Annotated in this window: 47 protein-coding genes and 1 pseudogene (1 of these 48 running past the window's edge); 18 read left to right on the top strand and 30 right to left on the bottom strand. The window is 73.3% G+C overall.

What is annotated here, in order from left to right; all coding sequences use genetic code 11:
- The 3 genes from ABT403_RS24470 to ABT403_RS24460 all read right to left on the bottom strand — a co-directional run.
- Positions 1–648, bottom strand: partial view of a cytochrome P450 family protein gene (locus tag ABT403_RS24470; protein ID WP_344166346.1) — the 5' portion only. 543 nt of this gene lie to the left of the window's left edge; the window shows 648 of its 1,191 coding nt (coding positions 1–648); its start codon is at positions 646–648; its stop codon lies beyond the left edge, outside the window.
- A gap of 62 nt (positions 649–710) precedes the next feature.
- Entirely contained in the window at positions 711–1,628 is a 918-nt protein-coding gene (locus tag ABT403_RS24465; protein ID WP_344166345.1) for a DMT family transporter, read from the bottom strand.
- Between the two features lie 121 nt (positions 1,629–1,749).
- The gene (locus ABT403_RS24460; RefSeq protein WP_344166344.1) at positions 1,750–2,367 is read right to left on the bottom strand and encodes a dihydrofolate reductase family protein; all 618 of its coding nucleotides are present in this window, start codon (positions 2,365–2,367) and stop codon (positions 1,750–1,752) included.
- A 169-nt stretch (positions 2,368–2,536) separates the two neighbouring features.
- Here ABT403_RS24460 and ABT403_RS24455 point away from each other — a divergent pair, with 169 nt between their 5' ends.
- Positions 2,537–3,271 (top strand): SDR family NAD(P)-dependent oxidoreductase, encoded by a 735-nt coding sequence (locus ABT403_RS24455; RefSeq protein ID WP_344166343.1) that lies wholly within the window; start codon positions 2,537–2,539, stop codon positions 3,269–3,271.
- Between the two features lie 152 nt (positions 3,272–3,423).
- On the opposite strand, the gene alc is transcribed toward ABT403_RS24455, so the two are convergent.
- Together alc and allB are read right to left on the bottom strand one after the other, a co-directional pair.
- Complete coding sequence (gene alc, locus ABT403_RS24450; RefSeq protein WP_344166342.1) at positions 3,424–4,542, bottom strand: allantoicase; 1,119 nt, start codon at positions 4,540–4,542, stop codon at positions 3,424–3,426.
- 2 nt (positions 4,543–4,544) lie between these two features.
- A complete protein-coding gene (allB, locus tag ABT403_RS24445) occupies positions 4,545–5,879 on the bottom strand; it encodes an allantoinase AllB (protein WP_425580304.1) in 1,335 nt (444 codons plus the stop codon).
- A gap of 337 nt (positions 5,880–6,216) precedes the next feature.
- On the opposite strand from allB, the gene ABT403_RS24440 reads away from it, so the two are divergent.
- Positions 6,217–7,020 (top strand): IclR family transcriptional regulator, encoded by an 804-nt coding sequence (locus tag ABT403_RS24440; protein ID WP_344166340.1) that lies wholly within the window; start codon positions 6,217–6,219, stop codon positions 7,018–7,020.
- A 94-nt stretch (positions 7,021–7,114) separates the two neighbouring features.
- Here the strand turns inward: ABT403_RS24440 and ABT403_RS24435 are convergent, their stop codons facing one another.
- Both ABT403_RS24435 and ABT403_RS24430 read right to left on the bottom strand, forming a co-directional pair.
- Complete coding sequence (locus ABT403_RS24435) at positions 7,115–7,828, bottom strand: ABC transporter ATP-binding protein (protein WP_344166339.1); 714 nt, start codon at positions 7,826–7,828, stop codon at positions 7,115–7,117.
- Positions 7,825–8,913: an ABC transporter permease gene (locus ABT403_RS24430; protein ID WP_344166338.1), complete on the bottom strand. Its 1,089-nt coding sequence runs from the start codon at positions 8,911–8,913 to the stop codon at positions 7,825–7,827. Before ABT403_RS24430 ends, ABT403_RS24435 begins: the two co-directional genes overlap by 4 nt.
- Positions 8,914–9,047: 134 nt before the next feature.
- Between ABT403_RS24430 and ABT403_RS24425 the strand changes: the two genes are divergently transcribed.
- The 3 genes from ABT403_RS24425 to ABT403_RS24415 are packed head-to-tail and all read left to right on the top strand — an operon-like array spanning position 9,048 to position 11,281.
- Positions 9,048–10,241: a sensor histidine kinase gene (locus tag ABT403_RS24425; RefSeq protein WP_344166337.1), complete on the top strand. Its 1,194-nt coding sequence runs from the start codon at positions 9,048–9,050 to the stop codon at positions 10,239–10,241.
- 2 nt (positions 10,242–10,243) lie between these two features.
- On the top strand, positions 10,244–10,873 hold the full coding sequence (locus ABT403_RS24420) for a response regulator (protein ID WP_045947369.1): 630 nt from the start codon (positions 10,244–10,246) through the stop codon (positions 10,871–10,873).
- Between the two features lie 45 nt (positions 10,874–10,918).
- A complete protein-coding gene (locus ABT403_RS24415; RefSeq protein WP_344166336.1) occupies positions 10,919–11,281 on the top strand; it encodes a peptidoglycan-binding domain-containing protein in 363 nt (120 codons plus the stop codon).
- Positions 11,282–11,290: 9 nt separating this feature from the next.
- Here the strand turns inward: ABT403_RS24415 and yczR are convergent, their stop codons facing one another.
- On the bottom strand, positions 11,291–12,778 hold the full coding sequence (gene yczR / locus ABT403_RS24410; protein WP_344166335.1) for a MocR-like transcription factor YczR: 1,488 nt from the start codon (positions 12,776–12,778) through the stop codon (positions 11,291–11,293).
- A gap of 88 nt (positions 12,779–12,866) precedes the next feature.
- Between yczR and ABT403_RS24405 the strand changes: the two genes are divergently transcribed.
- The 5 genes and pseudogenes from ABT403_RS24405 to ABT403_RS39065 all read left to right on the top strand — a co-directional run bounded on the left by ABT403_RS24405 (position 12,867) and on the right by ABT403_RS39065 (position 17,878).
- On the top strand, positions 12,867–13,073 hold the full coding sequence (locus ABT403_RS24405; RefSeq protein ID WP_344166334.1) for a hypothetical protein: 207 nt from the start codon (positions 12,867–12,869) through the stop codon (positions 13,071–13,073).
- Positions 13,031–13,672 (top strand): nucleotidyltransferase family protein, encoded by a 642-nt coding sequence (locus ABT403_RS24400; RefSeq protein ID WP_351649822.1) that lies wholly within the window; start codon positions 13,031–13,033, stop codon positions 13,670–13,672. The genes ABT403_RS24405 and ABT403_RS24400 overlap by 43 nt, the downstream gene beginning before the upstream one ends.
- A 273-nt stretch (positions 13,673–13,945) precedes the next feature.
- Positions 13,946–15,565, top strand: a complete 1,620-nt coding sequence (gene aceB, locus ABT403_RS24395; RefSeq protein ID WP_344166332.1) for a malate synthase A — start codon at positions 13,946–13,948, stop codon at positions 15,563–15,565.
- Between the two features lie 376 nt (positions 15,566–15,941).
- Positions 15,942–17,135, top strand: coding sequence for a GDSL-type esterase/lipase family protein (locus tag ABT403_RS24390; RefSeq protein ID WP_425580293.1), 1,194 nt, complete (start codon positions 15,942–15,944; stop codon positions 17,133–17,135).
- A 91-nt stretch (positions 17,136–17,226) separates the two neighbouring features.
- A pseudogene (locus tag ABT403_RS39065) lies at positions 17,227–17,878 on the top strand (maltokinase N-terminal cap-like domain-containing protein).
- Positions 17,879–17,898: 20 nt separating this feature from the next.
- On the opposite strand, the gene ABT403_RS24375 reads toward ABT403_RS39065, so the two are convergent.
- On the bottom strand, positions 17,899–18,966 hold the full coding sequence (locus ABT403_RS24375; protein WP_344166329.1) for a Rossmann-fold NAD(P)-binding domain-containing protein: 1,068 nt from the start codon (positions 18,964–18,966) through the stop codon (positions 17,899–17,901).
- A 190-nt stretch (positions 18,967–19,156) separates the two neighbouring features.
- Entirely contained in the window at positions 19,157–21,103 is a 1,947-nt protein-coding gene (locus tag ABT403_RS24370; protein WP_344166328.1) for an ATP-binding protein, read from the bottom strand.
- 166 nt (positions 21,104–21,269) lie between these two features.
- Between ABT403_RS24370 and ABT403_RS24365 the strand changes: the two genes are divergently transcribed.
- Positions 21,270–22,343 carry an Lrp/AsnC family transcriptional regulator gene (locus ABT403_RS24365; protein WP_344166327.1) on the top strand — a complete coding sequence of 358 codons (1,074 nt, stop codon included), beginning with the start codon at positions 21,270–21,272 and terminating at the stop codon, positions 22,341–22,343.
- Positions 22,344–22,463: 120 nt separating this feature from the next.
- Here the strand turns inward: ABT403_RS24365 and ABT403_RS24360 are convergent, their stop codons facing one another.
- From ABT403_RS24360 to ABT403_RS24330, 7 genes are all read right to left on the bottom strand, one after another.
- On the bottom strand, positions 22,464–23,852 hold the full coding sequence (locus tag ABT403_RS24360; RefSeq protein WP_344166326.1) for a nucleobase:cation symporter-2 family protein: 1,389 nt from the start codon (positions 23,850–23,852) through the stop codon (positions 22,464–22,466).
- A 362-nt stretch (positions 23,853–24,214) separates the two neighbouring features.
- Positions 24,215–25,618, bottom strand: a complete 1,404-nt coding sequence (locus ABT403_RS24355) for an 8-oxoguanine deaminase (RefSeq protein WP_344166325.1) — start codon at positions 25,616–25,618, stop codon at positions 24,215–24,217.
- Between the two features lie 189 nt (positions 25,619–25,807).
- Positions 25,808–26,731, bottom strand: coding sequence for a factor-independent urate hydroxylase (gene pucL, locus ABT403_RS24350; protein WP_249768523.1), 924 nt, complete (start codon positions 26,729–26,731; stop codon positions 25,808–25,810).
- 1 nt (position 26,732) lies between these two features.
- Positions 26,733–27,122, bottom strand: coding sequence for a hydroxyisourate hydrolase (gene uraH / locus ABT403_RS24345; RefSeq protein ID WP_079430425.1), 390 nt, complete (start codon positions 27,120–27,122; stop codon positions 26,733–26,735).
- Positions 27,123–27,124: 2 nt separating this feature from the next.
- The gene (gene uraD / locus ABT403_RS24340) at positions 27,125–27,640 is read right to left on the bottom strand and encodes a 2-oxo-4-hydroxy-4-carboxy-5-ureidoimidazoline decarboxylase (protein ID WP_344166324.1); all 516 of its coding nucleotides are present in this window, start codon (positions 27,638–27,640) and stop codon (positions 27,125–27,127) included.
- A gap of 154 nt (positions 27,641–27,794) precedes the next feature.
- Positions 27,795–28,190: a helix-turn-helix domain-containing protein gene (locus ABT403_RS24335; RefSeq protein ID WP_344166323.1), complete on the bottom strand. Its 396-nt coding sequence runs from the start codon at positions 28,188–28,190 to the stop codon at positions 27,795–27,797.
- The gene (locus ABT403_RS24330) at positions 28,187–28,438 is read right to left on the bottom strand and encodes a hypothetical protein (RefSeq protein ID WP_344166322.1); all 252 of its coding nucleotides are present in this window, start codon (positions 28,436–28,438) and stop codon (positions 28,187–28,189) included. The genes ABT403_RS24335 and ABT403_RS24330 overlap by 4 nt, the downstream gene beginning before the upstream one ends.
- 125 nt (positions 28,439–28,563) lie before the next feature.
- Here ABT403_RS24330 and ABT403_RS24325 point away from each other — a divergent pair, with 125 nt between their 5' ends.
- From ABT403_RS24325 to ABT403_RS24315, 3 genes are all read left to right on the top strand, one after another.
- Positions 28,564–29,397 (top strand): TIM barrel protein, encoded by an 834-nt coding sequence (locus ABT403_RS24325; RefSeq protein WP_344166321.1) that lies wholly within the window; start codon positions 28,564–28,566, stop codon positions 29,395–29,397.
- A 75-nt stretch (positions 29,398–29,472) separates the two neighbouring features.
- Positions 29,473–30,372 carry a 2-hydroxy-3-oxopropionate reductase gene (locus ABT403_RS24320; protein WP_344166761.1) on the top strand — a complete coding sequence of 300 codons (900 nt, stop codon included), beginning with the start codon at positions 29,473–29,475 and terminating at the stop codon, positions 30,370–30,372.
- 230 nt (positions 30,373–30,602) lie between these two features.
- A complete protein-coding gene (locus ABT403_RS24315) occupies positions 30,603–32,060 on the top strand; it encodes a catalase (protein ID WP_344166759.1) in 1,458 nt (485 codons plus the stop codon).
- Between the two features lie 403 nt (positions 32,061–32,463).
- Here the strand turns inward: ABT403_RS24315 and ABT403_RS24310 are convergent, their stop codons facing one another.
- Both ABT403_RS24310 and gcl read right to left on the bottom strand, forming a co-directional pair.
- A complete protein-coding gene (locus ABT403_RS24310) occupies positions 32,464–33,147 on the bottom strand; it encodes an alpha/beta fold hydrolase (protein ID WP_344166320.1) in 684 nt (227 codons plus the stop codon).
- Between the two features lie 199 nt (positions 33,148–33,346).
- Positions 33,347–35,134, bottom strand: a complete 1,788-nt coding sequence (gene gcl / locus ABT403_RS24305; RefSeq protein WP_344166319.1) for a glyoxylate carboligase — start codon at positions 35,132–35,134, stop codon at positions 33,347–33,349.
- 268 nt (positions 35,135–35,402) lie between these two features.
- Here gcl and ABT403_RS24300 point away from each other — a divergent pair, with 268 nt between their 5' ends.
- Both ABT403_RS24300 and ABT403_RS24295 read left to right on the top strand, forming a co-directional pair.
- Complete coding sequence (locus tag ABT403_RS24300; protein WP_344166318.1) at positions 35,403–36,239, top strand: hypothetical protein; 837 nt, start codon at positions 35,403–35,405, stop codon at positions 36,237–36,239.
- A 106-nt stretch (positions 36,240–36,345) separates the two neighbouring features.
- Positions 36,346–36,834, top strand: coding sequence for a glutathione peroxidase (locus ABT403_RS24295; protein WP_344166317.1), 489 nt, complete (start codon positions 36,346–36,348; stop codon positions 36,832–36,834).
- A 96-nt stretch (positions 36,835–36,930) separates the two neighbouring features.
- Here the strand turns inward: ABT403_RS24295 and ABT403_RS24290 are convergent, their stop codons facing one another.
- Together ABT403_RS24290 and ABT403_RS24285 are read right to left on the bottom strand one after the other, a co-directional pair.
- The gene (locus ABT403_RS24290; RefSeq protein ID WP_344166316.1) at positions 36,931–38,613 is read right to left on the bottom strand and encodes an AMP-binding protein; all 1,683 of its coding nucleotides are present in this window, start codon (positions 38,611–38,613) and stop codon (positions 36,931–36,933) included.
- 45 nt (positions 38,614–38,658) lie between these two features.
- On the bottom strand, positions 38,659–39,759 hold the full coding sequence (locus ABT403_RS24285) for a winged helix DNA-binding domain-containing protein (protein ID WP_344166315.1): 1,101 nt from the start codon (positions 39,757–39,759) through the stop codon (positions 38,659–38,661).
- A 65-nt stretch (positions 39,760–39,824) separates the two neighbouring features.
- Here ABT403_RS24285 and ABT403_RS24280 point away from each other — a divergent pair, with 65 nt between their 5' ends.
- Positions 39,825–40,961 (top strand): magnesium and cobalt transport protein CorA, encoded by a 1,137-nt coding sequence (locus ABT403_RS24280; RefSeq protein ID WP_344166314.1) that lies wholly within the window; start codon positions 39,825–39,827, stop codon positions 40,959–40,961.
- Between the two features lie 91 nt (positions 40,962–41,052).
- Positions 41,053–41,724: a hypothetical protein gene (locus tag ABT403_RS24275; RefSeq protein WP_344166313.1), complete on the top strand. Its 672-nt coding sequence runs from the start codon at positions 41,053–41,055 to the stop codon at positions 41,722–41,724.
- Between the two features lie 8 nt (positions 41,725–41,732).
- Here ABT403_RS24275 and ABT403_RS24270 read toward each other — a convergent pair whose 3' ends face one another.
- The 9 genes from ABT403_RS24270 to ABT403_RS24230 all read right to left on the bottom strand — a co-directional run.
- Positions 41,733–42,068: an ArsR/SmtB family transcription factor gene (locus ABT403_RS24270; protein ID WP_344166312.1), complete on the bottom strand. Its 336-nt coding sequence runs from the start codon at positions 42,066–42,068 to the stop codon at positions 41,733–41,735.
- 135 nt (positions 42,069–42,203) lie between these two features.
- On the bottom strand, positions 42,204–45,212 hold the full coding sequence (locus ABT403_RS24265) for an aminotransferase (protein WP_344166311.1): 3,009 nt from the start codon (positions 45,210–45,212) through the stop codon (positions 42,204–42,206).
- Positions 45,213–46,363: 1,151 nt separating this feature from the next.
- A complete protein-coding gene (locus ABT403_RS24260) occupies positions 46,364–46,804 on the bottom strand; it encodes an Lrp/AsnC family transcriptional regulator (RefSeq protein ID WP_344166310.1) in 441 nt (146 codons plus the stop codon).
- Positions 46,805–47,005: 201 nt separating this feature from the next.
- Positions 47,006–47,266, bottom strand: coding sequence for a DUF6213 family protein (locus tag ABT403_RS24255; protein WP_344166309.1), 261 nt, complete (start codon positions 47,264–47,266; stop codon positions 47,006–47,008).
- Between the two features lie 26 nt (positions 47,267–47,292).
- On the bottom strand, positions 47,293–47,715 hold the full coding sequence (locus tag ABT403_RS24250) for a CBS domain-containing protein (protein ID WP_344166308.1): 423 nt from the start codon (positions 47,713–47,715) through the stop codon (positions 47,293–47,295).
- 140 nt (positions 47,716–47,855) lie between these two features.
- Positions 47,856–49,313: an MFS transporter gene (locus ABT403_RS24245; protein WP_344166307.1), complete on the bottom strand. Its 1,458-nt coding sequence runs from the start codon at positions 49,311–49,313 to the stop codon at positions 47,856–47,858.
- 115 nt (positions 49,314–49,428) lie between these two features.
- Positions 49,429–51,480 carry an elongation factor G gene (fusA, locus tag ABT403_RS24240; protein WP_344166306.1) on the bottom strand — a complete coding sequence of 684 codons (2,052 nt, stop codon included), beginning with the start codon at positions 51,478–51,480 and terminating at the stop codon, positions 49,429–49,431.
- 358 nt (positions 51,481–51,838) lie between these two features.
- Entirely contained in the window at positions 51,839–52,579 is a 741-nt protein-coding gene (locus ABT403_RS24235) for a tyrosine-protein phosphatase (RefSeq protein ID WP_344166305.1), read from the bottom strand.
- A gap of 46 nt (positions 52,580–52,625) precedes the next feature.
- The coding region (locus ABT403_RS24230) for an SAV_2336 N-terminal domain-related protein (RefSeq protein WP_351649806.1) at positions 52,626–56,540 on the bottom strand (3,915 nt) is incomplete at its 5' end.

Below are 56,540 nucleotides of genomic sequence, written 5' to 3'. Positions count from 1 at the left end.
GTCACCGTCCTCGTCGCGGGTCCGGACGAGGGCGCTGAGCAGGTCCTCGCCGGGGTCCTCCGCCTTGGCCGCGACGAGTTCCGCGAGGTAGTCGGCGAGCCTGAGGTGCGCGGTGCGCGCGGGCACCGAGGTGGGCGCGAGGACCTCCCTGGACCAGTGCCTGAAGCGCTCGCGGTCCGGGGCGGGCACGCCGAGGAGTTCGCCGATCACGGTGATCGGCAGCGGGAAGGCGAAGGCCTCGATCAGGTCGGCGGAGCGTTCGGGGCGGGCGGCCATCGCGTCGAGGAGCTCGTCGGTGATCTGCTGGACGCGGGGGCGCAGGGCCTGGACCCGGCGGGTGGTGAACTCCCGGGCGACCAGCCGGCGCAGCCGGGTGTGCTGCGGCGGGTCGGTCTCCAGCAGGTTGCTGTTGGCGGCGTTGGCCTCGACGCCCCGCAGGACGGCGCCGGTCTTCCAGTCCTTCGCCAGCCCGGGGTGGGCGAGGGCCTCGCGGGCCTCCTCGTAGCCGACGACCAGCAGCGCGGGCGCGAACTCGGGGGCCGAGACCCCGACCCGGTGGACGGGCCCCCGGGCCCGCAGGCGGGCGTAGTAGGCGTAGGGGTCCGCGGCGAAGTCCGGGTCGTTCGCGCTGATGTCCGGTTGTGGCATGCGGTCAGGTTAATGGGGCGTCAGGGCGCGGGACCCCGTGGGTTCCGGCCACAGGACACGGGTCATCCGGCCACGGTCCGCCGCCCCCACGCCGTGCCGGCCAGGACCAGTGCCGCGCCCGCCAGGCCCACCGGGCCCGGGTGTTCGCCGCCGACGGCGATGCCGGCGGCCGCCGCCCACAGCGGTTCGGTGCCGAGGAGGAGACTGACGCGGGAGGGCGAGGTGCGGCGTACGGCCCACATCTGCACGAAGAAGGCGAAGAGCGTGCAGAACACGGAGAGGAAGGCCAGGCCCGCCCACTGGGCGGGGCCGAAGTCCGCGGCCGCGGCCCAGGGGCTGTCGCCGGTGCCGGGCAGGGCGGCCAGCAGGACGAAGACGAGGACGGCGCCGCCCAGCTGGACGGTGGTCAGGGAGAGCGGGTCGGCGTCCTGGACGGTCTTGATCCGGGCCATCAGCAGCACGTGCAGGGTGCGCGCGAGGGCCGCGCCGAGGATCAGCAGGTCGCCGCCGCTCGGGGCGGTCAGGCCGGCGCCCTGGGTGAGCAGGACGACCCCGGTGACGGAGACGGCCGCCGCCGCGAGGAAGGCGCCCGAGGGGGCCGTGCGCCGTACGGCGGACTCGGCGAGCGGGGTGAAGATCATGGTCAGGCTGATGATCAGACCGGCGTTGGTGGCGGAGGTGTGCACCACGCCGTAGGTCTCCAGGAGGAAGATCCCGCCGAGGACGAGGCCCAGCAGCCCGGCGCCGCGCACCTGGGCGGCGCTCAGCGCGCGCAGCCGGCGCCGTCCGGCGAGGGCCAGCACGGGCAGGACGAGCGCGAAGCGCAGGACGAGCACCGCGATGACGGTGTGGGTGGCGGTGACGCCCTTGGCCGCGAGGTAGCTGCCGCCCCAGACGACGGCGACCAGGAGGACGGGCAGGTCCGCGAGCCGGGCCCGGCGGGGGGCGAGGGCGGGGGCGGGGGCGGTGAGGCTGGACACCGGGGCGGCTCCGACGGCGGGGAGGGCGTGGAGACGTCGGCGGCTCGCACGGATGCGGGCCCACGCTAGCCCGGGGCGATCTTGCCGTCGACCGGATATCGCCGCCGGGCCGCCGTCCTCCTCAGGCCCCGAAGTCCCGGAAGACCGCCCGGCCCACGGGGCGGTAGGTGTGGAGGGCGGCGCCGCTCGCGGTGGTGCGCGAGGCGGTCAGCTCGCAGGCCGTGGGCAGGCCGCCGGTGGGGAACAGGCGCCGTCCCGCGCCCAGGAAGACGGGGAAGACGAGCAGGTTCAGCTCCTCGACCAGGTCCCGCGCGAGCAGCCACTGCGCCAGCCGTCCGCTGCCGTGCACCTGGAGCTCCCCGTCGGTCGCGTCCTTGGCCCGGACGACCTCCGACTGGAGCTGCTCCCCGTCCAGGACGACGGCGGGGCCCCAGGCGGGCTCCTTGAGGGTGGTGGAGGCGACGTACTTGGTGAGCCGGTTCAGCCGGTGCGCGACCGGGTTCGCGGGGTCGTCGTGGTGGGGCCAGTACGCGGCGAAGATCTCGTAGGTCCGCCGGCCGAGCAGGAAGGCGCCGGCGCGGCCGAAGACCTCCTCCATGAACTCCCGCATGCCCGCGTCGGCGTGGGGGGTGAGCCAGCCCCCGTAGGCGAACCCGTCGCTGTCGTCCTCCTCCCGCGCGCCGGGGGCCTGCATCACCCCGTCGAGGGTGAGGAAGGTGGTGAGGGTCAGCTTGCCCATGGGTCGCGCTCCTCGTGTCGGTGTCCTGCCCTGTCCTCCTCCAGACTCCCGCCCGCCCCGGGACTCGGCGGTGCGGCGCGCGTGAACGCGAGGTCGGATTCCCGCCAGCGCCGCCACGCCCCGCCGGATTTGATTGAACTCGCAACCAAACGGCTCGGGAGGAACGGGAATGAACGGCAACACGGTGGCCCTGGTGACGGGCGGCGGCCGGGGCATCGGGGCGGCCACCGCGCTGCGGCTGGCCGAGGACGGATTCGACGTGGCGGTCACCTACGTGAGCGACGGGCGGGCCGCGGCCGAGGTGGTCCGCGGGATCGAGGCGCTCGGCCGCCGGGGCCTGGCCCTGCGGGCCGACGCGGGCGCCCCGGAGGGCCCGCGGGAGGCGGTGGAGGAGACGGTCCGCGCGCTCGGACGGCTCGACGTCCTGGTCAACAACGCGGGCGTGGGCGTGCTCGGCCCGATCGGCACGCTCGGCGCAGCCGATGTGGACCGGGTCCTCGGCGTCAACGTCCGGGGCGCCTTCCTGGCCGCGCGGGCGGCGGCCGGGCACATGGGCCCCGGCGGACGGATCGTCACCATCGGCAGCTGCATGGTGGCGCGGGTCCCCGGCCCGGGCGGCACCCTGTACGCGATGAGCAAGGCGGCCATGACGGGCCTGACGAAGTCCCTCGCCCGGGAGCTCGGCGACCGCGGCATCACCGCGAACCTGGTGCACCCCGGGCCCACGGACACCGACATGAACCCCGCCGACGGGCCGTACGCGGACCCGCAGCGGTCGATGACGGCACTCGGGCGTTACGGCACCCCGGGGGAGGTCGCCGCGATGGTGTCCTTCCTCGCCGGACCGGACGCCGCGTACGTCACCGGGGCGGAGTTCTCGGTGGACGGCGGCCACGCCGCGTAGCGCTGCCACCGGTCAGGCCGGATCCGCGGGAGAGGGCCCGAGCCCCGGCCGGAACGCGCCGATGGGGCGCACCACTTCAGTGGTGCGCCCCATCGGCGCCTCGCCCGCCCCGGGGGTGTCGGCCCCCGGGGCGGGCCCAAGCCCGGCCCGGATCAGCCGCCCAGCTCCTGGTGACGGGCGGCCAGGGCGGCCGCGCCGTTCTCCGTCAGCGAGCCGAACAGGCGCAGGCGGGAGAAGCCGCCGTCCGGGAAGATGTCGATCCGGACGTGCGTGCCGACCGCCGGGGCGTCCAGCACGAAGCGGTGGTTGGTGTCGGGCTGCAGGCGGGTGCGCGGCAGGAACTCGGTCCACTCGCCCTCCTCGCCCGTCTTGACGGACAGCGAGGCCCAGCCCGCCGAGTTGCCCTTCAGGTACGCGGTGTCGATCTCGACGGCGCGGATCTCGGACTCGGCGACGAGCTGGTAGCGGATCCAGTCGTTGCCGTTGTCACGGCGGCGCGCGGTCTCCCAGCCGTCGTCCATCTTGCGGGAGCGGCCCGGGTTGATGGTGTTGGTCGGCGGGGAGTAGAAGCGGTTCGACGCGTCCTGGACGGAGCCGCCGTTCTCCAGCGCCACCACGTCGAAGGAGCCCAGCGCCGCGAGCCACTTCGGGTCCGGCAGGACCTCGCCGTAGACGCGCAGGCGGGCGATGCCGCCGTCGGGGTGCTGGTTGACGCGCAGGTGCGTGAAGCGCTGCTCCACGGCGACCTCGAAGCCGTTGGCCGCGTGGCCGCCGACCGGGGTGCGCTCGACGAGGGTCGTCCACTTCACGTCGTCGCCCAGGAGCTCCTCGGGGGTCGGCGCCAGGGCGCCCTCCCAGTTGGTGCCCTCGATGGAGACGGCCTGCGGCATGTTGCCGCGGAAGTGGGCGGTGTCGACCACGATGCCGCGGATCACGCCGGGGGCGCCCAGGCGTACCAGCGCCCAGTCGTGGTCCTCGGCGGTCGGCCAGGGCTGCTCGGCGGAGACGCCGCGGCGGCGGCGGGTCTCCCAGCCGTCCATGACCTTGCCCTTGTGGCCGAAGTCCTCGGGGTCGAAGTGCGCGGCCTCGGAGATCAGCAGGTTCTCGCGCTGGGCGAAGAACTCGTCGTTGGCGGCGATCACACCGGCGCCCAGCTCACGCGCGGCGAGGTTGGCGTACTGGGTGAACGGGAAGTCCGCGGTGCGGTAGTCCGCGTACGGGTCGCCGCCCCCGTACGGGTTCGCGTTACCGGTGAAGGATTCAATCGCCACTGTCAGTTCTGCCTTTCGAGGAGGAGGCCCGTGGGCTCGGTCGGGGTGCCGTGGTCGGCGATCTGCGCACCGCGCAGCCAGGTGGACTTCACGACGCCGTGCAGGGTCTTGCCCGCGTACGCCGTGACCTGGTTGCGGTGGTGGAGCTCGGCCGGGTCCACAGTGAACGTTTCTTCAGGGGCCAGGACGGCGAAGTCGGCGTCGCGGCCGGCCTCGATCGCGCCCTTCTGCGCCAGTCCGGCGAGGGCGGCCGGGGCGGTGGACATCCAGCGGACGACGTCCTCCAGGGTGCGGCCGCGCCTGCGGGCCTCGGTCCAGATGGCCGGCAGGCCCAGCTGGAGGGAGGAGATGCCGCCCCAGGCGGTGGCGAAGTCACCCGTCTTCAGGTCCGCGGTGGACGGCGAGTGGTCGGAGACGACGCAGTCGATGGTGCCGTCGGCGAGCGCGTCCCACAGGACGTCCTGGTTGGCGGCCTCGCGGATGGGCGGGCAGCACTTGAACTCGGTGGCGCCGTCCGGGACTTCCTCGGCCGTGAGGGTGAGGAAGTGGGGGCAGGACTCGACGGTGATCCGCACCCCCTCGGCCTTGGCGGCGGCGATCAGCGGCAGCGCGGAGGCGGAGGACAGGTGCAGGACGTGCACGCGGGCGTCCAGCCGCTTCGCCTGGTCGATCAGGTTCTGGATCGCGGTGTTCTCGGCGTCCTGGGGACGGGAGGCGAGGAAGTCGGCGTACTTGGGGCCCGGGTTCTGCGGGGCGGACTCCAGGTGGTGCGGGTCCTCGGCGTGCACGATCAGCAGGCCGCCGAAGCCGGTGATCTCGGCGAGGGAGGTGGCCAGCTGCTCCTGGTCCAGCAGCGGGAACTCGTCCACGCCGGAGGGCGACAGGAAGCACTTGAAGCCGTAGACGCCGGCGTCGTGCAGCGGGCGCAGGTCCTTGACGTTGTCCGGCAGGGCGCCGCCCCAGAAGCCCACGTCCACGTGCGCCTTGGTCCGGGCGACCTCCTGCTTGACGCGGAGGTTGCCGACCGTGGTGGTGGGCGGCAGGGAGTTCAGGGGCATGTCGATGATGGTGGTGATGCCACCGGCGGCGGCCGCGCGGGTCGCCGTCCAGAAGCCCTCCCACTCGGTGCGGCCCGGGTCGTTGACGTGGACGTGGGTGTCCACGAGACCGGGGAGCAGGACGTCGTCGCCGAAGTCCTCGAGCCGGGCTCCGGCCGGTACCTCGGCCTCGTACGGCAGCACGGCCGCGATCTTCCCGCCGGCGACGGCGACCGAGGCGGCGCGCGTCCCCTCGGGGGTGATGACGCGTGTCGAGCGCAGTACCAGTTCCACAGCCACGTCGGCCACCGGAACCTCCCCATCTACTTCCACAGAGCGAAATTCAACGTTCTGTTGACGGAGTCTCCATCCCGATCCGGGGGCCAGTCAAGAGCGCCCGGAGGGACCACTGACACGTATGCACCGCAATTGGATGTTTCCACGAGATGGAATTAAGATTTCACTATCCAGAATGTAGCTACCACCACCGGCACCCGGGCGGGTAACTTCCCGAGGACGTCCGCCACCAGGACAAACCGCCTCTGACCGGCGGGGACGGCCGAGGCCCGGCTCTAGGGCCGACGCCGACCGACCGGTAGGCTGCTTCCTTGCCTGCCAGCACCGAAAGGACCGCGCCGTGCCGACGTCCAGCGCCAGCACCACCGACGCTTCCGCCAAGCCCACCGCCGCCGGCGGTGGCGTCCAGTCCCTCGAGCGCGCCTTCGATCTGCTCGAACGGATGGCCGACGCCGGGGGCGAAGTCGGTCTCAGCGAGCTCTCCGCCGCCAGCGGCCTGCCGCTGCCCACCATCCACCGCCTGATGCGCACCCTCGTCGCCTGCGGCTACGTCCGGCAGCAGCCCAACCGACGGTACTCCCTCGGGCCCCGCCTCATCCGCCTCGGCGAGTCCGCGTCGCGGCTGCTGGGCACCTGGGCGCGCCCCTACCTCGCCCGCCTGGTCGAGGAGACCGGCGAGACCGCCAACATGGCCCTGCTCGACGGGGACGAGATCGTCTACGTCGCCCAGGTCCCGTCCAAGCACTCCATGCGCATGTTCACCGAGGTCGGCCGCCGGGTGCTGCCGCACTCCACCGGCGTGGGCAAGGCGCTGCTCGCCCACACCCCGGCCGAGGAGGTGCGCGCCCTGCTGTCCCGCACCGGGATGCCGGCCGCGACCGAGAAGACCATCACCACGCCGGAGGGCTTCCTGGAGGCCCTGGAGCAGGTCCGCAGGGCGGGCTACGCCGTCGACGACAACGAGCAGGAGATAGGGGTCCGCTGCCTGGCCGTGTCGGTGCCGAACTCGCCGACCGCCGCCGCGATCTCCATCTCGGGTCCGGCCGGCCGGGTGACGCAGGAGGTGGCGGAGTCCTTCGTGCCGATCCTCCAGGGCGTGGCCGCCGAGCTGTCGGTGGCCCTGCAGAGCCAGACCCCCGCGTAGGCCCGCAGGCAGCGCGAGAGCCCCGGCGTCCCTCCCCCTGTGAGGGACGCCGGGGCTCTCGCGCGTACGGGCCCGGGTGGTCCCGTACGGGCCCTCAGGCCGCCGGTGCGGGTGCGGCCGACGGCTCGGCGGGCCGCGCGCCCGGGGTGAGCCGGCCGTCGGTCATGGTCGCCGTGCGGTCCATCCGGTCCAGGTGGGCGTGGTCGTGGGTGACCAGCACGGTGGCGGTGGAACGCTCGCGGGTGAGGGTGACGAGCAGGTCGAGGACCGCCGCGCCGCGCTCGTGGTCCAGGGCGCTGGTGGGCTCGTCGACCAGCAGCACGGAGGGCTCGTTCATCAGGGCACGGGCGATGTTCACCCGCTGGCGCTGCCCGCCCGAGAGCTGGTGGGGGCGCTTGTCGGCCTTGTCGGCCAGGCCGACCGCGTCCAGCAGCTCCAGGGCCCGGCGGCGCAGCTGCCGGGAGGGGCGGCCGGAGAGGTGGGCCATCACCTGGAGCTGCTCGGCGGCGGTCAGCGAGGCCAGCAGGTTCGGCTGCTGGAAGACGATGCCGATCTCCTCGCGGCGCAGGGCCGCCTTCTCGGCGGCGCCGAGCCGCGCGGTGTCCCGCCCCGCGACGAGGACCCGGCCGGAGTCGGGGGTCACCAGGGTGGCCGCGACGGCCAGCAGGCTGGACTTCCCGGAGCCGGAGGGCCCCACGATGGCGGTGAGGGTGCCGGCGGGCACCTCCAGCCCCACCGCGTCGAGGGCGGTCAGCCGGCCGTCCCCGTCGGGGTAGGTGAGCGTGACGTCGTGCACGAGGAGGGTCATCGGGCGCTCCCGAGGGCGGTCAGCGGGTCGACGGCGGTGATCCGGCGGATGGAGAGGGCCGCGCCCAGGGCCCCGAGCACGATCATGATCGCGGCGGGGGCCAGCACGGTGGCGGCGTCGAGGACGAAGGGCACGTCGCCCCCGCTGATCAGGACCCCGATGCCGGAGGCGAGCAGGGTCCCGGCCCCGGTGCCGATCGCCAGCATCACGACGGCCTGTCCGAGGGCGTCCTTGAGGAGGTACGGGGTGGAGGCGCCCAGTGCCTTCAGCACCGCGATGTCACCGCTGCGCTGGATGGTCCACACGGTGAAGAAGGCGCCTATGACCAGCGCGGAGATGGCGAAGAGGAAACCGCGCATCAGCTGGAGCGAACCGTTCTCGGCCTGGTAGGAGCCTATGGCCCCCAGGGCCTCGTCGACGGTCTGGCTGCGGGTGCCCGCCGCCGCGTCGCCGGCGGCCCAGTCCACGTCACCGGAACCGTCGAGGGCGAGGACGGTGGCGGTGGTCCCCTGTGCGCCGCCGGGGTTGCCGACGCGCTGCCAGTCGTCCAGGTCCATCCAGACGACGGGGGTGTGGCTGTAGGCGGCGGTGCCCGAGACGGCGGCGACGGTCAGCTCCAGCGGGCCGGCCTTGACCTTCGCCCCGGCGGTGAGTCCGCCGAGCTCCTTGGCGGCCTTCTCGGTCAGGACGACCCTGCCCCGGGCCAGGCCCGTCCCGGCGGGGGCGAGGCGGCCACCGGGCTCGACGCCGAAGACGGAGACGGCGGCGGTGCGCCCGTCGGCGAGGGCGTTGGTGGTGCGGATGCCGAGCGGCTCGGCGGCCTTGACGCCGGGGCGTCCGCGCCAGGTCCGCCAGGCGCTTTCGGGCAGCTGGGAGCCGGTGAAGGACACCTTCTGGTCCCCGGGCGGGACGGCGAAGGCCAGCCGTGAGGCGGGCAGGCCGGTGACGGCCGAGATGTTCTCCCGGGCCAGACCGGACGTGAGCCCCGACAGCAGGCCGACCAGCAGCGTGATCAGCAGGACGACCGAGCCCATGAGGGCGAAGCGGCCCCTGGCGAACCGTAGATCTCTCCATGCGACGAACATGTCCCCCACCCTGGTCTGCGGCGGGCTCCCCGGGCATCGCGCCACGGGACGGATCCTGGTATCGAAGGAGGCATTCCGATATCGAACTTTCGGTTGACCGGGCCCCTCCGCGCCGCGCTTACGCTGGTCGGACGATGTCTTCCGCACCCTCCCCCGCCCCGGCCCCCCGCGCCCCGACCCCCGTCACCCGCGTCCTGCGGCTGTGCCTGCACGCGCTGTTCGCCGGGCTGCTCGCGCTGGCCGCCGGCCGGGCCGTCGCCGGCTCCTCGCCCCGGGCCGGGTGGGTCGTCGCCGTCTGCGCCCTGCTGGCGGCCGTGTACGCGGCGGGGGTGCGGGCCCCGGCGGTCGGCCGGTCGGCGCGTGCGGCCGGGATGTGGCTGGCCGGCATGGGGGCGGTGTGGGCCGCGCTGCTCGTGCTGTCGCCCGACGGGCTGTGGCTGGCCTTCCCGCTGTACTTCCTGGAACTGCACCTGCTGCGGCCGCGCTGGGGCCTGGCGGCGGTCGCGGTCAGCGCCTGCGCGGCGATCGGCGGGTTCCTGGGCCACAGCGGTGCCGTCACCCCGGGGGCCTTCCTCGGGCCGCTGCTGGGCGGGGCCGTGGCCGTGGCCACCGTGCTGGGCTACCAGGCGCTGTACCGGGAGAGCGAGCGGCGCCGCGAGCTGATCGAGGAGCTGATCGCCACCCGGGCCGAGCTGGCGGTGGCCGAGCGGGGCGCGGGGATCCTCGCCGAGCGCGAGCGCCTGGCCCGGGAGATCCACGACACCCTGGCGCAGGGCCTGTCCTCGATCCAGCTGCTGCTGCGGGCGGCCGAGCGGACGCTGCCCGAGGACGCCCCGGCCGCCGAGCACATCGCCCGGGCCCGGGAGGCCGCGCAGGAGAACCTCGCCGAGGCGCGCCGGTTCGTCCGGGCGCTGACTCCCCCGGACCTGGAGCACGGGTCGCTGGCGGCGGCGCTGGAGCGGCTGTGCTCGGGGGCGCCGGGGCCGCGCGTGCGCTTCTCGGTCAGCGGCGCCCCGCGCGAGCTGCCCACCCCGTACGAGGTGGCCCTGCTGCGGATCGCGCAGTCGGCGCTGGCCAATGTGGTGCGGCACGCGCGGGCGGACCGGGCGGAGATCACCCTGAGCTTCATGGACACCTCGGTCGCGCTGGACGTCGTCGACGACGGCCGGGGCTTCGACCCGGCCCACGCGCCCTCCGGCGACGGCGGCTTCGGCCTGCCCGCGATGCGGGCGCGGGCGGAGTCGCTGGGCGGGCTGTTCACCGTGGAGTCCGGCCCGGGCCAGGGCACCGCCGTGGCCGTCACCCTGCCGTTGCCCCTGGAGGCCTGACGATGACCATCCGGCTGCTGCTCGCCGACGACCACCCCGTGGTCCGCGCCGGGCTGCGCGCGGTGCTCGACACCGAACCGGACTTCGCGGTGGTCGCGGAGGCGGCGACGGCGGAGCGGGCCGTGGAGCTGGCGGCGTCCGAGCCGGTGGACGTGGTGCTGATGGACCTCCAGTTCGGGGCCGGGATGCACGGTTCGGCGGCCACGGCGGCGATCACCGCCCGCCCGGGGGCGCCCCGGGTGCTGGTCCTGACCACGTACGACACGGACGCGGACATCCTGGCGGCGGTGGAGGCGGGCGCCTCGGGCTACCTGCTGAAGGACGCCCCGCCGGAGGAGCTGGCGGCCGCGGTCCGCACGGCGGCGGCGGGGCAGTCGGCGCTGGCCCCGGCGGTGGCGCTGCGGCTGATGGACCGGATGCGGACCCCGGCGGAGGCGCTGACGAAGCGGGAGCTGGAGGTGCTCCAGCTGGTCGCGGACGGACTGTCGAACCAGCAGATCTCCAAGCGGCTCTTCCTCAGCCAGGCCACGGTCAAGTCCCACCTGGTGCACGTGTACGCCAAGCTCGGCGTGGACTCCCGTACGGCGGCGGTGGCGGCGGCGGCCACCCGCCGGCTGATCCGCACGCCCTGAAATATCGGTTTCGCCGGGCCCGTGGTGATCACTAAGGTCCGGACCATGAACTCGTTACCGATACGCGCCGCCGCCTCGGCCGCGCTGACCGTTTGCCTCCTCCTCGGCTCCGCCGCCGCGGCCTCCGCGGCCGCCCCGCCCGCCGAGCCCGAACTCACCGGCCTGAGCTGCGGCTTCGACGGCCGCACCCCGCCGCCGACCGTCACCCTGGGGGACAGGGGCCGGACCGTGATGGAGGCCCGCTGCCTGCTGACGTTCTGGACGGGGCTGCAGTCGACGGAGGAGGAGCCCCGGGACGTCTTCGGCCCGGACGCCGAGGAGGCCACCCGCGTCTTCCAGGAGAGGCGGGGCCTGCCGGTGACCGGGGCGGTCGACGCCGCGACGTGGACCGAGCTGCGGCACAGCTGACCGGCCGGTTCAGGCCACCCAGTAGGGACGCTCCACCCCCGGGGTGAGCGGGACGCCGTCGTGGAAGGCGGCCGCGAGGAGGCGTACGCCCTCGTCGAGCCGGTCGGGCGGCAGGGTGTACGGGATCCGCAGGCGGTGTTCGAAGGTGCCCGGGTCGACGCCGAAGCGGGCGCCCCGGCCGATGTGCACCCCGGCGGCGGCCGCCCGTTCGGCCAGGGCGGAGCTGACCGGTTCGCCGAGGTCCACCCAGAGCGAGAGGCCGCCCGGCGGAAGCCGCCAGGACCACTCCGGGGTGTGCCGCTCCAGCGAGCCCACCAGGGCGGCGCGCCGGATCCGCAGCTCCGCGAGCCGCCGGGGCAGGGACCGGTCCAGGCCCTCCAGCAGCGGGAGGGACACCACCTGGTCGAGGACGGAGCCGGTCATGTCGGCGGAGACCCGTACGGCCGTCAGCTCGTTGACCAGCTTCGCGGTGGCCCGGATCCAGCCCACCCGCAGGCCGCCCCAGTGGGTCTTGCTCAGCGAGCCGATGGTGATCACGTGGTCGGCGCCCGAGCGCGGGGCGAGGGAGGCCAGCGGGGGCGGGGCGGGCACGTCCAGGGCGATGTCGGCGATGGTCTCGTCGACCACCAGCCAGGTCCCGGTGGCCCGGGTCGCCGCCAGCAGCCGCAGCCGGTGTTCCTCGGGCATCAGGGCACCGGTCGGGTTGTGGAAGTCGGGGACGGTGTACGCCAGCCGGGGGACGGTCTGGTGGAGCGTGGACTCGGCGGTCTCCATGTCCCAGCCCGCGTCGGAGACGGGGACGGAGGCGGTGCGCAGCCGGGCGTGGCGCAGGGCGTCGAGGGCGTTGGCGTAGGTCGGGCTCTCGGTGACGACCCGGTCGCCGGGCCGGCAGAGGAGGCTGACGACCAGCGCGAAGGCCTGCTGGGCGCCGGCGGTGACCAGGATCTGCTCGGGGCGGGTGGGCAGCCCGCGCCGGGTGAAGCGGTCGGCGACGGCCGCGCGCAGGTCGGGCAGGCCGAAGGGGTGGTAGCCGGGGCTGCGGGCGAGGGCGGGCAGCCGGGGCGCGGCCCAGGCGAGGGCTTCGGTGAGGGTGTCGGCGGGGGCGCCCATGGCGGCGATGGCCAGGTCGATGCCCGGTTCCCCGTCGGCCCGGCCGCCGACGCCGCCGACCGGCAGGTGGGCGCCGACCGGGCCGTGGCCCTCGGGGAGCTCGGTCCAGGTGCCGGAGCCGCGCCGGCTGCGGACGTAGCCGCTCTCGCGGAGCAGGTCGTAGGCGCCGGTGACGGTGGCGCGGCTGGCTCCGAGGGCCTCGGCGAGCTCGCGTTCGGCGGGCAGCCGGACGTGCAGGGCGATCCGGCCGTCGAGGACGAGGGTGCGCAGGGCGTCGGCGAGGGAGCGGTAGCCGGGGCGGGCCAGTACCTCCGCGGGGAGCATCGCGGCGAGCTGCCGGCTGCCGATCGTCCTGTCCGCCGTATGGACCACTCGCCCGTTCGCCATGCCAACCTCCCCTGATTGGCTCTGCCGGCCAGGCCAATCCGGCTCCAGACTCGCTGTATTGGCCCCCATTGGCAAGGAGAGTCCGGAAATGCCGTACGACGTGTTCACCGACCGTGACGAGCGGGCCCTGCTGGCGGCCGCCGAGAACCGGATCTCCGAGCCGCTGCGGCTCGGGGCCGCCCTGGCCTCCGTACGGAGGCTGCTCGCGCGGCACTCACCCGTACGGGTGCGGAGGGCGCGAGAATCGCTCCCATGTCAGCAGCCGAACACACATCCCGCTCCACTCCCCCGGTGAACGCCGCGGAGCCGCCGGTGATCGCGGGCCTCCTCCTGGCCGCCGGCGGCGGCCGCCGGCTCGGGGGGCGCCCCAAGGCCCTGCTCCCCTACCGGGGCCGCCCGCTCGTGGAGAACGCCGTCCGCGTCCTGCGGGAGGCGGGCTGCGGCCCGGTCCACGTGGTGCTGGGCGCCTCGGCGGCGGAGGTCCGCGAGCGCGCCGACCTGACGGGCTGTGTGGTCGTGGACAACCCGGACTGGGCCGAGGGCATGGGTTCCTCCCTGCGGGTGGGCCTGGCCTCGCTGGCCGGTACGGGGGCCCGCGCGGCCCTGGTGTCCCTGGTGGACCAGCCGGGCATCGGGCCGGAGGCCGTGGCCCGGGTCCGGGCGGCGTACCGGTCCCCGGCCAGCCTGGCGGCGGCCGCGTACGACGGGGAGCGCGGGCACCCGGTGCTGTTCGGGGCGGACCGGTGGGCGGACATCGCGGCGACCGCGACCGGGGACCGGGGTGCGCGGGTGCACCTGAAGAACCACGCGGACGAGGTCATGCTGGTGGAGTGCGGGGACGTCGCGGCCGCCTTCGACATCGACACCCCGCCCGACCTGGCGCATCTGGTCTGAGCCGGGTCCGGCCGGGACCCGAGCGGGCTGTGACCGCCATGGCACTGAGGGCCACAGGGAAGCGGAATCTGTCGACTCAGAGAATCTCGACATCAACAAACCATTGAACTTCCACCATGAGGAAATTACTATCCACTGGTCAGAAGCGCCCTGAACCCCCAGACGGCGCCCGCGACCGTTACCCGGAACTCTCCACACCCGACGGCACTGCGTGCCGTCTCGCGCGAGCATTCCCCGCGGCCGCCAGGCACCGCCGCTGAAGGAGTGACAGATATGTCCGCACCAGCGCCGTCCCCGCTGGCCATCGTCGACGCCGAGCCCCTGCCCCGGCAGGACGAAGTCCTCACCGATGCGGCCCTCGCCTTCGTGGCCGAGCTCCACCGGCGGTTCGCCCCCCGCCGCGCCGAGCTCCTGGCCCGACGCGGCGAGCGGCGCGCCGAGATCGCCCGCACCTCCACGCTCGACTTCCTCCCGGACACCGCACAGGTCCGCGAGGGCGACTGGAAGGTGGCGCCGGCCCCGGCAGCGCTGAACGACCGCCGCGTGGAGATCACCGGTCCCACGGACCGCAAGATGACCATCAACGCCCTGAACTCGGGCGCCAAGGTCTGGCTCGCCGACTTCGAGGACGCCTCGGCTCCCACCTGGGAGAACGTGGTCCTCGGCCAGCTCAACCTCATCGACGCCTACGAGCGCCGCATCGACTTCACGGACGCGCGCACCGGCAAGGCGTACGCCCTCAAGCCCGACGAGCAGCTCGCCACCGTGGTCATGCGCCCGCGCGGCTGGCACCTGGAGGAGCGCCACCTCAGCTTCGAGGGCGGCCCGGCCTCCGGCTCCCTCGTGGACTTCGGCCTCTACTTCTTCCACAACGCCCAGCGCCTGATCGACCTCGGCAAGGGCCCCTACTTCTACCTCCCGAAGACGGAGTCGCACCTGGAGGCCCGCCTCTGGAACGAGATCTTCGTCTTCGCCCAGGACTACGTCGGCATCCCGCAGGGCACCGTCCGCGCGACCGTCCTGATCGAGACCATCACCGCGGCCTACGAGATGGAAGAGATCCTCTTCGAGCTCAAGGACCACGCGGCGGGCCTCAACGCGGGCCGCTGGGACTACCTGTTCTCCATCGTCAAGAACTTCCGCGACGGCGGCGAGAAGTTCGTCCTGCCGGACCGCAACGCGGTCACGATGACGGCGCCCTTCATGCGCGCCTACACCGAACTGCTCGTCCGCACCTGCCACAAGCGCGGCGCGCACGCCATCGGCGGCATGGCGGCCTTCATCCCGTCCCGCAAGGACGCCGAGGCCAACCGGATCGCCTTCGAGAAGGTCAAGGCCGACAAGGACCGCGAGGCGAACGACGGGTTCGACGGCTCCTGGGTCGCCCACCCCGACCTGGTCCCGATCGCGATGGCCTCCTTCGACGCCGTCCTGGGCGAGAAGCCCAACCAGAAGGACCGCCTGCGCGAGGACGTCTCCGTCGCCCCCGGCGACCTGATCGCGATCGACTCCCTGGACGCCAAGCCCACGTACGAGGGCCTGCGCAACGCCGTCCAGGTCGGCATCCGCTACATCGAGGCCTGGCTGCGCGGCCTGGGCGCGGTCGGCATCTTCGGCCTCATGGAGGACGCCGCCACCGCCGAGATCTCGCGCTCCCAGATCTGGCAGTGGATCAACGCCGGAGTCGTCTTCGAGAACGGCGAGCACGCGACCGCCGAACTGACCCGCGCGTTCGCCGCCGAGGAGCTCGCCGCGATCCGCGCCGAGGCCGGCGACGAGGCCTTCGCGGCCGGGAAGTGGCAGCAGGCCCACGACCTCTTCCTCAAGGTGTCCCTGGACGCCGACTACGCGGACTTCCTGACCCTCCCCGCATACGACCAGCTGGTCGGCTGACACCCCCGCTTCGGCTGAATCGCACAGCAGTCGAACCCTGAGCCCCGCCCCCGCCGCCCCTTCCCGGGCGCCGGGGGCGGAGCCGTTCCCGGGCCGTTCGCCGACGGCGGGCACGGCGTACGCGTCCGCGAAACCGGAGCGTGGCCGCCACCGGCCGCGATGCTGCCCGCAAGCGCCCCGGGCCGCTCCGCGGCCGCCTCCCCGCGCCCGACCGACCGGTCGGGCGTTACGTCATCGTAATCCGACTGTACCTAGCGGTAACAAGTGGGCCCGTGCCACCTTTCCGATGCCACCGGCGCCGGCGGTACCCCCACTTTCCAAGCCACGCACCGAAGTTGTCGGCAACTTCGGCGTGGCCGACCGCAGGAGTTCCGCAGTGATCGGATTCCGCAAGGCCGGCAAGGACCGGGCCGCCCGTAGCCGTGTGCGACGGCTGGCCGGCGCCGGGATGGTCGTACCGCTCGCCGCCGGCGCGCTGCTCGTCGGCGGCGCCGGGCCGGCGGCGGCCGGGCCCGGCACGGGCCCCACCGCCGTCGTCTCCATGGGCGACAGCTACATCTCCGGCGAGGCCGGACGCTGGAAGGGCAACAGCCTGACCAACAGCGGGAGCAGGAACGGCACTGACCGGGCGTGGGTCAGCGGCAGCGTCTACGACCCCGCGAAGGTATACGGCGCCACGGCGGGCGGCTGCGACCGCTCGGACTCGGCCGAGGTGCTGAGCGCGGGCGCCGTCGCCGAGACGGCCGTGAACCTGGCCTGCTCCGGCGCCACCTCGCAGAACGTCTTCCGCGCCTCCAACGGCGGCGTGTCCTACAAGGGCGAGGCCCCGCAGGCCGACCAGCTGGCGGCCGTGGCCGCGAGCCGCGACGTGAAGGTCATCGCGCTGTCCGTCGGCGGCAACGACCTGGGCTTCGCCGACATCATCAAGGAGTGCGCGTACGACTTCGTGCTCTGGAACTCGTACTGCTACGACGACCAGCAGGCTGCCGTGGACGCGAAGATCGACGGGGTCATGGCGAACGTCGGCAAGTCGGTGGACGAGATCCGGGCCGTGATGCGCCAGGCCGGGTACACGGACTCCTCCTACCGCATCGTGCTCCAGTCCTACCCCTCGCCGATCCCGCGCGGCGCCGAGAACCGGTACCCCCAGAGCGACTGGAGTCGGCTCAACAGCGGCGGCTGCCCCTTCTGGAACCGCGACTCGGACTGGGCCCGCGACTCCCTGGTGCCGCAGCTCGCCGGCCGCCTCAAGCAGGTCGCGGCCGCCAAGGGCACCCAGTTCCTGGACCTGCGCGACATGATGCAGGGGCGCGAGGTCTGCGCCAAGGCCAGCAAGCAGGTCACCTCGACGGTCCCGGCGTCGGCCAAGACCAGCGAGTGGGCCCGCTGGATCGACAACAACGAGACCCAGGGCCTGGTCCAGGAGTCCATGCACCCGAACCACTTCGGCCAGCTGGCCGTCGGCCGCTGCCTGGCGCTGGCCGTGGCCCAGCCCGCGGACTCGGCCTCCAGCTGCAAGAACACCGCCGGGGGCGACCAGAGCGGGATGTACCTGACGTCCGCTCCGTAAACCGGTGAGGACCCCGGGGGCGGGCTGACATGATCAAGCCAGGACCGCCCGCCCCTCGGGGAACCCTCACCGCGAAGGAAGTTGACCGGACATGGCCGTCATCCACCGCACCACCATGAGGCCCGGCAAGCACGAGCTGCTCACCGGCTGGCTCCCCACCCGGCCCTGGTACTCCGGCGCGGCCGGGGCACCGGAGCTGTCGGCGGCCGGCGGGTTCCGGCTCGACGACCCGGAGGGCGAGGTCGGCATGGAGTTCATGGTGGTCACCGACTCCTCCGGCGGCCGGCCCGTCGCCTACTTCGTCCCGCTGACCTACCGCGGCGCGCCGCTCGAAGGCGCCGAGGAGGGGCTCATCGGCACCTCCGAGCACGGGGTGCTCGGCACCCGCTGGATCTACGACGGGGCCCACGACCCGGTGCTCACCGAGCGGCTGCTCGCCCTCCTGGCGGGCGGCGCCGAGCCGCAGGACCAGAAGGTGAGCGGCTCCCCCGACCCGACCGTGGTCCCCGAGACCGCCGAGGGCGCCCTCCCGGCGGGTGCGGGCCGTGGTGGCCGTGGAGGACGGCCCCACGGGCACCCGTCTCGCGGTGGAGGCGCGCGGGCGCTCGCTCACCCTGGAACTGGTGCGCGTGCCGGAGGCCGGCCGGACCCACCCCGGGGCGCTCGGCCGCGTCACCGCCGGCTGGGAACTGCCCGACGGTTCGCGGCCGCGCGGGCCCCTGGCCGTACTGCGCGAAGCCTGACCCGGCCTCCGGCCCGCCGCCTACGCCGCCCGGTCCGGGCCGGTGAGCGCCTCCAGCGCCGTGGTGAAGGCCGCCCGGCAGCGCAGCCAGTCCGGGTCCGGGGCCGGGGAGTGCAGGTCGACGAGTTTGGGCAGCAGGTCCGCCGAGAAGGCCCGGGCCGCCTCGGCGGGGAGCAGCGAGGGCAGGTTGTCGATGGCTATCACGTCGACCGGAGCGCCGCCCCCGCGCAGCCGGCGGGCCGGGACCGTCCAGTCCGTCAGGCGGTCGTACACCGGCAGCAGGTGCAGTTCCGACCCGGTGTCACAGGTGATGTCGGCGATCACGGAGAGGCGGCCGGTCCCGGCCTCCAGATCGGCTGCGGTCAGGAAGGGGGGCACGGGCCGGGTGGTGAGGACCGCGTTGACCAGGATGTCGTGGTCCAGCAGAGCGGCCCGGTCCAGCCGGCGGGTCTGCCCGCGCCCCCATCGGGTGACCGCGATCCCGGCGGTGGTGAGGGCGTCGCAGGCGCCGCGTCCGCTGCGGCCGCCCGCGCCGATCACCAGGGCCCGTAACCCGTCGGCCGGCGCGTCCCGCAGCCGGGCGTCCAGCTCCCGGCGCGGCGTGGGGACCAGGGGTGCGGACAGCCGGCCCCGCGCGTGCAGGGCGGCCAGGGCGGCGCCCGCGTACCCGGCCCAGTAGCCGAAGGCGGCCAGCCGGCGGCCCTGCGCGTCGGCCAGGTACTCCAGGTCGAGCAGGGTCCCGCCGCCCGCCGCGAACCGCCGCAGCAGTCCCGGGGCCTGGGGCTGGCCCTTGTAGGCGTGCCCGAAGTAGACGTGGCGGTGGTGCAGGGCCTCGGGAGCCGGCGGGAGCTCTTTGAGGCCCAGGACGTACGCGGTCCCCGGCGCGGCCCGCACCCAGGAGCCGGCGGGGGCGGTGCGGCAGCCCGCGGCGGCGTACGCGTCGAGCGGGAAGACGCGGTGGCCGGATTCCTCCACGGTGATCCGCACGCCCCGCCGGACCAGGAGCCCGGCGTCGTCGGGGGTGAGGGGGGCGCGCCGTTCGGTGGGTCGGGTCTCGCTGCGCATCCACAGCTGCGGGGTGTCGGCCATCGCTGTACCACCTGTCCGGTCAGAGGGGTGGGGCGAGCCAGCGCTCCAGCGATGTCTTTCCGCGTCCCTTACGCCGTACGCCGGATCGGGGCGGCAACTCCGGCCCCCCTGGCACCCCGTGCCCCGCCGGTCCACACCGGCCCCCGGGCCCCCGGCCTCAGGGCCCGGGCCGGGCCCCGGGGCCGGGGGCTCACAGTTCCGGGAGGAGTTCCCGCAGCGGGGTGCGGGCGCCTTCCGCGTGGGCCGCCCGGAAGGCCTCCGGGTCCATCCGCAGCAGCAGGAGCCGCTCGGCACGCGGGGCGCAGGCGACGGCCGGGCGGTGTCCGGAAACGGCGCCGAGCAGCCGGGCGGCGAGCTCGTGGCGGCCCAGGTCGGCCTCCAGCTGGGCCAGCAGCTCCACCGAGAGGGCCTGGCCCAGCCGGTCGCCGAGGGCGAACTGGGTCTCCAGGGAGCGCAGCAGCCAGGTGCGGGCCAGCGCGGGGCGGCCCTCGCGGCGCTGGAGGAGGGCCTGGGCGTACCCGTTCCAGGAGCGGGCCCACAGGTCGGGGCCGTCCGCCGGGCCGGGCCGGAAGGGCAGGGCCGAGGGGTCGGTGTGGGCGAGGGCCATCGCGCGGGCGGCCTCCAGCGCCTGCCGGCCGGGCCCGAACTCGGGCTCCTCCGGGAGCAGGTCGAGGGCCTCGCGGAACTCACCGGCGGCCTCCGCGGGCCGGTCCCGCCACAGGGCCGCGGTGCCCCGGACGTGCGCCAGGTAGGCCAGGACCGCGTCCTCCCCCTCCTGCACGGCCGCAGTCCAGGCCTCCACCAGCAGCGGGTCGGAGGCCTGCGGCTCGCCGAAGCTCGCCACCAGCCAGGCCGCCAGCCACAGCGCCCGGGCCGGACGGGGCGCGGGGTGCCGGGCCAGGGCGTGCTCCAGATGGCCGCGTCCCTCCTCCACCAGCCCGCAGGCCGACCAGAGGAACCACAGGGAGACGGCGATCTCCAGTGCGCCGGCCGGGCCGGCGGGCGAGTCCGGGTCCATCGCCCGCCGCAGCTCGGGCAGTTCCCGCAGGGCCAGGGCGCGCGCCTCCAGCTGCGCCCCCGACCGCCACAGCTGCGCGGCCCGTTCGGCGGTGATCCGGCAGTGCTCGTGGTGGCGGCGCCGGACGGTGGCCGCGTCCCCGTGCGGGTCGCGGGCCAGCCTCCGGGCCGCGTAGGCCCGTACGATCAGCGGCAGCCGGTAGCGGCCCGCGTACCCCGGCTCCGCCAGCAGGGCGGGGGCCAGCCGCCGCAGGGTCCGGGCGGCGTCCGGCGGGGGGAGCGCGCCGAACCCGCACACCTCGGCGACGGAGGTCTCGTCGAAGGAGCCCGCGAAGACCGAGAGCCGCTGCCACAGCAGCCGCTCCCCGGGCGCGGCCAGCCGCCACAGGCGCAGCGCGTCGGCCCCGCCGGCCCGGCCCGCGCCGCCGGCGAGGAACCCCAGCGGGTCGGCGTCCAGCCGGCGCAGCGCCTCGGCGGGGCCGTGGCTGCGGGCCCGCGCGGCCGCGAGCTCCAGTGCCCCGGGGATCCCGTCGAGGGCGCGGCACAGGGCGGCGACGGCCCCGGCGTTGTGCTCCGTGAGCGCGAAGCGGGGGTCGGCCCCGCGCGCCCGCTGCGCGTAGAGCCGTACGGCGGCGGACAGGGCCACCTCGGACACCGGGCGCGGTGCGGCGGGGTCCTGCGGGGCGGTGGGAAGGGGCAGCGGGGCGACGGCGAGCAGGGCCTCCCCCGCCACCCCGAGGATCCGCTGCGATGTGGCCAGAATCCGTACCCCCGGCAGGCGGGCCAGCAGCTCCCCGACGTGCTCCCCGGCCCGTTCGCCGAGCTGCTCGCAGCCGTCCAGGACCAGCAGGACCTCGCGTCCGGCGAGCCCCGCGCCCAGTTCGGCGGCCACCGAGGCCGCGCCGGAGTCCGGCAAGCGGGACAGACCGGCCCACACGACGTCGGCGCCCCGGCCCCCGCACAGCTCGCGGACGGCGCGGACGGCGATCCGCGTCTTGCCCACCCCGGCCGGTCCTGTGAGCGTGACCAGGCGTTCTGTGGCCAGGAGGGCCCGTACGCGGGCCACTTCGGCGGCCCGGCCGACAAGGCTGGACAGCTCGGCGGGCACCGCTTGACGCACGCTCGAGCCGGGCTCCCCCATACGTCCTCCCACTGCTCTTCTGGGGCTGCACACGCCGTCCCGTACGGCACGACCGGCCGATGCGGCGGTTCGGCGCATGAAGAGAGATGATCAGTCGAAAGTCCGGTTAACCGGCTCGGGGCCGGGAAAACCGCCAGGGGTAAGTATGAACTCGGCCATTTCCACCATTGACGACACCGACCGCGCCCTCGTGCACGCCCTCCAGCTCGCCCCCCGCGCCAGCTGGGAGCGGCTGGCCCCCGTGCTCGGCGCCCGGCCGGAGACCCTGGCGCGCCGCTGGGAGCGGATGACGTCCGCCGGCGAGGCCTGGGTCTCGGGGCTGGGGCTGCGGACGGGGAGCCAGGCGCCCTGCATGGCGTGGGTGGAGGTGATGTGCGCGGCGGGCACCTCCCCGGCGGTGGGGGCGGCCCTGGCGGGCGACGCGCACACGATGGGCGTGGAGCACACCACGGGCGGCCGGGACCTGCTGGCCTTCGTGGCCGTACCGGACCTGCACATGCTGTTCCGCTACCTCTCGTTCCGGGTCCAGCGGATACCGGGGGTGACCGGCACCCGGTCCTCGATGGTGACCGCGGTGCACTCGCCGCCCGACCGCTGGCGGATGGACCACCTCTCCCCGGCCCAGGCCGCGCTGCTGACGGGGCGCACCCGCCGCACCCCGGGAACCCCGGGAGCCGGCACGGCCGCGCCCCCGGTCGCCCCCGTGCCCGAGGAGGACCGGCCGCTGATGCTGGCGCTGGCCGCGGACGGACGGCGCAGCGTGGCCTCGCTGGCGCGGGAGTCGGGGATGAGCGAGTCGACCGTACGGCGCCGGCTGAGCCGGCTGGAGGCGGGGCAGGGCCTGCGCTACAGCTGTGCGATGGCCTCGGGACTGTCCGGCTGGCCGGTGTCGGCGACCCTGTGGGCGGAGGTGCCCGAGCACGAGGTCGCCGACTGCGCGGCGGTGGCGGCCGGGCTGCGCGAGACCCGGACCTGCATGTCGGTGAGCGGCACCTGGAACTTCGTGATCACCGCCCGGCTGCGCACGATCGAGGGGCTGGCCCGGTACACGGCCGACCTGTCCCGGCGCCTGCCCGGACTGCGCATCGCGGACACGGCGGTGGCCCTGCACGTGCGCAAGTCGGAGGCGCAGGAGCTCGACCAGACGGGGCGCCGGGTGCGGACGGTCCGCCCGGACATCTGGACGGATCCGGCGCCCGGCGTACCGGAGCAGACCTGAGCCGCGGGCGGGTACGGGAGAACCCCCGGAGGGCGCGCGGAGGCGCGCACACCACACCCGCAGTGGGTGGTGTACGCCCCTGCGCGCGCCCTCCGGGGGCACGGGACGGCTGACCGGTCCTCAGTGCGCGAAGGCCGGTTCCCGGTCGGGTTCCGCCGCCGTCCTCTTCGATCCGACGTGGTTGAAGGCCAGGTTGAGCCCGATCGCGACCACGCAGCCGGTGCTGATGCCGGAGTCGAGGACGACCAGCAGGTCCTTGGGGAAGGCGTGGTAGAAGTTCGGCGCGGCGATCGGGATCAGGCCGATGCCGACCGAGGCGGCGACGATGAGGGCGTTCTCGCCCTTCTCCATGGCCGCGCCCGCCAGGGTCTGGATACCGCTGGCCGCCACCGAGCCGAAGAGCACGATGCCGGCGCCGCCGAGGACGGGCAGCGGGACGACCCCGATGACGGAGGCGGCCACCGGACACAGGCCCAGCAGGATCAGGATGCCGCCGCCCGCGGCGACGACGAAGCGGCTGCGCACCTTGGTCATCGCGACGAGTCCGATGTTCTGCGCGAAGGCGCTGCACATGAACCCGTTGAACAGGGGGCTGAGCGCGCTGCCGAGGGTGTCGGCGCGCAGGCCTCCCTCGATGGTCCTCGCGTCCGCCGGGCGGCCGACGATCTTGCCGAGGGCCAGGATGTCGGCGGTGGACTCGGTCATGCAGACGAGCATCACGATGCACATCGAGAGGATCGCCGCGACCTGGAACTGCGGGGCACCGAAGTGGAAGGGGGTCGGGAAGCCGACGAGGTCCGCGTGGCGGACGGCGCCGAAGTCCGACATGCCCAGCGGTATCGCGATGAGCGTGCCCGCGACGAGGCCCAGCAGGATGGAGATCTGCTGGAGGAAGCCGCGCAGGAACTTGCGCATCACCAGGACGATCGCCAGCGTCAGCGCGGCCATGCCGATGTTCTTCATGGAGCCGTAGTCGGCGGCGGTGCGGTTGCCGCCCTGCGACCAGTTGAAGGCCACGGGGAGCAGCGAGACGCCGATCAGGGTGATGACGGTGCCGGTGACCACGGGCGGGAAGAACCGGACGAGCTTGCCGAAGTAGGGGGCGGCGAGGAAGCCGACGAGTCCGGCGACGATGATCGCGCCGAAGATGACGGGGACGGCGTCGTGCCCCTGTCCCTTGCCGATGGCGATCATCGGGGTCACACCGGCGAAGGAGACGCCGTTGACGAAGGGGAGTTTGGCGCCGATCTTCCAGAACCCGAGGGTCTGGAGGAGGGTGGCGAGCCCTGCGGTGAAGAGCGAGGCGCCCATCAGGAAGGCGGTCTCGGTGGCGGAGAGGCCCACGGCGGGGCCGACGATCATGGGCGGGGCCACGACACCCGCGTACATGGCGGCCACGTGCTGGAGGCCGCTGGTGAACATGCGGAGCGGAGGCAGGGTCTCGTCGACCGGGTGCTTCTCCTCCGGTACTGCGACTGCATCTTTGCGGAACCTGGGCGCGTCGGCCACGGCTTCCTCCGGTCGGTTAAACACGTCGGCAGGGACGTGGGTGTCAGGGAGGTGGTGCGAAAGCGTGCTGGTCGAGCCTTTATGGAGTTGTGGGTGGAGCCACTTCTTCGTCCCAAGGGGTGCGGAATCGATTCGCCCAAAAACCGGTTCCACGCGGTGGATCCAGCCCGGTCAGGGCTGGTGGTGCCGTGGCGGTGGCGCGGGGTGACGCGCCGTACGGGGAAGGGGTGTCACGAGTCACCGCCCCCGGGGGCGCCGTCGGATCTCTCCTCGGGCGCTTCCCGGGAACGGCTGCCGCGGACCCCGCTCGGGTCCGCGGCGGCCGGCCGAGGGCCGTCCCCCCCGGCCGGACTCCGTGGGGATCAGCCCTGCGCGGAGATGCGCGCCAGGCGCTGGGCCTCCTCGCGGGTGGACACCGCGATGGCGTCCTCGTCCGCGAAGAGCAGCCGGTTGTTCTCGACGATCTGCTTGCCGTTGACGAACGAGGCGGTGACCGGGGCGGCCGCACCGAAGACGAGGGCGGTGACCGGGTCGGCGATCGAGGAGTGCAGGAAGGTGCTGAGGTTCCACAGGACCAGGTCGGCGCACTTGCCGACCTCCAGCGAACCGATGTTGTCGGCGCGGCCGAGGACCTGCGCACCGCCGTAGGTGCCCAGGCGCAGCGACTGGCGCGCGTTGAGGGCGGCCTCGCGGTGCACCGGGTTCAGGCGGTTGATCAGCAGCGCGTTGCGCAGCTCGGTGTGCAGCTCGCCGGACTCGTTGGAGGCGGTGCCGTCCACGCCGAGGCCGACCGGGACGCCGGCGGCCAGCATGTCCGGGACGCGGGCGATGCCGGCGGCCAGGCGGGCGTTGGAGGACGGGCAGTGCGCGACACCGGTCTTGGTGCGGGCGAACGCGGCGATGTCGGAGTCGTTCATGTGGACGCTGTGCGCCATCCACACGTCCTCGCCGAGCCAGCCGGTCGACTCGAAGTAGTCGGTCGGGCCCATGCCGAACAGCTCCTTGCAGAACTGCTCTTCCTCGACGGTCTCGCTGCCGTGCGTGTGCATGCGCACACCGAGGCGGCGGGCCAGCTCGGCGCCCTGCTTCAGCAGCTCGGTGGAGACCGAGAAGGGGGAGCACGGGGCGACGGCGACCTGGGTCATCGCGTCGAAGGAGGCGTCGTGGTACTTCTTCACCGTCGCCTCGGTGTCCGCGAGGGCACCCTCGAGGGTCTCGACCGCGTGGTCCGGCGGCAGGCCGCCGTCCTTCTTGCTGCGGTCCATGGAGCCGCGGGCCAGGGTGAAGCGGACGCCCATCTCGGACGCGGCGCGGATGATCGCGCCGGAGAGGTCGCCGGAGTTCTTCGGGTAGACGTAGTGGTGGTCCATCGCGGTGGTGACACCGCCGCGGGCCATCGCGGCCAGGGAGCCCTGGGCCGCCGAGTACGCCATCTGCTCGTCGATGCGCGCCCAGGTCGGGTACAGCGCGACGAGCCAGTTGAAGAGGTTGTGGTCGGTGGCGAGACCACGCGTGATCCACTGGTAGAAGTGGTGGTGCGTGTTGACCAGACCGGGGGTCACGAGGTGCCCGGTGCCGTCGATGCGGCGGACGACGTTCTCGAGGTTCTCGGGGGCGTTGCCCGCGCCGACGAACTCGATCTTGTTGCCTGCGATGACGACGTGACCCGAGGCGTACTCGGTGTCGTTGGCGTCGACGGTCGCGATCGCACAGTTCTCGATGACGACGCGCTCTACGGCGCCGTCATGCGCTGCCGATGCTGCCATGGGACTTCCTCGTGCTTTCAGTGGCGGTGCGGGCACGGCAAAACCCTGGGGATTTGAGTGCCGGAGCCGGGGGCCTGACAGCTGACAGTACTGTCGCCCCGTGTGATGCGTCCGGGTGCCGATTCAGGAAGCTGTGGGGGTGTCGCCCCCGGGGCCACTGCGGAGCCCCGGGGACGGCGGTGTGACTGCTCAGAGGTTGGTCATGTCCACGGGGATACGGGCGTCGGCGCCGTCGCGGAGGACCGTCGCCTCGATCAGACCGTACGGACGGTCCGCGGCGAAGTACACCTCGTTGTCGTTCTTGAGGCCGAAGGGCTCCAGGTCGACGAGGAAGTGGTGCTTGTTCGGGAGCGAGAAGCGGACCTCGTCGATCTCCGAACGGTGGTTGATGATGCGCGAACCCATCTGGTACAGGGTCTGCTGGAGCGACAGGGAGTAGGTCTCCGCGAAGGCCTGGAGCATGTGCTTCTTGGTCTCGGCGTAGGACTTCTCCCAGTTGGGCATCCGCTGCTCGTCGTCGGTCCAGTTGAAGCGCCAGCGACCCGACACCTGGGTGGCCAGGATGCGGTCGTACGCCTCCTGGAGGGTCGTGTACTTGTCCTTCACGTAGCCCCAGAACTCCGAGTTCGTGGAGTTCATGACGATCAGGTCCTTGAGGCCGGAGATGACCTCCCAGTTCTGGCCGTCGTACGTGATCTGGGTGACGCGGGTCTCCATGCCCTTGCGGACGAAGGAGTGGTTGACCTCGTCGGAGCCGATGAACTTCGAGTTGGCGTCCGAGGTGGCGATCCGGTCCCAGGCGTACTCCTCGATCCGGATGCGCGCGCGCTGGATCGGCTCCTGGCTGTTCACGAACCAGCGGGCCAGGTGGATGCCGAACTGCTCGGCGGACTCGATGCCGTACTCCTTGGCGAACGCGTACACCGTGTTCTTGGTGGTGTCCGTCGGGAGGACGTTGGCGTTCGAGCCGGAGTAGTGGACGTCGTCCATGTCGCCGGAGAGGGCGACCGAGACGTTCAGGTCCTTGATGTGGTGCGTGTCGCCGTCCCGCGTGATCTTGACGACGCGGTTCTCTGCTTTGCCGTACTGGTTCTGGCCCAGAATCGTGGCCATGCTAGCTCCCTCGGTAAACGGAGTAGCCGAACGGGTTGAGCAGCAGCGGTACGTGGTAGTGCTCGCCCGGGTTCACCGCGAAGGTGATGGTTACCTCGGGGAAGAACGCACCGCTGTCCCTTACGCGGGGGGCGTCCTGCTGCGCCTCGGCTTGCTTCTTTTCGAAGTACGTCTCGGTCTCGAAGTCGAGACGCACGTGTGTGGTGCCCTCCGGCAGGGCCGGCAGGTCCTTGCAGCGCCCGTCGGCGTCGGTGGCGGAGCCGCCCAGGGCCGCCCACTCGCCGTCGAGGCCCGCACGGGCCGACAGGGAGATGGCGACGCCCTCGGCGGGGCGGCCGATGCTGGTGTCCAGAATGTGCGTGGACACCGACGCGGTGGTCTCGGTGCTCATGGTCACTCTCCTTCTGCGAGCTCGACGAGTCGGGTCAGACGGATCCGGTTGATCTTCACGAGTTCGCCGCGAGCGATCTCTCGCTCCCGCTCCGGCGTGTTCTCGATCCGGACCTTGACCGAGTCCCGCATGAACTCACCGGTGGCACCGGTGGCGCAGATGAGGAACACGTGGCCGAACTTGTCCTGGTAGGCCAGGTTCAGTTCGAGGAGCTCGTTCTTGAGCTCCTCCGAGGCACCGGCCATGCCACGCTGCTCGCGGGCGGAGGTCGGGTCTCCCGGCTTCGGCCGGCCGATCGGCGCGTGGCCTCCCATCGCCTCGCCCAGGTCGTCCGCGGTGAGCTCCGCCATGGCGGCCTCGTTCGCGGCGAAAAGGGAGTCGGCGGTGGCGAAGGGGCGCTGGGCGAGCATCTTGCTCCCCCACGCCGAACTGGCGCACACCTCGTGCAGCTCGGCCGTGGCCTCGCTGTCGTCCAAGGCGTTGAACCGGGTCAGACCCGGGGTCGGGCTCGAAGTCACGGTAGGCCTCCGTGGCCTGTTGTTGCTTTGACGGGCTGCGCATAGCTAACGCCCTCGACAACACGGCGTCAACACTTTGTTGAAACTTCGCGTACACAAAAGCCGCCGCCCGGGTGAATTGGGCGGCGGCTCGTGACCGTCGGTGGAGCGTCCCTCACTCCGGGCTGTTCTGCTTCGCTGCCTTTGCTGGGTTTTCCCGGTTCAAATAGTTGTAGACCGTGAAACGGCTTACACCCAGGGCACCCGCGACCGTTTCCACGCCGTGGCGGACGGAGAAGGCGCCCCGCGCCTCCAGTATGCGTACCACGTCCTGCTTGGACTTCCGGTCGAGCTGCGCCAGCGGCACGCCGTGCCGCCGCTCCAGCGCCGCCAGGATGTGGTCCAGCGAGTCCGAGAGCTGCGGCAGCCGCACGGCCACCACCTCCCGGCCCTCCCACGTCAGCACGACGTCGTCGGGCTCGGCGCCGGCCGGATCCATGAGCTCGCCGCCCATCGCGTCCACGAGCGGCTTGACCGCGGTGACGAACGGGTGGTCGCGGGGCTCGGTCATGCGCCCTCCTCCCCGATCACGTTGACCTGGAGCGAGACGCGCGTGGCGCCGGCGTCCAGCGCGTCGCGCAGCAGGGCGGCCACCGCGCCCAGCACCCGGTCGGAATCACCCTCGGCGGTGTTGCCGAAGGGGCCCACGTCGACCGCGTCCAGTTCGGCCTTCTGGATGACCTCCCGGGCGGCCACGGCGTGGGCGGGGGCCTCTTCGAGGTCGAAGGGCTCGGTCGTGAACTCCACTCTCAATCGCACGTCGCCAAGCTACCCAACCGTCGTGAGATTTCGGGAGTCGGCACTTGACAAGTGAGACACCGGGCTTGCAGTCTTCCATCAAGCAGAAAGTAACTTCCGCAATACGGAAGGAGCGCACACCCCTCATGGGATACTCGGACCAGCGCTTCGATGTGAACCTTTCGATCCTCTTCACGGAACTCCCGCTCTTGGAGCGCCCCGCGGCCGCCGCCGCGGCGGGCTTCACCGCGGTCGAGCTGTGGTGGCCCTGGATCGAGACCCCCACCCCCGCTCAGGAGGAGCTCGACGCCCTCAAGAAGGCTCTTGAGGACGCCGGCACCCAGCTGGTGGGCCTGAACTTCTACGCCGGCCAGCTCCCCGGCCCGGACCGCGGCGCGGTCTCGGTGCCCGGCGAGGAGTCGGACCGCTTCAACGCCAACATCAACGTCGCGGCGGACTTCGCCGCCTCGGTCGGCTGCAAGGCGCTCAACGCCCTGTACGGCAACCGCGTCGAAGGCGTGGACCCGGCCGTCCAGGACGAGCTGGCCCTGAAGAACCTGGTCGTCGCGGCGCAGGCCGCCGACCGCGTGGGTGCGATCCTCCTGATCGAGACCCTCAACAAGCCCGAGTCGCCGCTCTACCCGCTGGTGAGCGCCCCGGCCGGCATCGAGGTCGTGGACAAGGTGAACGAGGCCACCGGTCTCGGCAACGCCAAGTTCCTCCTCGACCTGTACCACCTGGCGATGAACGATGAGGACCTCTCCGAGGTCATCGAAAAGTACGCCGCCAAGACCGGGCACGTCCAGATCGCGGACAAGCCCGGACGCGGTGCCCCCGGCACCGGAGAGCTGCCCCTCGAGGACCTCCTCGACCAGCTCAAGAAGGCCGGATACCAGGGCTACGTAGGCCTCGAGTACAAGGCGGCCGACGCCGCCGCGTCCTTCGAGTGGCTGCCGGCCGAGGCCCGCGCCGCCAAGTAGGCGGACAAAGTCCGGGCGATCAGCCAGGCACCTCACGCACTTTTCGTATAAAGCTTGAAGAAGAAGGACCTCATCATGAGCAACCTCGCCGCCCTCCCGAAGATTGCCTGGATCGGACTCGGCATCATGGGCTCCCCCATGTCCGAGAACCTCCTCAAGGCCGGCTACTCGGTCACCGGCTTCACGCTGGAGCAGGACAAGCTGGACCGCCTGGCCGCCGCCGGCGGCACCGCCGCCGGCTCGATCGCCGAGGCCGTCGCGGACGCCGACGTCATCATCACGATGGTGCCCGCCTCCCCGCAGGTCGAGGCCATCAACTACGGCCCGAACGGCATCCTCGAGAACGCCAAGTCCGGCGCGCTGATCATCGACATGTCGTCGATCACCCCGCAGACCTCCGTCGACCTGGCGAAGAACGCCGCCGAGAAGGGCATCCGCGTCATCGACGCCCCGGTGTCCGGCGGCGAGGCCGGCGCCATCGAGGCCGTCCTGTCGATCATGGTGGGTGGCGAGCAGGCCGACTTCGACGCCGCGCTCCCGATCCTGGAGGCCCTCGGCAAGGTCATCGTCCTGTGCGGCCCGCACGGCTCCGGCCAGACGGTGAAGGCCGCCAACCAGCTCATCGTCGCGGTGAACATCCAGGCGTGCGCCGAGGCCGTCGTCTTCCTCGAGAAGTCCGGCGTGAACCTCGAGGCCGCCCTCGACGTCCTCAACGGCGGTCTGGCCGGCTCCACGGTCCTGACCCGCAAGAAGGACAACTTCCTGAACCGCGACTTCAAGCCCGGTTTCCGGATCGACCTGCACCACAAGGACATGGGCATCGTCACCGACGCCGCCCGCAACGTCGGTGCCGCCCTGCCCGTCGGCGCGGTCGTCGCCCAGCTGGTCGCCTCCCTGCGCGCCCAGGGTGACGGCGGCCTGGACCACTCCGCCCTGCTCCGCGCGGTCGAGCGCCTCTCCGGCGCCCAGGTCTGATCCCCTGCGGCCCGCACGCCGGGCCGCACTCCCCCCTTCCGGGGGCCCGAGTTTCCGGATGGTGCCGGTGCTGACACCTGTCCTGTCGCGCCCAAGCGCCGGCACCGTCCGGATTACCTCTCCCACTCTTTCTCTCAACAAACTGTTGACGTCGCGTTCACGCCGAAATTAGGCTGTTCCGCATGACGGAAGACGCTTTCCGTCAGCAGTTACCCGTACGGAAGGTCACCATGTCGAAGCGCACGCTGACGACCGAGTCCGGCGCCCCGGTCGCCGACAATCAGAACTCCGCCACCGCCGGCGTCGGTGGCCCGCTCCTGATCCAGGACCAGCAGCTCCTCGAGAAGCTCGCCCGCTTCAACCGTGAGCGCATCCCGGAGCGTGTGGTGCACGCCCGCGGCTCGGCCGCGTACGGCTACTTCGAGGTGACCGACGACGTCACCGCCTACACCTCGGCCAAGTTCCTCTCCGAGGTCGGCAAGAAGACCGAGACCTTCCTGCGGTTCTCCACCGTGGCCGACTCCCTCGGTGGCGCGGACGCCGTCCGCGACCCGCGCGGCTTCGCGCTGAAGTTCTACACCGAGGACGGCAACTACGACCTCGTCGGCAACAACACCCCGGTGTTCTTCATCAAGGACCCGATCAAGTTCCCCGACTTCATCCACTCCCAGAAGCGCGACCCCTTCACGGGCAAGCAGGAGCCGGACAACGTCTGGGACTTCTGGGCGCACGCCCCCGAGGCGACGCACCAGATCACCTGGCTGATGGGTGACCGCGGCATCCCCGCGTCCTACCGCCACATGAACGGCTACGGCTCCCACACCTACCAGTGGACCAACGCCCAGGGCGAGGCCTTCTTCGTCAAGTACCACTTCAAGACGAACCAGGGCATCCGCTGCCTGTCGGCCGAGCAGGCCGCCGAGCTCGTCGGCAAGGACGCGAACTCGCACCAGACCGACCTGCTCCAGGCCATCGAGCGCGGCGTGAACCCCTCGTGGACCCTGTACGTGCAGGTCATGCCGGCCGCCGAGGCCGCGGACTACCGCTTCAACCCGTTCGACCTCACCAAGGTGTGGCCGCACGCCGACTACCCGCTGCAGCGCGTGGGCCGCCTGGTCCTCGACCGCAACCCGGACAACGTCTTCGCCGAGGTCGAGCAGTCCGCGTTCTCCCCGAACAACTTCGTCCCGGGCATCACCGCCTCGCCGGACAAGATGCTCCAGGGCCGCCTGTTCGCGTACGCCGACGCCCAGCGCTACCGCCTCGGTGTGAACCACACCCAGCTGCCGGTCAACGCCCCGAAGGCGACGAAGGCCGACAACTACGGCCGCGACGGCGTCATGGCGCTGCGCAACGGCTCGCGCCACGACAAGAACTACGAGCCCAACTCGTACCAGGGTCCGGCCGAGACCGGCATAGCCCTGGGCGCCCCGAAGGCCGTCTCCGGCTACACGGGCACCCACGAGGCCCCGGCCCACACCAAGGACGACGACTTCTTCCAGGCCGGTGAGCTCTACCGCCTGATGTCGGAGGCCGAGAAGCAGCGCCTGGTGGCGAACATCGCCGGCGGCCTGTCTCAGGTCACCCTCGAGGACGTCATCGAGAAGAACCTGGCTCACTTCCACGCCGCGGACGCCGACTACGGCAAGCGCGTCGAGGAGGCCGTGCGCGCCCTGCGCGACGCCTGAGCCCCACAGATGTACCGGGGGTCTGACGGGAGGTCAGGCCCCGGGTGCTGAGCCCGCGCCGCGGACCCGGATGAGGGGTGGTACGTGGTGAGGGCAGGACGAGGACCGTGGCGAGCGTGCGAGCCAGTGCGGTGGTAATGGGTTCCGAGGCCCGTCTCTTGACCTGAGGGAGACGACGCCGGAGTTCTCGTCGCCCGCCCGCCACGGTCCCAGCCACTCCTCTGTATAGGGGCCACGCACAGGGTCCCCTATAGAGAGGAGAACCAACCTCCCCCATGTCTCCGCCCGGCGGTGCGAACGTCCTGTCGCGCCAGCCTCGCTCCGTCGGGCGGTAACAACCAGAGCGCCGAGTCACGGACGGTCCCGTGACTCGGCGCTTTGCCGTTCCCAGTGCGTGCCTCGTTCAGAGCGAGCTCGCGGCCCTGCGGATGAGGTCGAGGACCTCCTGCGGCCGGGACAGCATGGGGACGTGCGAGGAGTCGACCTCCGCGACGGTGGCGCCCATCCGCTGCGCGGCGAAGCGCTGGAGCTCGGGGTTGACCGCGCGGTCCCGGGTGGTGACCAGGAACCAGCTGGGCCTGGTCCGCCAGGCCGGCTCGCCGACCGTGGAACCCAGGACCTCCGCGCGGGGCGCGCCCTGCGTCGCCCACACCAGGCGCTGCTCCTCCTGCGGCAGGTCGCCGCAGAAGTCGGAGATGCCGTCACGGGAGATCCAGATGCGGCCGTCCTCGCTGTCGAGGTGCGAGAAGAGCGGCGGCGGGTCGAACTTGCCGATCAGCGCCTCGGGGGTCTCCCCGGTGTCCGGCCCCAGCGCGGCGATGTAGACGAGTCCCGCGACCCTCTCGTCCGTTCCGGCGGCGGTGATGACGTACCCGCCCCAGGAGTGCCCGACGAGGAGGGCCGGGGCGCTGACGCGGGCCAGCGCGCGGTGGACGGCGTCCACGTCCCCGTCCAGGGAGTCCAGGCTGTTCTGCGCGGACACCACCTCGTGCCCCTCGCACTGGAGGACCGGGATCAGCTTGCTGTAACAGGATCCGTCGGCCCACAGGCCATGGGCGAAGACGATGCTCGGCTTGGCGGTCGGCATGTGCGTGCTCCTGACGTGACGGGGAAGGCCAGGGGCCCGGGGGGCCCGCACGGGCCGCGGGAGGCGGCCGCGCACACCGGCAAGTCCACACCAGGACCCGGCGGCCCGCATCCCGGAGGGGAACACCGGAGGGGAACGCGGAGCGGCCCCCGCCCCTCCTGCCGGAGGGACGGGGGCCGCTTCGCGCGTGCGGAGTCGATCAGGCCTGGAGGGCCTTGATCGCGGTCGGGGCGTGGCCCGGCTCGGTCGCGAGCTCTTCGAACTCGGTGACGTCGCTCATGTCGACCGTCTTGCTCATCGCGATGTTGGTGACGCGCTCCAGGATCGCCTCGACGACGACCGGGACCTGGAACTCCTGCGCCAGCTTCTTGGCCTCCTCGAAGGCCTCGCCCAGCTTGTCCGGGTCGGTGACGCGGATGGCCTTGACGCCCAGGCCCTCGGCGACCTTGACGTGGTCGACGCCGTAGACGCCGATCTCCGGGGTGTTGATGTTCTCGAACTCGAGGTTGACCTCGAAGTTGATGCCGAGGCCGCCCTGCGCCTGGCGGATCAGGCCCAGGTAGGCGTTGTTCACGAGGACGTGGACGTAGGGGACCTTGTGCTGGGCGGCGACCGCCAGCTCCTCGATCATGAACTGGAAGTCGTAGTCGCCGGAGAGGGCGACGACCGGGACGTCCGGCTGCGCGGTGGCGGCACCGATGGCGGCCGGGATGGTCCAGCCGAGCGGGCCGGCCTGGCCGCAGTTGACCCAGTGGCGCGGCTTGTAGACGTGCAGGAACTGCGCGGCCGCGATCTGGGAGAGACCGATGGTGGTGACGTAGCGGGTCTCGGGGCCGAACGCCTTGTTCATCTCCTCGTAGACGCGCTGCGGCTTCATGGGGATGTTCTCGAAGTGCGTCTTGCGGAGCAGGGTGGCCTTGCGCTCCTGCGCGGAGGCGGCCCAGGCGGAGAAGTCCGGCAGCTTGCCCTCGGCCTTCCACTCCTTGGCGACCTCGATGAAGAGCTCCAGGGCGACCTTGGCGTCGGAGGCGATGCCGAAGTCCGGGGCGAAGATCTTGCCCAGCTGGGTGGGCTCGATGTCGACGTGGACGAACTTGCGGCCCTTGGTGTAGGCCTCCAGGTTGTAACCGGTGTGACGGTTGGCCCAGCGGTTGCCGATACCGATGACGGTGTCCGACTCCAGGAAGGTCGCGTTGCCGTAGCGGTGCGCGGTCTGCACGCCGACCATGCCGGCGGCCAGCTCGTGGTCGTCCGGGATGGTGCCCCAGCCCATCAGGGTGGAGATGACCGGGATGCCCGTCAGCTCGGCGAACTCGACCAGCAGGTCGGAGGCGTCGGCGTTGATGATGCCGCCGCCGGCGACGATCAGCGGACGCTCGGCCTCGAGCAGGAAGCTCAGGGCCTTCTCGGCCTGGGCGCGGCTGGCCTGCGGCTTGTAGACCGGCAGCGGGGTGTAGGTCTCGGGGTCGAACTCGATCTCGGTCAGCTGGACGTCGATCGGCAGGTCGATGAGGACCGGGCCGGGACGGCCGGAGCGCATCAGGTGGAAGGCCTGCTGGAAGACGCCGGGGACCTGCGCGGCCTCCAGGACCGTGGTGGCGGCCTTGGTGACGGGCTTGGCGATCGTGGCGATGTCGACGGCCTGGAAGTCCTCCTTGTGGAGCTTCGAGACCGGGGCCTGGCCGGTGATGCACAGGATCGGGATGGAGTCCGCGATCGCGGAGTACAGGCCGGTGATCATGTCGGTGCCGGCCGGGCCCGAGGTGCCGATGCAGACGCCGATGTTGCCGGCCTGGGCGCGGGTGTAGCCCTCGGCCATGTGGGAGGCGCCCTCGACGTGACGGGCCAGCGTGTGCGCGATTCCGCCCACGTTCTTGAGCTCGCGGTAGAACGGGTTAATCGCGGCACCGGGCACGCCGAACGCCTGCTCGACACCCTCGAGCTTAAGGATCTCAACGGCGGCAGCGGCGGCTGTCATACGAGGCATCAGGGTCTCCTGCGGGTCTGGCGGTCAGACTTTTTCCGGCATCCGGAATTTATGTTCTGCTATACGAAACAAGCTAAGCGGCGGCTTCCCGCACGTCAAGGCGGTGCGGCACCCCGGAACCCACCAAAAGCCGCATCTCTTTCGGTGAGTTGCACAAATGGCCGGGCTCGCGGGGTGAAACGGCGTGATTCGGCGGGCTCGCTCGCCCCCGCGGTCGCCGGTGGTGGAGCATGGACCCACGCACAGCTACGGAGGGGGTCCAGGGCTCATGGCGGAAGCGGTACCGGTGCGCTGCCCGGCGTGCCAGCGCGAGAACGGCTACATCTCACCGGTCTTCCCGTGTGCCTGCGGGAGCCCGGTCACCCCGCCGCTGGACCTGGCGGCGGCGCCCCTGCCGCTGACGCACCGCACCTGGCAGGACAGCTGGGTCACGGTGCGCTGCGGGTCCTGCGGGCGGGAGAGCGAGTGGCCGCACCCGGAGGTGGGGTGCGGCGCGTGCGGGACGGTCGTGCTGGTCCCCGTACGCCCGCCGGAAGAGGCGGAGCCCGGGACGGACGCGGCGGCCGGGGCGGATGCCGGGGACGCGGCCGGGGCGGATCCCGGCGTACGGGAGGGGGCGGGGGACGGCGTACGGGGGGACGGGCGCCCGGCCGGTCGGCCCCCGGCGGGCCCCGCTCCCGGGGGCGGCTCCGCCGGCGTGGTGCGGGGGCCCGCCTCCAGGCCGCCGTTCCGGCCGGTGACCATCCGTACCGCCCGGGACGCGGTGGCGACGGCGGCGCTGTACCTGCGCTGGCTCGGTTTCCGGGACGTGCGCCAGCCCGACGGGGTGCCGATCCCGTCGGCGGCGGTGGACCTGCGGGCGCCCGGGGTGGTGGCGCAGGTGGACCCGACGACGGCGCCGGCCGGGCTGCGGGCGGTGGAGTGCGTCTGGCTGAACGGTCTGACGGCGTCGACCACCAGCGTCTACTTCGCCCTGGCGGGCTATACGGAGGAGGCCCGGGGCCGCGCGGACGACCTGGGGATACCGCTGTTCGTCATGGACCTCACGGGCATGCCGCAGCCCGTCAACGACCCGGCGGACGCACTGGTCGTCCGGGGGGCCTAGGCTCGGGACCTGTTCGCACGTGCTGTTCGATCATGCCGTCCGGCCCTGCCGCCGCGTCGAGCCGTCCGAGCACGTCGCACCAGCCTGCCGACCCGAGGAGAGCCCGATGAGCCTGTACGACATCCCGCTGACCACCCTGGACGACGAGCCCACCAGCCTGGCGGCCCACCGCGGCAAGGCCGTCCTGGTGGTGAACACCGCCTCCCAGTGCGGGCTCACCCCGCAGTACTCGGGTCTGGCCCGCCTGCAGTTCGCGTACGAGGCGAAGGGCTTCACCGTCATCGGTGTGCCCTGCAACCAGTTCGGCGGCCAGGAGCCGGGCACCGCGGAGGACATCCAGACCTTCTGCGCGGCCGGCTTCGGCGTGACCTTCCCGATGCTGGAGAAGACCGAGGTGAACGGTGAGAACCGGCACCCGCTGTACCGGGAGCTGGTGAAGACCCCGGACGCCGAGGGCGAGGCGGGGGACATCCAGTGGAACTTCGAGAAGTTCCTGATCTCCCCCGCCGGTGAGGTCGTGGCCCGCTTCCGCCCGCGCACCGAGCCCGAGGCCCCCGAGGTCATCGCGGCGATCGAGGCGCAGCTGCCGGCCTGACCCCCGTTCGCCGCGGGCGCCCGGTCACCGGGCGCCCGGGGCCGGGAGCGGGCGCGGGGGCCCGGGGCCGGGGGCGGGCGCGGGGGCCCGGGGGTCTCAGCCCACGAGATCGGTCTCGTCGTACTCCTGCGCCGACCCGGCGGCCGTGAGGTCCCGCAGCTCCACCCGGCGGATCTTCCCGGACACGGTCTTGGGCAGCTCGGCGAACTCGATGCGCCGGATCCGCTTGTACGGGGAGAGGACCCCCCGGGAGTGCTCGAACAGCACCCGCGCGGTCTCCTTCCCGGGCTCCCAGCCGGCGGCGAGGGTGATGTACGCCTTGGGCACGGCGAGCCGCAGCGCGTCGGGGGCCGGGACGACGGCCGCCTCGGCGACCGCCTCGTGCTCCAGCAGGGCGCTCTCCAGCTCGAACGGGCTGATCTTGTAGTCGGAGGCCTTGAAGACGTCATCGGCCCGGCCCACGTAGGTCAGGTAGCCGTCGGCGTCGCGCGAGGCGATGTCCCCGGTGCGGTAGAGGCCGTCCGCCATGGCCTCGGCGGTGCGCTCGGGGTCGTCGCGGTAACCCGTCATCACCCCGGCGGGGGCGCGGCGCAGGTCCACGCACAGCTCCCCCTCGTCGGGGGACTCCTTGCCGGTGACGGCGTCCAGCAGAACGATCTCGTAGCCGGGCGCGGGGCGCCCCATGGAGCCCGGCTTGACCTCGGCGCCGGGGAAGTTGCCCACCTGGAGGGTGGTCTCGGTCTGCCCGAAGCCGTCGCGGATGGTGATGCCCCAGGCCTCCTTGACCCGTTCGATGACCTCGGGGTTCAGGGGTTCGCCGGCGGCCACGGCCTCGCGCGGGGGGCGGCGCAGGGCGGTGAGGTCGGACTGGATCAGCATCCGCCAGACGGTGGGCGGGGCGCAGAAGGTGGTCACCCCGCCGCGGTCCATCTCGGCCATGAGCCGCTCCGCGTCGAAGCGGGTGTAGTTGTGGACGAAGACGGTGGCCCCGGCGTTCCAGGGGGCGAAGAGGTTGGACCAGGCGTGCTTGGCCCAGCCGGGCGAGGCGATGTTGAGGTGCACGTCTCCGGGGCGCAGGCCGAGCCAGTACATGGTGGAGAGGTGCCCGATGGGGTACGAGGCGTGGGTGTGCTCGACGAGCTTGGGGCGGGCGGTGGTGCCCGAGGTGAAGTAGAGCATCAGCGGGTCGGAGGCGAGGGTGGTCCCGTCGGGGCGGAAGCCGCTGTCGGCCCCGTACATGTCGGCGAGCCGCAGCCAGCCGGCCGGCACCCGGTCACCGGCGGCGATCCGGGTGTAGCCGCCGGGCACCTCGTCGAACTTCGGGGTGTCCTCGGTGCGCGCGATCACGTGGCGGACGCCGCCGCGCTCGATGCGGTCGCGCAGGTCGGCCGGGCCGAGCAGCGGGGTGGCGGGGATGACGACGGCGCGCAGCTTCATCGCGCCGAGCATGACCTCCCACAGCTCGCGCTGGTTGCCGAGCATGACCAGGACCCGGTCGCCGGCGGCCACACCGCGCTCGCGCAGCCAGGTGGCGGCGGAGCCGGAGCGCAGCCGCATCTCGTCGAAGGTGACGGCCTCGGTGGCCCCGTCCTCCTCCACGATCCGCAGCGCGTCGGCGGTGTTGCCCTCCGCGATGCGGTCGAACCAGTCGAACGCCCAGTTGAAACGTTCGGGGCGGGGCCAGGTGAATCCGGCGCGGGCGGCTTCGTACTGCCCTCGGTGGGCGAGCAGGAAGTCCCGTGCGGCCAGGAAGCTGTCGGTGGCGCTGTTCTCCGTCATGGAAGGCATCGTGCCGCGCCGGACGGCCCCTCCACCAGGGCGGCGTCAGCCCCGGATTGACCCGAAGCGGACCTTGCCGGGGCCGTCGCCCAGCGCGGCGAGCATCGCCTCCGCCTCGGCGGCGATCTCCTCCTTCACCGTGCGCGTCGTGTCCCGGAACAGCTCGACGGTGAGCCCGTCCTCGCTCCCCGCCCAGACCCCGCCCAGGAACCCGTCGACCATGACCACGCACCGGCTCTGGTTGCCGCTCGCGTTGCGCCCCTTGAACTCCGGGGGGATGACGCGGGTCCGGTCGGCGTGCGAGAGCAGCAGGTTGTCGAACTCGGGGAGGAAGCGGGGCGGTGCGGGGGTGCCGGGGTCGGGGCGGGGCGCGTCGGGCAGGTCGAAGAGCTCGGTGCCGTTCTCGTCGCGGAAGGTGACCAGGCGCGGCCGGAGCCGCTCGAAGACCTCCCGGAGCCGGGTGATCCCGGCCCAGGTCTGCATGTCCTTGACGGAGGCGGGCCCGAAGGCGCCGAGGTACCGCAGCACCATCGCGTCGGTCCCCTCCCGCGTCGCCTCCTGCGGGGACCGGCCGGTCCAGGTCTCCAGGGTGGTCAGCCGGACCTGCCCGCCGCGCCCCCACACCCCGCGCGGGGTCACCTGGACGAGCGGCAGCAGGCAGCGGGCGGCGACGGCCAGCGACTGCGGGTCGGCGCCGGGCCACACCCGGAGCAGTTCCTCGCGGATCTCCCCCATGGTGCGCGGCTCCTCCTCGACGAACCCGCGGGCCCGTGCGGCGAGCACCTCCAGGTCGACTCCGGCCAGCCCCTTGCGGAAGTACTGCACCTCGCGGTCCCGGGCCCCTTGCACCAGGGGCCTCAAGGTCAGGGCGTCCTGCACCGTATGCGTGTGAATGGTGGACCGCATGGTCACCATCCGCACCACCTCCCGCTCCTCCATCAGCCGCCCCAGCTCCTCGGGCCGGAACCCGGCGAGCCGGGCGTGGAGCTGGTAGTAGGGCGGCTTGACGTTCTGAGCCTGGAGCCCGAGCAGGTGCGCGACGGCATCGCCCGCCGGCATGTCGGCGCGGCTCAGCAGCAGCTGGCGGGCGAGCGTGGCACGGTTCAGTGCGCGGGTGCCGAGTACGGAACTCGTGAGGGAAGCCATACCCGCAACCTAGCCCCCGTTGCGGACACCTTCTGTCCGCAACCCGCCCCCTCCCTGGAGCTGCGATGCCGGAGCGCCCAGACCGCCGCCCCACCCCCGCGAAGCGGGCCGCCTGGCTCCGCCCGTCCGGCAACTCCCCCGCACCCCCGTCGGCGGCTCCGGCCACCGTCCCCCCGGACCACCACAGCGTGATCGACTCGGCCGTCTACCGCGAGGGCCGCCGCGTCGCCTCCCCCACCACCCTCGCCGAGACCTTCCGGCGACTGCGCGAACAGCCGGACGGCATGGCCTGGATCGGACTCCACCGCCCGACGGAATCCGAACTCCACTCCCTGGCGGCCGAGTTCAACCTCCACCCGCTCTCGATCGAAGACGCCCTGGAGGCCCACCAGCGCCCCAAGCTGGAACGCTACGGCGACACCCTCTTCGTGGTCCTGCGCGCGGCCCGCTACCTGGACGCCCAGGAGGAGGTCGACTTCGGCGAGCTCCACGTCTTCGTCGGCCCGGACTTCCTGATCACGGTCCGCCACGGCGCGGCCCCCGACCTCTCCGCGGTCCGCCGCCGCATGGAGGAATCCCCGGACCTCCTCTCCCTGGGCCCGGAGGCGGCCCTGTACGCCATCCTCGACGCGGTGGTGGACGGCTACGCCCCGGTGGTCGCGGGCGTCCAGAACGACATGGACGAGATCGAGACGGAGGTCTTCCGCGGCGACCCGGAGGTCTCCCGCCGCATCTACGAACTCTCCCGCGAGATGGTCGAGTTCCAACGCGCCACCCGCCCCCTGGTCGGCATGCTCCACGCCCTGATGGCCGGCTTCGCCAAGTACGGCACGGACGAGGAACTCCAGCGCTACCTCCGCGACGTGGCGGACCACGTCACCCACACCAGCGAACGCGTGGACGGCTTCCGCCAGGCCCTGACCGAAATCCTCACGGTCAACGCCACCCTGGTCTCCCAACAACAGAACGCCGAAATGCGAGCCCTGGCGGAGGCGGGCTTCGAACAGAACGAGGAGATCAAGAAGATCTCCTCCTGGGCCGCCATCCTCTTCGCCCCCACCCTGGTCGGCACGATCTACGGCATGAACTTCGAGACCATGCCGGAACTGCACTGGGTTGCGGGGTACCCTTTCGCGATCCTCCTGATGGCGGTGGTCTGCACGAGCCTGTACGTGATCTTCAAGAAGCGCGACTGGTTGTAGGACGGGAAGCCGCGCCGTTGATCGGCGTCGCGACGGCGGGCCGGCGGCCACGGCCCTCACCGGCGCACGGGACTTCTCAGAAAGGTGCCCCATGGCCCAGCCCACCACGGTGAGCCTCACCAAAGCGTCGCCCACGGTCTCGTTGGACAAGCACGGGGTGACCTCAGGGCTCATCAGGGTCAACCTGAACTGGACATCACCGCAGGCCGCCGCCGAGCGCTCAGCCCGCGAGGCCCGTGGTCTGTTCAGCCGGATACGGGCCTCACTGCGATCAGCCACGGCCAAGAACGTGGATCTCGACCTGGGCTGCATGATCCGGTGCACCGACGGCACCAAAACCGTCGTCCAGGCCCTGGGGAACGCCTTCGGGGCCGTGGACCGCTTCCCCTACGTCGCCCTGGACTCGGACGACCGGACCGGGTCCCGTGCGACAGGGGAGAACCTCGTCATCAACCTGGACCACCAGGCCGAGTTCCAGAAGCTCCTGCTCTTCGTCTACATCTACGACGGTTCCGGCGACTTCCGCGGCCTCGACGCGGTGGTGACCCTCACCTCCGACCGTGGTGACCGCTTCCAGGTCAGCCTCGACGAGTGCCCGCCCCAGGCGCATGCCTGCGCCATCGCCCTGATCAAGCGGCAGAAGGGCGAGCTCGTGATCGGACGCGAGGTGCGCTGGTTCACCCCGCAGGACGGCCCCGGCGTCCAGGACGTGATCTCCCGGGCGTACCGCCTCGGTATGAAGTGGACGCCGGGCAGGAAGTAGCCGGCCGGTCAGGGGTGGGGGGTGGCGCGGAGGTCGGCCAGGAGTTCGGCCTGGCCTTCCAGGACTCCCGAGAGGATCTCGCGGGCGACGCGCAGGAGTTCGGCGACGCGGGGGTGGCTCAGGCTGTAGTGGACGGTGGAGCCCTCTCTGCGGGTGACCACCAGGTTGGCCTTGCGCAGGACGGCGAGCTGCTGGGAGAGGCTCGCGGCCTCCACCCCGACCTCGGGCAGCATCTCGGCGACCGCGTGCTCGCGCACCGAGAGGAGTTCCAGGACGCGGATGCGGACCGGGTGCCCCAGCGTTTTGAAGAACTCCGCCTTCAGCTGGTACAGCGGTGTGCTCACCTCGGTACCCCTGCTGCGACTGCCCATCTCATCCACCCGGAACCGTTTCCTCGCGGGGCACCCCTGCGCCCCCTCCCCTCCACCTTATGACCTCAGCAATTGCAGGTCCGTGCACCTGTGCCCGCGCACCGGCGGTCAGCCGCGGGGTGGGGTGGCCAGTTCCGCCAGGGCCCGGTCGAGGGTGTGGGTGAAGTGGTCCACGGCGGGGGCGTCGATGCAGAGCGGGGGCTTGATCTTGAGGATGTTGAGGTGGTCGCCCGTCGGCTGGACGATGACCCCGAGGTCCAGCATGCGGTCGCAGAGTTCCGCGGTCTCCTCGGTGGCGGGCTCCAGGGTGGTGTGGTCGCGGACGAGTTCCAGGCCGAGGTAGAGGCCTGAGCCGTGGACGGCGCCGATGAGCGGGTGGCGGGCGGCGAGGGCCTGGAGGTCGGTCTTGAGGCGGCCTCCCGTGCGGACGGCGTTGCCCTGGAGGTCCTCGTCGCGCAGGGTGTCCAGGACGGTGAGGCCGGCGATGCTGGAGACGGGGCTGCCGCCGGTGGAGGAGAAGAAGTAGCCCTGGTCGCGGTAGCGGTCGGCGACGGCGCGGCTGGTGATGACGGCTCCCAGTGGATGGCCGTTGCCCATGGCCTTGGCCACGCACACGATGTCGGGGACGGCCTGCTGCTGTTCGAAGCCCCAGAACCAGTGGCCCAGGCGGCCGTAGCCGACCTGGATCTCGTCGGCGATGGCCAGGCCCCCGTGCCGGCGTACGGCGGCGTACACCTGGCGGAGGTAGCCGTCGGGGAGGGCGACGCCGCCGGCGTTGCCGTAGTAGGACTCGCTGAGGAAGGCGCCGGCGGGGCGGCCGGAGGCGGCCAGGTCGTTGATGACCCGGACGGCCTCCGGGGCGTACTGGGCGGCTTGTTCGCCGCGGTGGCGGCCCCGGTAGGAGTTGGGCGAGTCGACGGTGTGGACCCAGCCGGGGCGGGTGGCGAGGGCGTTGGGGTTGTCCTGGAGGGAGGTGGAGACGGCGTCGGAGGCGTACGTCCAGCCGTGGTAGGCCTCGCGGAGGGCGACGACGTCGTGCCGGCCGGTCGCCCCGATGGCGAGCCTGATCCCCAGGTCGACGGCCTCGGAGCCGGAGTTGACGAGGAAGACCGTGTCGAGGGGGTCGGGCAGGAGCGCGGCGAGGCGTTCGGTGAACTCGACGACGGCGGCGTAGTGGAAGCGGGAGTTGGTGTTGAGGCGGCGCAACTGGCGGGCAACGGCCTGCTCGACGCGCGGATGGGCGTGACCGAGCGGGGTGACGTTGTTGACCATGTCCAGATACGAGCGGCCCTCGGCGGAGACCATGTGGTGGCGCCACCCGCGTTCCATGCGCGGCGGGTTGGCGTAGTAGTGCTCCTGGACGGCGGCGAACGAGGCCTCGCGGCGGGCGAGGAGGTCCGGCTGCGGGGCGGCGGTGGCGGCCGCCGGGAGGCCGAGGAGCGGGGCGGGGTCGGCGGTGAGCGCGAGCCAGCCGGGGGCGTACTCGGGCCGCACCAGCGGCGGGACGGCGGGGCCGGCGGGCAGGCGCAGCGAGAGGCGGAAGCGGGTGCCGGCCTCGACGGCGGCCAGCCGGTCGCCGGCGCGCACGGGCGCCCCGGCGGCGGGGGCGGGCCGGACGGTGTCGGGGAAGGAGAGGTGCAGGACGTACGGGCCGCCGGCGAGGGTCAGGTGGCCCGGGGCCGCCGCGAGGACCTCGCCGTCGTACGGGGCGTGCAGCTCTGCGGCCCGGGCCGGCCATACGTCGATGCCGGTCGCGACGGTGGCGGGTGAGGTGGCGGACAGGGCGGGGGCCTCGGTGAGCCGCACACCGCCGTGCCGGGTGACGACGGCGGTCGCGCCGGCCTCGGCGAGGAGCGCGGCCGCGAGGCGGTCGTCGGCGCCCTTCTCCAGCCAGGTGCCGTGGTCCATGGCGTCGGCCTCGGCGGACAGGTCGAGGAGCCTGATGCCGGCCGGGTCGAGTCCGGCCACCAGGGGCCGGGCGGGGGCGGGTACGGGGACGGGGGCAGGGGCAGGGACGGGGGCGGCGCTCCGGACGGGGGCCGGGCGGAGGCTCTCGGCGATCAGGCGGGTCATGACCGCGGCCGGTACGGCGGTGGCCTGTTCGAAGATGCGCCACTCGCGGTCGAGGGCGGCGTTGACGTAGGCGTTGTCCCCGTCGACGGCGGCCTGGTGGCGACCGCTGACCACCAGGGTCGCGGCACGGAGGACGACCAGCGGCCACAGGGCCGCCGCCTCGGCGGCGGACAGCGGGCGGACCTCGTGGAAGGCGCGGACGGCGGGCAGGAGGTGGTGCGGTTCCATGCCGTCGTGGTGCAGCATCGAGGACAGCGGTACCGCGAGCTCGCACACCGCCCAGGTGTCCGTCAGGTCGCCGAAGTCGATGATCCCGTCGGGCAGCGGCAGCGGGCCATCCGGGGTGCGGACCAGGTTGTCGTCGGTCAGGTCCAGGTGCACGGCCTGGCGCGGGAGCCGGTCGGCGACCTCCAGCAGGGCGGTCCGGGCCTCGGTGACCGCCGCCTGTACGGCGGCGCGCCGGTCCGCCTCGGTGACGTGTTCCAGGAGCTGGTCGACGACCCGTTCGGCGTGGCGGGGGTCCCACTGCAGGACGCGGTCCAGTCCCGGATGGCGGAAGCCGCTCAGGGTGGTGCTGACCCGGCCGGCGATCGTTCCCATGGCGGCGACCGTCCGGGGCGGCAGGTGGCGCGGGCCCGAGAGCGTCCCGCCGGGCAGGTGCCGCAGCAGCCGCGCGGTGACGGGGCCGCCGTCGGTGTCCACGGCGGCGATCCTGCGGCTGCCGTCGGCGGCCCGCAGGACGGTCGCCAGGCGCAGCCCGGGCTGCGCGTCGGCGATCAGGTCGGCGGCGGTGTCCTGGGCGTCGATCTCGGTCGCGGTGAAGACCGGGTTCGCGATCTTGAGGACGGCGGCGGGCGATCCGTCGGGGTGGGACAGGAGGAAGTTGGCGTCCTGCTGGCTGCCGAGCGAGGCGGCGTGTACGTCGAGGCCGAAGTGTTCGGCGGCTATCCGACGCGCCTGCCCGGCGGTGACGCGCGGGGCGGGAAGGGCCTGGTGGGTGAAGAAGTCGACGGTCTGGGGGCGGGGCTGGTGGTCGTACGTCATGTCGGGACCTCGGCTGTTCGGACGGGGACGGGGGCGGGGGCGGGTGGATCGCCGCGCCTGGGGAGGGCGGCAGGCCGGTGCGGGCGTACGGACGTGCGTGCGTGGGTGGCTCACGGGTCCGGCACCGAGGGCCGTCCCGGCGCCGCTCGCGGCGGGATGCCGGCGTGGACGGGGGGGATCAGCGGCCGGGGAGGCCGCAGGGCGGGGGGAGCGGCGAGGGGGCCACGCCCCGGGGGGAGCTGCGGTCCGGGAAGGCCGCGGGGGCGCAGGGAGCGCCCGCCCGGGAAGGCTGCGGGGCGGAAGGAACGGCGGCCCAGGAAGGCTGCGGGGCGGAACGAACGGCGGCCTGGGAAGGCCGGACGGCGGATAAACCTCCGGTTGGGAGGCCGGCGGCCGGGCCGAAGACCGGGTGGGTCTCGGAGCGGACCGGCCGGAGACGGGATGGCCTCGGGCCGGGCGGGTGGGGCCGGGTGGGGACCGAGGGGCACGGGACTGCCGGTCGGCCCCAGGCCGGGAGCCCTGCGGCCCGGGACCCGCGAGCCGGGCACCAGGTCGTGGGCCGGGACCCAGGACCGAGGGGCAGCGGCCGCAACCCGCCGGCCGTCGGGCTCGGGCCGTAGACCGGAGGGCCAAGAACCCCGAGCTCGGGAGCCGGGGAGCAGCGGCCCGGGACCCGCGAACCGGGCACCAGGTCGTGGGCCCGGACTCAGGCCCGAGAGGCAGCAGCCCCAACCCGCCGACCGCCGGGCTCAGGCCGTAGACCGGGAGGCCAAGGGCCCCCGGCCCCCAAACCCAGGAGCCGCGGCCCGGGACCCGCGAGCCGGGCACCAGGTCGTGGCCCCGGACTCAGGCCGGAGAGGCAGCGGCCGCAACCCGCCGGCCGTCGGGCTCGGGGCGTAGACCGGAGGGCCAAGGACCGCGAGCCCGGAAACCCGGAAGCCCAGGACCAGGGAGCCCGAGGAGCAGCGGACACCGGGGAGACCGGGGAGCCGGGGAAACCGGGGCCGCGTGCCGGGTAAGCCCGGGGCCGGGTCACAGGTCAGGGGCCCGAGGTCACCGGTCGGGGCCAGGGGTCTCGGGGTGTGTGGGGAGGCCCCTGGGGCACGAGACCCGACCCCGTGGCGCCCCCCGGCCCGGGCCGGGGGGCGGCGTCAGTCGACGTCCCAGAGGAAGCGGTGGGTGTGGATCCCGAAGTAGGGGAAGTTCTCCACCGCCGCGACGCCCTCGATGGGGCGTACGACGTCGTTGACGAAGTCCAGCAGGTCGTGCGGACGGCGGCAGACGACCTCCGCGAACAGGTCGAACGTGCCTGAGGTGAGCACGGCGTAGACGATCTCGTCGTGGTGCGAGAGCGCGTCGGCCACGGCGCGCGGATCGCCGTCCACGCGCAGGCCGAGCATGGCCATGGTCTGGCCGCCCATGGCCATGGGGTCGGTGACCCCGACCACCTGTACCACCTTGGTGTCGATCAGCCGATGGAGCCGTTGCCGGGCCGCCGAGGGCGACAGCCCGACCTTCGGCCCGAGTTCGGCGTACGGGATCCGCCCGTCCGCCTGGAGCTCGCGCAGGATCGCCCGGTCGATGTCGTCCATGGCTCTCACCTCCTGTACGGAACCAGCTAAACATCTGCTTGATTCGAGCACAAGAGGCGTCCATCACGATGGAATCAGTTGCCTAGGCGATTGAATCGGTTGTCGATCAGTCCGCGTCGGCGTGCGGTGGACGCCTGCTTCGGGCGACTGATGGGCGAGAGGGACGGCCGGCGGGCGAGGGCGGTCGGGGCCTGAACCGGCTCAGGCCGGCGGGGCGGCTTCCTCCCCGTCGGCGTCACCCTCGAGGGTCATGAGGCCGATGCACTCCACGTCGATCTGGTCGGCCAGCTCCACCAGGACGCCGGCCAGCCCGAGGGCCGTGCCCGGGTCCAGATCGGTCTCACCGTCGTACACCGAGTTCAGCCAGCCGCCCGCGAGGCGGCGCAGCAGGGCGGTGACCTCGTCCGCGGGGATCAGCAGGCCGCCGTCCGCCACCGAGACCAGGGGTACGTACGCGTTCATGACGCAGCCTCCTCCGCCGCCCGCCTTCAGTCCTCGGGCCCGGCCGCCGCGATCGCGGCGAGGGCCGACCCCGGGTCCTGCTCCACCACGAGGTCGCCGAGGCTGACGACGCCGACGAGTTCGCCGTCCCCGGTCACCACCGGCAGACGCCGCAGGGCCTTGCGCCGCATGAGGGCGATGGCCTCGTCCACGCCGTCGTCGGGCCGGACGGTGACCGGGTCGGTGGTGCAGACGGCGTCCACGGTCGTCTCGGCGGGGTCCCGGCCGTCGGCCACGGCGCGGACGACGAGGTCCCGGTCGGTCAGGATGCCGCGCAGCCTGCCGGCGTCGACGACGAGCACGTCCCCGATGTCGGCGTCGCGCATCACCCGCGCCGCCTCGGCCAGCGAGGTCGGCTTCTCGACGGCCACCGGATTCCCGGTCATCACCTCGTGCACGCGACGCGTCATCGCTCCTCCCAGGTCCGGATGCCTGTGCCGGAGCCCAGCGCCGGATCCCCGTGCCGGATACGGCTCCCACCGGGCGGCTACCCGCGCCGGGGCCGGGCAATCACCGCCGTCCGGACGGGGGCCCGGGTGGGGGTGGCGGCTCAGGCGGCGGGAGCGGGCGGGGCCGCGGCCAGCCGCCGCAGCGCGGACCGGCGCTGGACCAGGGCCAGGCCCGCCACCCCCGCGCCGAGCGCGAGCCAGCCGGCCGGGCCGGCGGCCATGACGGCGCCGGTCAGCAGGAGCGGGCCGACGGCCTTCTGGGTGGACGGGGAGATGCCCGCCACCCCCAGGTACGAGGCCCGGGCCTCCCCCGGCGCGAGGGAGACGGCCAGTTCCCAGGAGCAGACCGAGCGCACCAGCTCGGCGGCGGTGACCAGGACCGCCGCGCCGAGCAGGACGGCGGACGCGGTCCAGGGGCCGTTGGCGGGGGTCAGCGCGAGGAGCACGCAGGCGCCGAGCAGGAAGAGCCCGTACCAGGCGACGGCGCCGGCCGCCTCGTACGGGGTGCGGACCTTGGCCGAGACGGTGAGCTGGAGGACGACGACGAGCACGGTGTTGACGGCGAGGAACGCCGGGACGACGGCGTGCGGTGCGTCGGTGTGGTGGACGAGCCACAGCGGCAGGCCGACGTTGAGGAGCGAGTCGTCCAGGTTGAGGGGCATGTCCAGCAGGACGAAGCGGAGGTAGCCCCGGTCCCGCCAGGGGCTCCGGCGGCCGGACGGGTTCACGTGGGCGGGGCCGGCGTGGGCCGGAGCGGCCTCGGCCTTCGGCCGCGCGGCGGCGGCGACCAGGCGTCCGGGGTCGTGCGGTTCGCGGGTGCGCCACACCAGGACGGAGGCCACCAGGAAGGACAGGGCGTTGCCGAGGATGAGGACCTCGTACGCGCCCCGGGTGCCGATGGCGAGGCCGATGGCGGCGATGCCGGCGCCGACGGCGTACCCGGCGTTGGCGGCGCTGCGCGACAGGGCCTGGTAGGTGGCGCGGCGCTCGCCCGCCACCCGGGTGGCGAAGAGCATCTCAAGGGTCTTGGCGGCCCGGTCGCCGAGGTGGGTGAGGGCCACGATCGCCAGGAGCAGCTCGAAGCGGGTGACGACGAGCATCGCACAGAGGGCGGCGAGCCGCAGCAGGTGACAGGCGATCAGGAGGGGGCGTACGGGGAACCGGTCGGCCAGGTGGCCGGCGAGCGGGGAGCCGGCGATGCCCGCGATCGCGCCGACGCCGAGCATGAGGCCGAGGCGGGCGGCGTCGAGGCCGACGACGAAGGTGAAGAAGAGGACGGAGGCGGCGGCCCAGACGCCGGTTCCGGTGCGGTCGAGGAGCTGGCCGAGCAGCATGATCCGCGCGTCCCGGCCGCCGGGCGGCCGCCGCAACTGCGCGATCAGCCCGCCCGCCCCGGAGCCGCCCTCCACGCCGGGGCCCGCAGCGCCGCCCGCGTGCACGGCCGGGGACCGGGCCGGAGCCGGGGGCGCGGGCGGGGTGCCGGGCCCCGGGGCTGCGGCGCCGCCGGGGCCGGTGGCGTGGTCGTCCCTGGCCTGTCCTGCCGTACCGCGCCGTCCCATGCCGGGCCCCCGCCTTCCCCCGTCCGAAAGTATCTCGATGTCGAGATACCAGACGGCAGCCTGCCCTCTCATCTATCTCGACGTCAAGATATTTCGGACCGGGGTGATCCGGCCTCTAGCGCGGCAGGAGCGTCGCGGCCACCCCCGCCGGGACCGGGGCGAGGCCCGCCGGGCGGGTGGTGAAGGTGCCCCGGCCCTGGGTGCGGCCGCGCAGGCGGGACGCGTAGCCGAACAGTTCGGCCAGCGGCACCGTCGCCGTCACCACCGCCGTCCCGGCCCGGGTGGCCGAGCCGGTGACCCGGCCGCGCCGGGCGGCGAGGTCACCGAGGACCGCGCCGACGGACTCGTCCGGGACGGTCACCGTGACCTCCGCGACCGGCTCCAGGAGCTCCAGCGCGCTCGCGCGCAGGGCTTCCCGCAGCGCGAACCGGCCGGCCGCGCGGAAGGCGAACTCCGAGGAGTCCTTGGAGTGGGTCGCCCCGTCGGTCAGGACGACCCGCAGCCCCGTCACCGGATGCCCGCCGAGGGGACCCTCCGCGAGGGCGTCCCGGCAACCCGCCTCCACGGCCCGCGCGTACTCCTGCGGGACCCGGCCCCCGACCACGGCCGAACGGAACGCGAAGCCCGGCTCGCCCAGCGGCTCGACGTCGATCACCACATGGGCGAACTGGCCCGCGCCACCCTCCTGTTTGACGTGCCGGTAGACCAGCCCCGAGACACCCTCCACCACGGTCTCCCGGTAGGAGACCCGGGGCCGGCCCACGACGACCTCCACCCCCTGGTCCCGGCGGATCTTCTCCACCGCGACCTCCAGATGGAGCTCGCCCAGCCCCGACAGCACGGTCTGCCCCGTCTCCGCGTCGGTCCGGACCACCAGCGAGGGGTCCTCCTCGGCGATCCGGGCGAGCGCGGCGGAGAGCCGGCCGGTGTCCGTGCTGCGGCCCGCCTCGACCGCCACCGACACCACCGGATCGGCCACCGTGGGCGGTTCGAGCAGCAGCGGGGCCCCGGGCGCGCACAGGGTGCTGCCCGCGCGGGCCGTCTTGGGCCCGATCACCGCGACGATGTCACCCGCCACCGCCTCCTCCCGTTCCTCGTGCCGGTCGGCCTGCACCCGCAGGATCCGCCCGATCCGTTCCGTCCTGCCCGTACCGGGGTCCAGTACGGTGTCGCCCTTGCGCAGGGTGCCCGCGTAGAGGCGTACGTACGTCAGCCGTCCGGTCGTGCTCGCCGTCACCTTGAAGGCGAGGGCGGCCAGCGGCTCCGCCGGGTCGGCGGGGCGGCCCTGCACCGCCGGCATGTCGGCCGGCGACGGCAGGTACGCCACGACGGCGTCCAGCAGCGGCTCGATCCCGCGGTTGCGGTAGGCCGAGCCGCACAGCACCACGACGCCGTCCCCGGCGAGGGTCAGCTCGCGCAGGGCGCGGACCAGCGTCTCCTCGGTGAGGGAGCCGGAGGCGCAGAACTCCTCCAGGGCGTCCGCGTGGAGTTCGGCCACCGTCTCCTCCAGGAGCCGGCGCCGCCCGCGCGCCTCCTCCAGCAGCTCTACGGGGACGGGCGCCGTCTCGTACGCGTCCTTGCCCGTGCCCGCGCCCCACAGCAGGGCGCGCATCCGCAGGAGGTCGACGACGCCGGTGAAGGCGTCCTCACGGCCGACGGGCAGCTGGACGACCAGGGGGACGGCGCCGAGCCGGTCCCGGATCGAGGCCACCGCCGCGTCGAGGTCGGCGCCGGCCCGGTCCAGCTTGTTGACGAACGCGATGCGCGGCACGCCGTGCCGGTCCGCCTGCCGCCACACCGACTCGCTCTGCGGCTCGACCCCGGCGACGGCGTCGAACACGGCGACGGCCCCGTCGAGCACGCGCAGCGAGCGCTCGACCTCGTCGGCGAAGTCGACGTGGCCGGGGGTGTCGATCAGGTTGATCCGGTGCCCGTCCCAGGCGCAGCTGACGGCCGCGGCGAAGATGGTGATGCCGCGGGCGCGCTCCTGGGCGTCGAAGTCGGTGACGGTCGTCCCGTCGTGGACCTCGCCGCGCTTGTGGATGGTGCCGGTCGCGAACAGGATCCGCTCGGTGACGGTGGTCTTGCCCGCGTCGACGTGGGCGAGGATGCCGAGGTTGCGGACGGTGGTGAGGGGGCTGGGGCGGGTTTCGGTGCGAGTGCGCATGGCCCAGGGCCTTTCGGATGCCGGGATCTGGTGAAGAGGGCGGCGCGATTGCCCGACGTATCGTCATGACACGTCGCGAGGAGGCCGGTTAAGGGCCTGCGGACGTGTCGAGGCCGAGGGAACTCGGACGCATGCGTCGGGGCGTACGGTGACAGCCGCGCAGCTGTTACCGCGCGGTGCGAGACACCGGGATCACGTCGTACCGGGCCGGGGGAACGAGGGCGGCGGCGGTGTGCGTACGCATGACCCTGTTCCCCTTCTCTTCGTCCGACGGCATGAGGCGCGCGGGCCGTTTCGGCGGCGCGCACGGCGAGTGTAGGCAGTGCGCGCCGCCGGGGGCACCGGATTTTCCGCGGCCTCAGACGAGGAGGCGCTCGCGCAGCCGGGCGGCGGTGGCGGGGGTGACGCCGACGGCGTCGGAGAGGTAGCCGGAGGGAGACCCGTAACGGCTCGTCAGGTCGGCGAGGACCAGGGCCATGACCTCGGCCGGGGCGCGTCCGTACGCGGGCCAGCGCAGGGTGCGGCCGGGGTGGGCGGCGTGCCAGTCCGCGACGAGGCGGGCGGTGGCGAGCTCGGTGAGGGCGAAGTCGGCCAGGATCTGCTCCTCGTCCACGTCGAGGAGGGTCAGGACGAGCGCGGCGATGAGGCCGGTGCGGTCCTTGCCCGAGGCGCAGTGGAAGACGGCGGGTCCCGGGCCGTCGGCGATCAGCTCGATGGCCCGACGGATCTCCTCGGTCCCGTCCTCGGCGACTTCGGCGAAGCGGTCGGCGAGGTAGCGCCAGGGGTCGAGGGCGGGGTCGATCGCGGACTGGTCGTAGGGGCGGTGCTCGATGCTGAGGTTGGCGTAGGTGAACCGCTCCGGCTCGGGTATCCGGCCCTTGGCCTCGATCTCCCAGGGGTAGCGCAGGTCGATGACGGTACGGATGCCGAGGCCGAGGAAGCGGTCCCAGTCGCCGTGCGCGGTGTCGAGCTTCCCGAGGGAGTCGGAGCGGTAGAGGACGCCCGTGGCGACGCTGCGACCGTCGGCGGAGCGGTAGCCGCCGAGGTCGCGGAAGTTGTGGAGACGGGCGAAGGGGATGTGGCGCGAGGCGGCGGACACGGGTGAACTCCTGTGGTGGGTGGGGTCGTTGTGCCGCCAGAATGCCTCATTCTTCGCCGGGGTCGGGGTCCGCGGGGGCCGGCTCTGCGGGGGCCGGCTCCTCGGGATGGGAGGCGGCGGGGTGGGGGGAGGTGATGTTCCACAGGCCGGTGTCGGTACTGGTCGCCGACCAGTCGCCCGGCAGGGAGAGGGGGACGGAGAGCCTGATGCCGGTGAACTCGGCCGTGGCGTGGAAGGACGTGCCCTCGAAGGTCAGCCCGGCCCGGAACTCGGAGTCCTCGATGGAGACGCCGGCGTCGAAGATCGCGTCGTCGAAACCGGTGGCGGTCGCGAAGTCGGCGCGCTGGAAGCGCGCCGGCCCCTGGAACCGCGCCCCTTCGAACCGGCTCACCTCGTTCTCGACGGTCATGTCGCGCCAGCGGAGCAGGCTGGAGAAGACCGCCTGGTCGAAGGAGACGCCGTGCCGGCACACGCTGTGCGTGAACAGCGCCGGGCCGCCGAAGGCGGCGCGGGAGAAGACGACGGATGCCGCGAAGGTGCTCGTGTCGAACCGGACCGCGCCTTCGAAGGCGGTGAAGACGAACGTGGCCGGGCCGTCGAACCGGGTGTCCCGGAAGAGCGCCTCGCCCCGGCACACCGCGTCGCCGAATCCCGCCGAGGCACCGAACCGCGTGCCGACGGCGGAGAACGTACCGGCCCACACCGCGTGCTCGAACTGCGCCGGTCCGGCAAACCGGGAGCCGTCGAGCACCATCCGGCCCCCGCTCCTCACCCGGCGGAAATCGGCCCGTCCCTCCACCCTCATCCCGGTGAGGGCCGCGCCGTCCTCCAGAAGAGCGCTCTGGAAGGAGACCTGGTCCGTCCAGGTGACGCCGGAGAAATCCGCTCCCCGGGTGAAGGCGGTGCGGCCGAAGTCGGCGGGGCCTGCGAACAGGCTTCCCCCGAACGTCGCCGTTTCCCGGAACACGGCCCGGCCGAAGAGGGCCTGGCTCTGGAAGGCGGCCCCGGAGAAGTCCGCCGGGCCGTCGAACCAGGTCCCCGAGAAATCGGCCTCTCCCGTGAACACCGCCCCCGTTTCCGCCCAGCCCTCGTCGAAGCGCGCTTCCTCGAAGGCCACCGCCCCCAGGACCGGCCGCCCGGTCTCCGGGTCCCGTACCGCGTCGAGGACCCGCCGCAGCAGACCCGCGCCGAACGGGACGCCCCGGAAGTCGAGGGGGTCGCCGGGGCGCAGACCGCTCAGCACCGCTTCCTGTTCGCCCGGCGGCAGGTGGGCCAGGCAGGCGGACAGGCCCGGCGGGCGGATGCCCGGGCAGCCCTGCGGCCGGTCGCCGGAGGCGCCGGTCCGGCAGCGGAGCCAGGCGACCGCCGCGTTCCGTACGGATCTCTCGGCCCGCGCCAGCAGCTCCCCCAGCTGCCGGGGGTCGCCCTCGGAGACCCAGGCCCCGACGCCGTCCCCGAGCGGGGTGAAGGCGCTCAGCGCGGTCGGCCCGGCCAGGGCGCCGAGTTCCTCGTACAGCGGCTGGGACAGGGCGAGGAGAAGGCGCCCGGTCCGGGCCCTCCTGGCCCTTCTCAGCCGCTCCGCGATCAGGTCGTGCCCGATCAGCCGTGCCGGTGGCTCCGGTGCCCTTCCCGGCTCCCCGATCCCCAGCACCACGGCGAGCGGGGACGGCAGGTCCTGCGCCGGCGTGTCCCCGTACGTGGCGAGGGCCGTCGGCAGCGCCCCCAGCAGCCGCCCCGCGCGGCCCAGGGCGCCGGGCGGTTCGAGCACGAGGTGCAGCGTCCTCGGTCCGGCGCCGCCGAGCAGCGTCCCGCCGATCAGCGGATCCGTCATCAGCTGGGCCAGGGGGGCGCGCGGCACGGCCCCGTGGACCACCCGTACGTCCACGGTCACCCGGGGTCCGACGACGACGCCGCCGCGGTGGGGGGCCGGCTGTGTGCGGGCGTCCAGGGCCGCGCGGAAGGAGGGCTGCTCCATCAGGGCGGCACCGGACAGGAACACCATCCGGTCGGGCTCGACCGTGTGCACCACCCCCAGCAGAGCGCCCTCCGAGGACAGCGGGCCGCCCACGAAGTGGGTCCAGGTCTCCGGCTCGACGGAAAGGCGGACGAGTTCCCCGTTGGGCGCCCCGTCCCAGTCCAGGACCCCGGTCAGCGCGGTCCGCAGCCCCGCTTCCGTGAGGCCGTCGACGCGAACCCGTGCCTCCGCCGCGTCCGGGAGGGTTCCCCAGGCCTGCGGAACGAGGCCCGCCGGCTCCACCAGGTCCTCTCCGCTCTCCAGCAGCAGCACGCGCGGTGTTCCGTAATCCCACCAGACCGGCTGGCAGGGGATCTCCCGGCCGCCCGACCGGACCCAGGCGACCGTCTCCTGCGGCCGGGGGACGTTCCCCACCGCGAGCACGAGCCGGGGCCCCAGCAGCGTCCCCACCTCCTTCGGCTCCGTGAGCGGCTCGAACCGGACGCGGACCACCCGGTCCGCGAGCCCGGCGTCCGGGGCCGGGGTCTGGGTCTGGACCGGGGTCTGGGCCTGGACCGGGGCCCGGGGCCCGGCGACGGGGGCGGGTTCCGCCGGCCCGGGGTCGGGCCGGCGCTCGGCGAACGGCAGCGCCCCGTCCGGGACCGGCCGCCGGCCCGCCTGCCCCGTCGTGACCCGGGTCGCCGAGAAGTCCGGCCCCGTGCCCCGGTTGCGGGACATGAACTCCCACACCCGGCGGCGGACCAGTTCCCGTACCGCCGCCACGTCCCCGCGCAGCTGGGAGCCGAGCAGGGCCTCCCGTACGCCCGGGAGGAACTCGAACTCGGTCTCCTCCGGGCGGCGGTGGCCGTCCCAGGGGGCGAAGAGGCCGCCGAGGGCCACCTCCGCCAGGTGGCCGTGTTCGGAGCCGCGCAGCAGGGAGCGGCGTACGAGGGTCATCACGGGCAGGGTCAGCGGTACCGCGGCCAGGTGCGCGGCGAGCCGCTGGGCGGTCGGGGAGGCCCCGGCCCGGAAGCGTTCAACCACCTCCAGGGGGTCCGCCGAGGGCAGGGGCGCCGCTGCGGGCGGGCCGGCGGCCGCGTCGAGGCGCAGGCAGGCCAGACGGCGCCAGCGGCCGTCGCCGGACACGACCCGTACGAGGCGGGCGAGGCTGCCGGAGGCGAGGCCGACGACCGGGACCACCGGGCCGCCGCCGCGCGCCCGCCGGGCGGCGGGGACCCGCTGCCAGGAGCGGGTGGCGGCGGCGGGCCGGTCGGAGCGGACGGCGAAGGGCACGGGCCGTACGGCGCCCCGGCTCCACAGCCGTTCGGGCAGGACGTTCAGCACGGCGACGGCGTTGTGGCCGCTCCAGTGGCGCAGGACCGCGCGCAGCGGGCCCTCCCGCCAGCCTCCGGCGACGGTGTCGGAGAGGACGAGGATCAGCCGGCGGCCGGCCGGGTCGGCGAGTTCGAGGGGGTTGCGGGGCGGCTCGCCGGGGCCGCGGGCGAGCTGCGGGGTGCCTGCGGGGCCGGTGCCGGTGAGCTGCCAGGTGCGTACGTCGCGGAAGACGCCGCTGCGGGTGAGGACCCCGCGCAGTTCGGCGGCCAGGTCGGCCCACAGCAGCATCGAGGGGTGGGCGTCGACGACCAGGGCCAGGTCCAGCCAGCGGCTCTCGGCGGGGCGCAGCACCGGGGTGGGGATCATGGCCTCGATGCTGCGTTCCACGGTGAGCTGTTCGTCGAGTTCCTCGCCGGGGCCGCCGATGGAGCGGCGTCCGACGGGCCGCAGGGCGCGCATCAGGCCCAGCGGGTCGTCGAGGGAGGCGGTGCGGGGCAGCCGCAGGGGTACGCCGCGCCGTGTGCCCTCCGCGTCGGCGTGTCCGGCGGGCGGGCCGGGGCGGGTGGCGGCGGGGAAGAGCTGGACGGCGCCGGGCCCTGGAGCGGGGGCGGGGCCGGGTGGCGGGCCGTGCGCGTCGGGCGGGCGCGACGCGGCGTCGACGGACGCCGGGGC

The sequence above is a fragment of the Streptomyces sp. NPDC000075 genome, from assembly GCF_040301925.1.
GTDB classification, from domain to species: domain Bacteria; phylum Actinomycetota; class Actinomycetes; order Streptomycetales; family Streptomycetaceae; genus Streptomyces; species Streptomyces polychromogenes.
Note: the sequence above shows the minus strand (reverse complement) of the source record. Positions and strands in the feature narration are given on the sequence as shown.

What these genes read in the sequence shown, in the direction of transcription:
- ABT403_RS24460 (WP_344166344.1), bottom strand. Translation starts at nt 2,367, where the DNA reads ATGGGCAAGCTGACCCTCACCACCTTCCTCACCCTCGACGGGGTGATG.
- ABT403_RS24455 (WP_344166343.1), top strand. Translation starts at nt 2,537, where the DNA reads ATGAACGGCAACACGGTGGCCCTGGTGACGGGCGGCGGCCGGGGCATC.
- ABT403_RS24435 (WP_344166339.1), bottom strand. Translation starts at nt 7,828, where the DNA reads ATGACCCTCCTCGTGCACGACGTCACGCTCACCTACCCCGACGGGGAC.
- ABT403_RS24430 (WP_344166338.1), bottom strand. Translation starts at nt 8,913, where the DNA reads ATGTTCGTCGCATGGAGAGATCTACGGTTCGCCAGGGGCCGCTTCGCC.
- ABT403_RS24425 (WP_344166337.1), top strand. Translation starts at nt 9,048, where the DNA reads ATGTCTTCCGCACCCTCCCCCGCCCCGGCCCCCCGCGCCCCGACCCCC.
- ABT403_RS24420 (WP_045947369.1), top strand. Translation starts at nt 10,244, where the DNA reads ATGACCATCCGGCTGCTGCTCGCCGACGACCACCCCGTGGTCCGCGCC.
- ABT403_RS24415 (WP_344166336.1), top strand. Translation starts at nt 10,919, where the DNA reads ATGAACTCGTTACCGATACGCGCCGCCGCCTCGGCCGCGCTGACCGTT.
- yczR (WP_344166335.1), bottom strand. Translation starts at nt 12,778, where the DNA reads ATGGCGAACGGGCGAGTGGTCCATACGGCGGACAGGACGATCGGCAGC.
- ABT403_RS24405 (WP_344166334.1), top strand. Translation starts at nt 12,867, where the DNA reads ATGCCGTACGACGTGTTCACCGACCGTGACGAGCGGGCCCTGCTGGCG.
- ABT403_RS24400 (WP_351649822.1), top strand. Translation starts at nt 13,031, where the DNA reads ATGTCAGCAGCCGAACACACATCCCGCTCCACTCCCCCGGTGAACGCC.
- aceB (WP_344166332.1), top strand. Translation starts at nt 13,946, where the DNA reads ATGTCCGCACCAGCGCCGTCCCCGCTGGCCATCGTCGACGCCGAGCCC.
- ABT403_RS24375 (WP_344166329.1), bottom strand. Translation starts at nt 18,966, where the DNA reads ATGGCCGACACCCCGCAGCTGTGGATGCGCAGCGAGACCCGACCCACC.
- ABT403_RS24365 (WP_344166327.1), top strand. Translation starts at nt 21,270, where the DNA reads ATGAACTCGGCCATTTCCACCATTGACGACACCGACCGCGCCCTCGTG.
- ABT403_RS24355 (WP_344166325.1), bottom strand. Translation starts at nt 25,618, where the DNA reads ATGGCAGCATCGGCAGCGCATGACGGCGCCGTAGAGCGCGTCGTCATC.
- pucL (WP_249768523.1), bottom strand. Translation starts at nt 26,731, where the DNA reads ATGGCCACGATTCTGGGCCAGAACCAGTACGGCAAAGCAGAGAACCGC.
- uraH (WP_079430425.1), bottom strand. Translation starts at nt 27,122, where the DNA reads ATGAGCACCGAGACCACCGCGTCGGTGTCCACGCACATTCTGGACACC.
- ABT403_RS24335 (WP_344166323.1), bottom strand. Translation starts at nt 28,190, where the DNA reads ATGACCGAGCCCCGCGACCACCCGTTCGTCACCGCGGTCAAGCCGCTC.
- ABT403_RS24325 (WP_344166321.1), top strand. Translation starts at nt 28,564, where the DNA reads ATGGGATACTCGGACCAGCGCTTCGATGTGAACCTTTCGATCCTCTTC.
- ABT403_RS24320 (WP_344166761.1), top strand. Translation starts at nt 29,473, where the DNA reads ATGAGCAACCTCGCCGCCCTCCCGAAGATTGCCTGGATCGGACTCGGC.
- ABT403_RS24315 (WP_344166759.1), top strand. Translation starts at nt 30,603, where the DNA reads ATGTCGAAGCGCACGCTGACGACCGAGTCCGGCGCCCCGGTCGCCGAC.
- ABT403_RS24310 (WP_344166320.1), bottom strand. Translation starts at nt 33,147, where the DNA reads ATGCCGACCGCCAAGCCGAGCATCGTCTTCGCCCATGGCCTGTGGGCC.
- gcl (WP_344166319.1), bottom strand. Translation starts at nt 35,134, where the DNA reads ATGCCTCGTATGACAGCCGCCGCTGCCGCCGTTGAGATCCTTAAGCTC.
- ABT403_RS24300 (WP_344166318.1), top strand. Translation starts at nt 35,403, where the DNA reads ATGGCGGAAGCGGTACCGGTGCGCTGCCCGGCGTGCCAGCGCGAGAAC.
- ABT403_RS24295 (WP_344166317.1), top strand. Translation starts at nt 36,346, where the DNA reads ATGAGCCTGTACGACATCCCGCTGACCACCCTGGACGACGAGCCCACC.
- ABT403_RS24290 (WP_344166316.1), bottom strand. Translation starts at nt 38,613, where the DNA reads ATGACGGAGAACAGCGCCACCGACAGCTTCCTGGCCGCACGGGACTTC.
- ABT403_RS24285 (WP_344166315.1), bottom strand. Translation starts at nt 39,759, where the DNA reads ATGGCTTCCCTCACGAGTTCCGTACTCGGCACCCGCGCACTGAACCGT.
- ABT403_RS24280 (WP_344166314.1), top strand. Translation starts at nt 39,825, where the DNA reads ATGCCGGAGCGCCCAGACCGCCGCCCCACCCCCGCGAAGCGGGCCGCC.
- ABT403_RS24275 (WP_344166313.1), top strand. Translation starts at nt 41,053, where the DNA reads ATGGCCCAGCCCACCACGGTGAGCCTCACCAAAGCGTCGCCCACGGTC.
- ABT403_RS24265 (WP_344166311.1), bottom strand. Translation starts at nt 45,212, where the DNA reads ATGACGTACGACCACCAGCCCCGCCCCCAGACCGTCGACTTCTTCACC.
- ABT403_RS24260 (WP_344166310.1), bottom strand. Translation starts at nt 46,804, where the DNA reads ATGGACGACATCGACCGGGCGATCCTGCGCGAGCTCCAGGCGGACGGG.
- ABT403_RS24255 (WP_344166309.1), bottom strand. Translation starts at nt 47,266, where the DNA reads ATGAACGCGTACGTACCCCTGGTCTCGGTGGCGGACGGCGGCCTGCTG.
- ABT403_RS24250 (WP_344166308.1), bottom strand. Translation starts at nt 47,715, where the DNA reads ATGACGCGTCGCGTGCACGAGGTGATGACCGGGAATCCGGTGGCCGTC.
- ABT403_RS24245 (WP_344166307.1), bottom strand. Translation starts at nt 49,313, where the DNA reads ATGGGACGGCGCGGTACGGCAGGACAGGCCAGGGACGACCACGCCACC.
- fusA (WP_344166306.1), bottom strand. Translation starts at nt 51,480, where the DNA reads ATGCGCACTCGCACCGAAACCCGCCCCAGCCCCCTCACCACCGTCCGC.